This is a genomic window from Flavobacterium weaverense (assembly GCF_003688495.1).
GTDB classification, from domain to species: domain Bacteria; phylum Bacteroidota; class Bacteroidia; order Flavobacteriales; family Flavobacteriaceae; genus Flavobacterium; species Flavobacterium weaverense.
Map to the genome: position 1 here is coordinate 461,373 of NZ_REFH01000010.1, position 57,671 is coordinate 519,043.

The 57,671-nt window shown below is 32.2% G+C and carries 55 protein-coding genes and 3 tRNA genes (1 of these 58 only partly in view); 23 read left to right on the forward strand and 35 right to left on the reverse strand.

The genetic code is table 11. The features are described 5' to 3' along the window. Together BC961_RS11880 and BC961_RS11885 are read left to right on the forward strand one after the other, a co-directional pair. Positions 1–1,471 carry the 3' portion of a TonB-dependent receptor plug domain-containing protein gene (locus BC961_RS11880; RefSeq protein WP_121926063.1) on the forward strand. The gene continues 365 nt to the left of window position 1, outside the view, so only the last 1,471 of its 1,836 coding nucleotides appear in the window; the start codon falls outside the window, past its left edge; the stop codon is at positions 1,469–1,471. Between the two features lie 3 nt (positions 1,472–1,474). Next, a complete protein-coding gene (locus BC961_RS11885; protein WP_121926064.1) occupies positions 1,475–2,503 on the forward strand; it encodes a YncE family protein in 1,029 nt (342 codons plus the stop codon). Between the two features lie 170 nt (positions 2,504–2,673). On the opposite strand, the gene BC961_RS11890 is transcribed toward BC961_RS11885, so the two are convergent. Continuing rightward, complete coding sequence (locus BC961_RS11890; protein ID WP_121926139.1) at positions 2,674–4,125, reverse strand: S41 family peptidase; 1,452 nt, start codon at positions 4,123–4,125, stop codon at positions 2,674–2,676. A gap of 123 nt (positions 4,126–4,248) precedes the next feature. Between BC961_RS11890 and BC961_RS11895 the strand changes: the two genes are divergently transcribed. The 4 genes from BC961_RS11895 to BC961_RS11910 all read left to right on the forward strand — a co-directional run bounded on the left by BC961_RS11895 (position 4,249) and on the right by BC961_RS11910 (position 6,455). Continuing rightward, on the forward strand, positions 4,249–4,758 hold the full coding sequence (locus BC961_RS11895) for an RNA polymerase sigma factor (protein WP_121926065.1): 510 nt from the start codon (positions 4,249–4,251) through the stop codon (positions 4,756–4,758). Next, entirely contained in the window at positions 4,745–5,242 is a 498-nt protein-coding gene (locus tag BC961_RS11900; protein WP_121926066.1) for a hypothetical protein, read from the forward strand. Before BC961_RS11895 ends, BC961_RS11900 begins: the two co-directional genes overlap by 14 nt. A gap of 180 nt (positions 5,243–5,422) precedes the next feature. Then, positions 5,423–5,917, forward strand: a complete 495-nt coding sequence (locus BC961_RS11905) for a DUF4252 domain-containing protein (protein ID WP_245980926.1) — start codon at positions 5,423–5,425, stop codon at positions 5,915–5,917. Between the two features lie 4 nt (positions 5,918–5,921). Further along, entirely contained in the window at positions 5,922–6,455 is a 534-nt protein-coding gene (locus BC961_RS11910) for a DUF4252 domain-containing protein (RefSeq protein ID WP_121926068.1), read from the forward strand. Positions 6,456–6,588: 133 nt separating this feature from the next. Here the strand turns inward: BC961_RS11910 and BC961_RS11915 are convergent, their stop codons facing one another. The 4 genes from BC961_RS11915 to BC961_RS11930 all read right to left on the reverse strand — a co-directional run bounded on the left by BC961_RS11915 (position 6,589) and on the right by BC961_RS11930 (position 8,365). Then, positions 6,589–7,095, reverse strand: coding sequence for a tetratricopeptide repeat protein (locus BC961_RS11915; protein ID WP_121926069.1), 507 nt, complete (start codon positions 7,093–7,095; stop codon positions 6,589–6,591). A 961-nt stretch (positions 7,096–8,056) separates the two neighbouring features. Then, a tRNA-Leu gene (locus BC961_RS11920) sits at positions 8,057–8,139 on the reverse strand. 41 nt (positions 8,140–8,180) lie between these two features. Further along, positions 8,181–8,253: transfer RNA gene (locus BC961_RS11925), tRNA-Lys, on the reverse strand. A 39-nt stretch (positions 8,254–8,292) separates the two neighbouring features. After that, positions 8,293–8,365, reverse strand: a tRNA-Lys gene (locus tag BC961_RS11930). 127 nt (positions 8,366–8,492) lie between these two features. On the opposite strand from BC961_RS11930, the gene BC961_RS11935 reads away from it, so the two are divergent. After that, positions 8,493–9,011, forward strand: coding sequence for a shikimate kinase (locus BC961_RS11935; RefSeq protein WP_121926070.1), 519 nt, complete (start codon positions 8,493–8,495; stop codon positions 9,009–9,011). On the opposite strand, the gene BC961_RS11940 is transcribed toward BC961_RS11935, so the two are convergent. Both BC961_RS11940 and BC961_RS11945 read right to left on the reverse strand, forming a co-directional pair. Further along, positions 9,003–9,503, reverse strand: a complete 501-nt coding sequence (locus tag BC961_RS11940; RefSeq protein ID WP_121926071.1) for a phosphoribosyltransferase domain-containing protein — start codon at positions 9,501–9,503, stop codon at positions 9,003–9,005. The two genes, BC961_RS11935 and BC961_RS11940, sit on opposite strands and share 9 nt — an antisense overlap. Before the next feature lie 80 nt (positions 9,504–9,583). After that, positions 9,584–9,970: an RNA-binding S4 domain-containing protein gene (locus tag BC961_RS11945; protein ID WP_121926072.1), complete on the reverse strand. Its 387-nt coding sequence runs from the start codon at positions 9,968–9,970 to the stop codon at positions 9,584–9,586. An 80-nt stretch (positions 9,971–10,050) separates the two neighbouring features. Between BC961_RS11945 and BC961_RS11950 the strand changes: the two genes are divergently transcribed. After that, positions 10,051–11,031 carry an FKBP-type peptidyl-prolyl cis-trans isomerase gene (locus BC961_RS11950; RefSeq protein ID WP_121926140.1) on the forward strand — a complete coding sequence of 327 codons (981 nt, stop codon included), beginning with the start codon at positions 10,051–10,053 and terminating at the stop codon, positions 11,029–11,031. 74 nt (positions 11,032–11,105) lie between these two features. Here the strand turns inward: BC961_RS11950 and BC961_RS11955 are convergent, their stop codons facing one another. Both BC961_RS11955 and BC961_RS11960 read right to left on the reverse strand, forming a co-directional pair. Then, positions 11,106–12,059: a transketolase family protein gene (locus BC961_RS11955; protein ID WP_121926073.1), complete on the reverse strand. Its 954-nt coding sequence runs from the start codon at positions 12,057–12,059 to the stop codon at positions 11,106–11,108. Between the two features lie 63 nt (positions 12,060–12,122). Beyond that, a complete protein-coding gene (locus BC961_RS11960) occupies positions 12,123–12,977 on the reverse strand; it encodes a transketolase (protein WP_121926074.1) in 855 nt (284 codons plus the stop codon). A gap of 152 nt (positions 12,978–13,129) precedes the next feature. On the opposite strand from BC961_RS11960, the gene BC961_RS11965 reads away from it, so the two are divergent. The 3 genes from BC961_RS11965 to BC961_RS11975 all read left to right on the forward strand — a co-directional run bounded on the left by BC961_RS11965 (position 13,130) and on the right by BC961_RS11975 (position 15,430). After that, the gene (locus BC961_RS11965) at positions 13,130–13,711 is read left to right on the forward strand and encodes a Crp/Fnr family transcriptional regulator (RefSeq protein ID WP_121926075.1); all 582 of its coding nucleotides are present in this window, start codon (positions 13,130–13,132) and stop codon (positions 13,709–13,711) included. Between the two features lie 94 nt (positions 13,712–13,805). Further along, positions 13,806–14,234, forward strand: coding sequence for a hypothetical protein (locus BC961_RS11970; protein ID WP_121926076.1), 429 nt, complete (start codon positions 13,806–13,808; stop codon positions 14,232–14,234). A gap of 101 nt (positions 14,235–14,335) precedes the next feature. Then, the gene (locus BC961_RS11975; protein WP_121926077.1) at positions 14,336–15,430 is read left to right on the forward strand and encodes an alkene reductase; all 1,095 of its coding nucleotides are present in this window, start codon (positions 14,336–14,338) and stop codon (positions 15,428–15,430) included. Positions 15,431–15,545: 115 nt separating this feature from the next. Here the strand turns inward: BC961_RS11975 and BC961_RS11980 are convergent, their stop codons facing one another. Next, a complete protein-coding gene (locus tag BC961_RS11980) occupies positions 15,546–15,863 on the reverse strand; it encodes a rhodanese-like domain-containing protein (protein WP_121926078.1) in 318 nt (105 codons plus the stop codon). 5 nt (positions 15,864–15,868) lie between these two features. Continuing rightward, a complete protein-coding gene (locus BC961_RS11985; protein ID WP_121926079.1) occupies positions 15,869–16,153 on the reverse strand; it encodes a rhodanese-like domain-containing protein in 285 nt (94 codons plus the stop codon). A 442-nt stretch (positions 16,154–16,595) separates the two neighbouring features. Between BC961_RS11985 and BC961_RS11990 the strand changes: the two genes are divergently transcribed. Continuing rightward, on the forward strand, positions 16,596–17,348 hold the full coding sequence (locus BC961_RS11990; protein ID WP_317126971.1) for an alpha/beta hydrolase: 753 nt from the start codon (positions 16,596–16,598) through the stop codon (positions 17,346–17,348). Between the two features lie 68 nt (positions 17,349–17,416). Here the strand turns inward: BC961_RS11990 and BC961_RS11995 are convergent, their stop codons facing one another. Beyond that, positions 17,417–17,830: a DoxX family protein gene (locus BC961_RS11995; RefSeq protein WP_245980921.1), complete on the reverse strand. Its 414-nt coding sequence runs from the start codon at positions 17,828–17,830 to the stop codon at positions 17,417–17,419. Between the two features lie 420 nt (positions 17,831–18,250). Between BC961_RS11995 and tgt the strand changes: the two genes are divergently transcribed. The 6 genes from tgt to BC961_RS12025 all read left to right on the forward strand — a co-directional run bounded on the left by tgt (position 18,251) and on the right by BC961_RS12025 (position 25,544). Further along, a complete protein-coding gene (gene tgt, locus BC961_RS12000) occupies positions 18,251–19,381 on the forward strand; it encodes a tRNA guanosine(34) transglycosylase Tgt (protein WP_121926081.1) in 1,131 nt (376 codons plus the stop codon). 72 nt (positions 19,382–19,453) lie between these two features. Beyond that, positions 19,454–20,542, forward strand: coding sequence for an LptF/LptG family permease (locus BC961_RS12005; RefSeq protein WP_121926082.1), 1,089 nt, complete (start codon positions 19,454–19,456; stop codon positions 20,540–20,542). Continuing rightward, complete coding sequence (locus tag BC961_RS12010) at positions 20,529–21,434, forward strand: DMT family transporter (RefSeq protein WP_121926083.1); 906 nt, start codon at positions 20,529–20,531, stop codon at positions 21,432–21,434. The genes BC961_RS12005 and BC961_RS12010 overlap by 14 nt, the downstream gene beginning before the upstream one ends. Before the next feature lie 96 nt (positions 21,435–21,530). Further along, a complete protein-coding gene (locus BC961_RS12015; RefSeq protein WP_121926142.1) occupies positions 21,531–22,484 on the forward strand; it encodes an acetyl-CoA carboxylase carboxyltransferase subunit alpha in 954 nt (317 codons plus the stop codon). A gap of 144 nt (positions 22,485–22,628) precedes the next feature. Continuing rightward, a complete protein-coding gene (gene dnaB, locus BC961_RS12020) occupies positions 22,629–24,173 on the forward strand; it encodes a replicative DNA helicase (RefSeq protein WP_121926084.1) in 1,545 nt (514 codons plus the stop codon). 108 nt (positions 24,174–24,281) lie between these two features. After that, entirely contained in the window at positions 24,282–25,544 is a 1,263-nt protein-coding gene (locus BC961_RS12025) for an asparagine synthetase B (RefSeq protein ID WP_121926085.1), read from the forward strand. A gap of 67 nt (positions 25,545–25,611) precedes the next feature. On the opposite strand, the gene BC961_RS12030 is transcribed toward BC961_RS12025, so the two are convergent. The 11 genes from BC961_RS12030 to BC961_RS12080 form a co-directional block, all read right to left on the reverse strand. Then, on the reverse strand, positions 25,612–26,445 hold the full coding sequence (locus tag BC961_RS12030) for an endonuclease/exonuclease/phosphatase family protein (RefSeq protein ID WP_245980923.1): 834 nt from the start codon (positions 26,443–26,445) through the stop codon (positions 25,612–25,614). 287 nt (positions 26,446–26,732) lie between these two features. After that, positions 26,733–27,140 (reverse strand): hypothetical protein, encoded by a 408-nt coding sequence (locus tag BC961_RS12035; RefSeq protein WP_121926086.1) that lies wholly within the window; start codon positions 27,138–27,140, stop codon positions 26,733–26,735. Positions 27,141–27,703: 563 nt separating this feature from the next. After that, the gene (locus BC961_RS12040) at positions 27,704–28,024 is read right to left on the reverse strand and encodes a hypothetical protein (RefSeq protein WP_121926087.1); all 321 of its coding nucleotides are present in this window, start codon (positions 28,022–28,024) and stop codon (positions 27,704–27,706) included. 725 nt (positions 28,025–28,749) lie between these two features. Further along, positions 28,750–29,418: a DNA-binding transcriptional response regulator gene (locus BC961_RS12045; RefSeq protein ID WP_121926088.1), complete on the reverse strand. Its 669-nt coding sequence runs from the start codon at positions 29,416–29,418 to the stop codon at positions 28,750–28,752. Positions 29,419–29,429: 11 nt separating this feature from the next. After that, positions 29,430–31,160 (reverse strand): tetratricopeptide repeat-containing sensor histidine kinase, encoded by a 1,731-nt coding sequence (locus BC961_RS12050; RefSeq protein ID WP_147440542.1) that lies wholly within the window; start codon positions 31,158–31,160, stop codon positions 29,430–29,432. A 144-nt stretch (positions 31,161–31,304) separates the two neighbouring features. Then, complete coding sequence (gene rplT, locus BC961_RS12055) at positions 31,305–31,649, reverse strand: 50S ribosomal protein L20 (RefSeq protein ID WP_121926090.1); 345 nt, start codon at positions 31,647–31,649, stop codon at positions 31,305–31,307. A 174-nt stretch (positions 31,650–31,823) separates the two neighbouring features. Continuing rightward, positions 31,824–32,021, reverse strand: a complete 198-nt coding sequence (rpmI, locus tag BC961_RS12060; protein ID WP_121926091.1) for a 50S ribosomal protein L35 — start codon at positions 32,019–32,021, stop codon at positions 31,824–31,826. 115 nt (positions 32,022–32,136) lie between these two features. Beyond that, positions 32,137–32,694: a translation initiation factor IF-3 gene (infC, locus tag BC961_RS12065; RefSeq protein WP_370566874.1), complete on the reverse strand. Its 558-nt coding sequence runs from the start codon at positions 32,692–32,694 to the stop codon at positions 32,137–32,139. A 16-nt stretch (positions 32,695–32,710) separates the two neighbouring features. After that, positions 32,711–34,657: a threonine--tRNA ligase gene (gene thrS / locus BC961_RS12070; RefSeq protein WP_121926092.1), complete on the reverse strand. Its 1,947-nt coding sequence runs from the start codon at positions 34,655–34,657 to the stop codon at positions 32,711–32,713. A gap of 203 nt (positions 34,658–34,860) precedes the next feature. Further along, entirely contained in the window at positions 34,861–35,460 is a 600-nt protein-coding gene (locus tag BC961_RS12075; RefSeq protein WP_121926093.1) for a hypothetical protein, read from the reverse strand. Then, a complete protein-coding gene (locus BC961_RS12080; RefSeq protein WP_121926094.1) occupies positions 35,457–35,960 on the reverse strand; it encodes an RNA polymerase sigma factor in 504 nt (167 codons plus the stop codon). Before BC961_RS12080 ends, BC961_RS12075 begins: the two co-directional genes overlap by 4 nt. Positions 35,961–36,393: 433 nt before the next feature. Here BC961_RS12080 and BC961_RS12085 point away from each other — a divergent pair, with 433 nt between their 5' ends. After that, on the forward strand, positions 36,394–37,698 hold the full coding sequence (locus BC961_RS12085; protein ID WP_121926095.1) for an NAD(P)/FAD-dependent oxidoreductase: 1,305 nt from the start codon (positions 36,394–36,396) through the stop codon (positions 37,696–37,698). A 147-nt stretch (positions 37,699–37,845) separates the two neighbouring features. Here BC961_RS12085 and BC961_RS12090 read toward each other — a convergent pair whose 3' ends face one another. Then, positions 37,846–38,907, reverse strand: coding sequence for a DUF3810 domain-containing protein (locus tag BC961_RS12090; RefSeq protein WP_121926096.1), 1,062 nt, complete (start codon positions 38,905–38,907; stop codon positions 37,846–37,848). Positions 38,908–39,017: 110 nt separating this feature from the next. On the opposite strand from BC961_RS12090, the gene BC961_RS12095 reads away from it, so the two are divergent. Next, positions 39,018–40,481: an aminoacyl-histidine dipeptidase gene (locus tag BC961_RS12095; RefSeq protein ID WP_121926097.1), complete on the forward strand. Its 1,464-nt coding sequence runs from the start codon at positions 39,018–39,020 to the stop codon at positions 40,479–40,481. A gap of 85 nt (positions 40,482–40,566) precedes the next feature. Here BC961_RS12095 and BC961_RS12100 read toward each other — a convergent pair whose 3' ends face one another. From BC961_RS12100 to BC961_RS12120, 5 genes are all read right to left on the reverse strand, one after another. Beyond that, positions 40,567–42,456 (reverse strand): monovalent cation:proton antiporter-2 (CPA2) family protein, encoded by a 1,890-nt coding sequence (locus BC961_RS12100; protein ID WP_121926098.1) that lies wholly within the window; start codon positions 42,454–42,456, stop codon positions 40,567–40,569. 1 nt (position 42,457) lies between these two features. Then, the gene (locus BC961_RS12105; protein WP_121926099.1) at positions 42,458–43,063 is read right to left on the reverse strand and encodes an NAD(P)H-dependent oxidoreductase; all 606 of its coding nucleotides are present in this window, start codon (positions 43,061–43,063) and stop codon (positions 42,458–42,460) included. A gap of 187 nt (positions 43,064–43,250) precedes the next feature. Beyond that, the gene (locus BC961_RS12110; protein WP_121926100.1) at positions 43,251–45,488 is read right to left on the reverse strand and encodes a cation:proton antiporter domain-containing protein; all 2,238 of its coding nucleotides are present in this window, start codon (positions 45,486–45,488) and stop codon (positions 43,251–43,253) included. Positions 45,489–45,672: 184 nt separating this feature from the next. Next, positions 45,673–47,019 (reverse strand): adenylosuccinate lyase, encoded by a 1,347-nt coding sequence (gene purB, locus BC961_RS12115; protein WP_121926101.1) that lies wholly within the window; start codon positions 47,017–47,019, stop codon positions 45,673–45,675. 110 nt (positions 47,020–47,129) lie between these two features. After that, the gene (locus BC961_RS12120) at positions 47,130–47,822 is read right to left on the reverse strand and encodes an SIR2 family NAD-dependent protein deacylase (RefSeq protein ID WP_121926102.1); all 693 of its coding nucleotides are present in this window, start codon (positions 47,820–47,822) and stop codon (positions 47,130–47,132) included. A 223-nt stretch (positions 47,823–48,045) separates the two neighbouring features. On the opposite strand from BC961_RS12120, the gene BC961_RS12125 reads away from it, so the two are divergent. Further along, positions 48,046–48,717, forward strand: coding sequence for a TrmH family RNA methyltransferase (locus BC961_RS12125; protein ID WP_121926103.1), 672 nt, complete (start codon positions 48,046–48,048; stop codon positions 48,715–48,717). On the opposite strand, the gene BC961_RS12130 is transcribed toward BC961_RS12125, so the two are convergent. Then, positions 48,712–49,233 carry a MepB family protein gene (locus BC961_RS12130; protein WP_121926104.1) on the reverse strand — a complete coding sequence of 174 codons (522 nt, stop codon included), beginning with the start codon at positions 49,231–49,233 and terminating at the stop codon, positions 48,712–48,714. The two genes, BC961_RS12125 and BC961_RS12130, sit on opposite strands and share 6 nt — an antisense overlap. 167 nt (positions 49,234–49,400) lie before the next feature. Between BC961_RS12130 and BC961_RS12135 the strand changes: the two genes are divergently transcribed. Together BC961_RS12135 and BC961_RS12140 are read left to right on the forward strand one after the other, a co-directional pair. Next, positions 49,401–49,730 carry a type II toxin-antitoxin system HigB family toxin gene (locus BC961_RS12135; protein WP_121926105.1) on the forward strand — a complete coding sequence of 110 codons (330 nt, stop codon included), beginning with the start codon at positions 49,401–49,403 and terminating at the stop codon, positions 49,728–49,730. 2 nt (positions 49,731–49,732) lie between these two features. Then, entirely contained in the window at positions 49,733–50,089 is a 357-nt protein-coding gene (locus tag BC961_RS12140) for a helix-turn-helix domain-containing protein (RefSeq protein ID WP_121926106.1), read from the forward strand. 337 nt (positions 50,090–50,426) lie between these two features. Here BC961_RS12140 and BC961_RS12145 read toward each other — a convergent pair whose 3' ends face one another. From BC961_RS12145 to BC961_RS12165, 5 genes are all read right to left on the reverse strand, one after another. Then, a complete protein-coding gene (locus BC961_RS12145; protein ID WP_121926107.1) occupies positions 50,427–50,720 on the reverse strand; it encodes a type II toxin-antitoxin system RelE/ParE family toxin in 294 nt (97 codons plus the stop codon). Continuing rightward, the gene (locus BC961_RS12150) at positions 50,713–50,964 is read right to left on the reverse strand and encodes a type II toxin-antitoxin system ParD family antitoxin (protein WP_121926108.1); all 252 of its coding nucleotides are present in this window, start codon (positions 50,962–50,964) and stop codon (positions 50,713–50,715) included. Before BC961_RS12150 ends, BC961_RS12145 begins: the two co-directional genes overlap by 8 nt. Before the next feature lie 252 nt (positions 50,965–51,216). After that, complete coding sequence (locus BC961_RS12155) at positions 51,217–53,322, reverse strand: hypothetical protein (protein WP_121926109.1); 2,106 nt, start codon at positions 53,320–53,322, stop codon at positions 51,217–51,219. Between the two features lie 567 nt (positions 53,323–53,889). Beyond that, the gene (gene secA, locus BC961_RS12160) at positions 53,890–57,231 is read right to left on the reverse strand and encodes a preprotein translocase subunit SecA (protein ID WP_121926110.1); all 3,342 of its coding nucleotides are present in this window, start codon (positions 57,229–57,231) and stop codon (positions 53,890–53,892) included. 84 nt (positions 57,232–57,315) lie between these two features. Next, on the reverse strand, positions 57,316–57,537 hold the full coding sequence (locus BC961_RS12165) for a DUF2795 domain-containing protein (RefSeq protein ID WP_007138072.1): 222 nt from the start codon (positions 57,535–57,537) through the stop codon (positions 57,316–57,318). Positions 57,538–57,671: the final 134 nt, after the last annotated feature.

The window sequence follows — 57,671 nt, forward strand, 5'->3', positions numbered from 1 at the left end:
CAATTCAATAGATATTAAAGCGGGTGGAGGAAGTGTAATTTACGGAAGTGGCGCAATAGGAGGGACGATCCATTTGAATAATGACTTGAAATTTAAAAACACTTTCAAAAATAATCTAGAAGTATACTACGGCGACTTTAATACGCTGAGCGCAGTTTACGGAATTACAGCTGCAACAAACAAATGGAGCGTAAATGCAAGTTTAACTAGAAACAGTTCCGATAATGATTTTAAATTTGTTGGTCAAGAGGATAGAAATGTCAATGGACAGTATTACAATAATAATTTAAGTACAGCAATAGGGTACAAGATTAACGCTAAAAATAGTATTAAGTTTTACAGTGAACTTTATGATGGCGAACGACATTTTTCATTAACGTCACCATACGCAGTCAAAACAAAGTATCAGGACTTCAATACCAGAAATTTAGTGACATGGACGAGCATTGTAGGGAATTCTACTTCCAATTTGAAAGTAGCTTATATCACTGAACATTACAACTACTTTGAGGATATCGATACTAAAGAATATGAGTCGGGTGGAGTAAATAGTTTTATTGCAAAATATGACTTTCTCTATGCTTTTACTCCAAAAATGATTCTCAACACAATTGTAGATTACAATAAAAGTAAAGGTATTGGATCTGGCATCGGGACGGAAAGCAGAGAAATAGGAGGCGTAAGTGTTTTATTAAAACATAGCCTTACCGAAAGATGGAATTACGAACTCAGTTTTCGAAAAGAAATCTCCGACGTTTATAAGAGTCCAATTCTTTTTTCAGCGGGATCAAAGTTTGATTTTTCGAAATTATATCAGTTGAAACTTAACGTATCACGCAATTACAGAACGCCCACATTTAACGATTTATATTGGTTAGGAAGCGGTAACCTTGATTTGAAACCAGAAAACTCGTATCAGGTAGAAGTGAGTAATGATTTCCAATACAAAGATTTTACTTTATCCGCTAATGCTTACTCTTCTAAAATCGATAATATGATTCGCTGGTTACCTAATAACAGTGGTAATTGGTCTCCTGTAAATACAGATAAGGTCTCTATTTATGGTGCAGAAGCGTTGTTAGGTTGGCAAAAACATTTTAATAAACATTCTGTAGGTTTTAATGGAACGTATTCATACACCGTTTCTACCGATGACAAAAATGATAAACAATTATTTTATGTTCCTTATCATAAAATGACAGCATCCTCCTCTTACGCATATAAAAACTTTGCGCTGTACTATCAATTTATGTTTATTGGCGAAGTTTTCACAACATCTGATAATGATCCTAATACTATTTTAACTGATTATAATGTTTCAAATATAGGAATGGATTATAATTTCAGTAAAAAAGATATATTTAAAATTGGCTTTAAAATAGCCAATGTCTGGAACGAAAAATATGAAAGCCTTCCTAGTCGTATGATGCCCGGAAGGAATTTAACTCTTTATTTAACCCTTAATTATTAAACAATGAAATTTAAAAATGTTTTTTTAGGAATTTTCGCAAGTGCTTTATTACTTGCTTCTTGTAGTAATGATGATGCCACTGATAATAATGTTCCTTTAGGAGCATATGATAATGGAGTTCTTGTTTTGAATGAAGGTAACTTTGGTACACCAAATGCTTCTGTTTCATATATTTCTAATGATTTTACAGTAGTAAATAATATTTTTGGCATAGAAAACAGCGATAAAAAATTAGGGGATGTAGCGCAATCACTAAGTTTTTCAGACGATAAAGCATTTATTGTACTAAACAATTCAAATGTGGTTGAAGTAGTAAATAGATATACTTTTAAAAGTATAGCAACTATTACAGATCAACTTAAAAACCCTCGTTACAGTGTTGTTTTAAACAATAAATTGTATGTGACCAATTCGAAAACTAAAGCAGTAACGGTTTATGATGCAAAAACGTACAGTTATTTAGAAACTATTGTGATTAATAAAACATCAGAGAAAATAATTACTGCTAATGGTAAATTATATGTTACTAATGGTGCTTTTGGAAGTGGAAGTAATGTCACGGTAATCAATCCATCAAGTAACAATGCTATGAGTACGATCATAGTTGAGAATGGAGTTAATTCAATTGAAGAGAAAAATGGATTTGTTTATGTTTTGTGTGGTAACAGCACGAAAAGTAAATTATTTAAAATTAATACAACCAATGACACTGCAACTTCTATAGAATCAACTACGTTTACGAAAGCGTTGAATATGGATATCGAAGGTGATAAAATATATTATACTAAAGGAACAGGAATTTATGCTATGTCATTAAATGCTACTACTTTCAATGAAACACCATTGTTTTCAGTTGTTGATAATAATTTTTCTACTTTGTATGGTTTTAGTGTAATAGGAAATAAAATTTATACAGCTGATGCTAATGGATTTACAGCTGCAGGTACTGCAAAAGTATTCTCTAATACTGGTACTGAGCTAAAATCGGTTACTGTAGGTTTAGGACCAAATAGTTTCTACGCTAATAATTAAAAAAAAATGATAAGGAGTCATTAATTCTTCAACCTTATTATTAATATTAAAAAAGCACCATTTTTCATTACGAAAAATGGTGCTTTTTTGGTTTTAATAGCATTTGTATTAAAGTAAAACGTAATACTAAATTAAAAATAGTAATACGATAACTATATAGGAGAGTTTATTTATTCTAAAGCTTTTAAAAGTCCTTCGGGAGCTTTATCAATATACATTTCGTTTTGGAATCGTGTCATCGATTTAGAGTCTTTAAAAAACTTAAAAGTTTCTGTCGAATTTTGTTTTAACATTCTTCCTGTTCCTGTAATTTTTCCAATTGCAACATTTAATAGAGGTTCTGAGCTTTCGCCAAGAGTTCCAAATGTGCTCAAAGTTTCTTTTATTGCAAAATCAGGTTTTAGACCTGTGAAATAATCACCAAAACCAACAGAGTTTACAATTTTTAAAACAATTGGTTGCATTGCGTATTTGTGTTTCGGATTTCTATTTTTATCAGTGAAATCAGGAGAGTCGTATAAGGTTACAGAACCTACGTTTTTACCAACGGTTAAATCACCAATTTGGATCACATTAATATGAGGCTCTAATCCGTTAATTACTAATTCACTTGCTGATGCAGTTCCGCTAGCAGTCAATATGTAAACTCTAGTTAAGTTTAAACTGTTAAGTGGTGTAGCTTCAATTGTATCAGTGAAATAATTAAATAATTGAGAAGGATCTTCTCTTTCAAAATAGGCGTTAATTTTTGAGTTCCATTGTTGCTTAGCAAAAACTTTACCTTTAAATTGACCTGTAATCATACTAGCTAATCGTGTAGCAGTTAAGACAGATCCTCCACCATTGTATCTTAAATCTAAAACTAAATCTGTTACTCCCTGCGATTTTAAACTTCCAAAAGCATCATTTAACTTGCTGTCAAAATCACCATAGAAACCATTGTACATCAAATAACCAATCTTATTTGCTCCAGATGTAATGACTTTATTAATTAAAATTGGATTTTCTGTTAATACTGTTTTTGTCAATGAAACTGATTTTCCATTGCTTACTACAGTCGTACCATTCAAATCTGCCATATTTAATGTGTAATTCTCATTAGGGCCAAAAAGTAAGGCTGAGTAGTTACTGGCTGTTAATTGCGTTCCATTGACTGCAGTAAAAATATCACCACGTTTTATATTCTTAGTTGACGCATCAGAATTTGCAATAATGTAACGAACGTAACCAAATATTTCAGTTTGACTTCCGTTTTTATAACTCAATCCAAATTCAACACCATTATTTTTAGTTGTACCTTGAAGTTGTCCTTCTAACTCTAAGTAATCATCTACAATCCAGCTAAATCTATCAATAGACTCATCTACTCTTAAAGCATCAAATAGTTCTTCGGGAACTGGATATTTATTTAAAAAAACGTTTAAAGCTTTTTGATTGGCAAAGCGATCATCACTTAAATTTGGCACATCTGCTTGCCATAAATAATATTGGTTTAAACCTTTCCAAATAAAATCTTGAACCTCTAAAGTTGCAGGAGGAGCAACATCATCATTATCTTGACAACTTTGAAAAGTAAAAAGAACTGAAAATAATAAAAACGAAAATAGGAGTGTTTTTTTCATGTTTGGGATATCGATATCAATTATAAACGTAAAAATACTAACTTTAGTTTTATTTCCTCTTCTTTGTAACAAAAAGAAATCTGAATCGTCTTAAAATTAGAATCACTTTAATAACTACTCTTTATGAACCAAAATGAGTTTATAAGTCTCGTATCGCCATTTAAAGAAAAAGTGTTTAGACTCGCTAAACGTCTATTGATAAGTAGAGAGGAAGCGGAGGATGCAACTCAGGAGATTTTGGTAAAATTATGGAATAAGAATAGTGACTTATCAACTTTTAAAAGTCTGGAAGCATTTGCTATGACAATTACAAAGAATTATTGTCTAGATCAGCTGAAGTCAAAAAGAGCAGGAAATATTACTTTAAATGATACTGATTTTAAAAATAATGATTCGGGATTGGAGAAAAAAGTAGAGGATTATGATAGTTTGTATTGGGTTGAGAGATGTATTAATAAATTACCAGTGCAACAGCGAATCATTATTCAGCTTCGGGATATAGAACAATATGAGTTTGAAGAAATGGCAAAAATATTAGACTTGAGTGAAAGTACAATTAGAGTTTCGCTTTCAAGAGCTAGAAAAGAAGTTAGAGGATTTATGATAAAAGCACACAATTATGGAATCAAATAGAGTCGAAGCGCTGCTGCAGAAATATTTTGATGGAGAAACCTCGATTGATGAAGAAATAGAGTTAAAGGAATATTTTTCTTCTAATCAAGTGGCCTCTCATCTAACGGAACATAAACCTTTATTTCAGCATTTAGCGAATGCAAAAAACCAACAGTCTACAAATACAGAATATGAATTTAAAATGAACAAAGATCAAAAGATTATTAAAAAGAGAAATTTTTATTGGCTTTCAATTGCCGCTTCTATGCTTATTTTGTTAGGAGTGGGATCCTACTTATTTTACGCATCGGATAACAGAATTGACAATGACGAACTAGGAACTTACGATGATCCTAAAGTTGCTTTTGAAGAAACACAGAAAGCGTTGTCGTTGCTATCTCTCAAAGTAAATGTTGGCATAGAAAGTGTACAGTATATCGAAGAATATCAAAACACAAAAAACAGGATATTTAGAAGTTCTAAAAATAATTCTCAAGGGCTGTAAAGCTTCTTGATAATCAAGGGCAATATTAATAGTTGCAGTAATTACTTTAAATAATACTAATAAATTTATAAAATGAAATCAATCAATCAAAATGCGAGCTTTTCTGGGAAAGCACAACAAAAAACACTAAACAGTAAATTCAGTTTTGGAAAGGCTTTTTTTCTAACACTATTATTTGCTATGGCTTCGACTGTAACTTTTGCGCAATCAGCTTTCGATAAATTCGACGGTCAAGATGATGTCACTTCAATTATTGTCAATAAAAAAATGTTTGATTTAATGAGTAAGGTTAAAGTAGATGCTTCTGATAAAGAGACACAACAATATCTTAGTCTGATTAAAAAATTAGATAATTTAAAAGTGTTTACCACAAAGAACGCAAAAGTTGAAGGTGAAATGCGACTAGTTGCTGATAAGTATATTAAAACAGCTGGTTTAGAAGAGTTGATGCGTGTAAATGAAAATGGAAGAAATGTCAAAATTTTAGTGAAGTCTGGAACAACTGATTCTCAAATCAGGGAATTATTAATGTTCATCGAAGGAGCTAAAAATACAGATAGCGTATTAATGTCATTAACTGGTAATTTTGACCTGAACGAAATTTCTATTCTTACGGATAAAATGAGAATTCCAGGCGGTGAAGACTTGAAGAAAGCGACAAAAGGTAAAAAATAATACTATGAAAGCACTAAACATAATCGTACTGTTTTTTAGTTTATTTTTAATTAGTTGTAATTCAGAGCCAAGTTTGCAAAAGTATTTTGTGGAAAATACTGAAAATAAAAACTTTATAGCGTTAGATGTATCTCCGGAGATATTAAACGTCGACAAGAATAAGTTATCAGTTGCTCAAACCGCTGCTTTGAAATCATTTGAGAAAATGAATGTTTTAGCTTTTAAACTTACGGACACAAATAAAGCAGAGTTTGAAGTAGAGCGTGCAAAGGTTGATTTAATTTTAAAAGATAAAAAATACCAGCAATTGATGAAATTTGGCTCTGGTAAAGAAGGTGGTTCTGTTAGTTTTGTTGGAACTGATGACCATATAAAAGAGTTTGTTTTCTATGCTAATAAAAAAGAAAATGGTTTTGCCGTAGTTCGAATTTTAGGAAAAGATATGAATCCAACAGACGTTATGACGATGTTAAGCGTTTTGCAACATTCAAATATTGATCTAGAGCAATTGAAACCATTGCAGCAGTTAATGAAATAATTTTATTAATAAGTATTTATCGATTAAAAATATATTATGACAAAAGCGTCTTGAAATTTACTCAAGACGCTTTTGTTTTTAATAGATTGCCGCAATTATTTTTAGATGATTGAACTTTAGAAGTTTTACAATATTATTTACAAAACATGTTTTTGTTTTTTATGGCACTCTGACTACCATATTGAATTGCTTTAGCAAAGTCAGCACACGCATTTTTCTTATTTTTGAGATGAAAATTAGAAAGACCTCTTAGATTATAAGCAATATAATCTTTGGCATTTAATTCTATCGATACTGTGCAGTCAGTAATAGTACTAGCATAATCTTTAGCCTTATAATTTAAATCAGCTCTTGTTGTGTAAGCATCTCCTTTAGATGGTTCTATTTTTATTGTTGTATTAACATCAGCTAAAGCGCCTTTGACATCTCCCAGCTTTTGTTTCAGAAGTGCTCTATTTAAATACGCTTCAGCAAACAAAGGATCGATGCGAATAGCTTTTGTGTAATCATCAATCGCTCCTTTAGTATTTCCAGTTTCTGATTTTTTTAAAGCTTTATCGAAAAGATCGTAGGCAGCTGGACTTTGGCTCCACGAAACGACGGAGCACAATAATAATGCGAGAACAAATTGTTTCTTCATAAAGGCAAAGTTTAAGTTGGCTTGTTTTTTATAAACAGTATTTCATTAATCAAATAAAGATTCATTTTTTGCTTTATAATTTAGTAAACGATTTAAAATCGAATTTATTTGATTGGGTTGTTAAGAATGCTTAAAATATTGATTGGTATTGTTTTAAGTATTTTAAATTATAAATTCAAATGCCGTAAATAAAATTATCGATCTGAAATTTTTTTAAATATCACTAATTCTGGGTATTGTGGAAGTACTTCTATAGCTCTATTTTTGTAGTAGAATACATAATTTGTATAAAATACTAATCTGCAGTTCTAAAATGATGAATCAATTACAGTATAAACAAAATAATAGATCGAACAGTTCAAAAACTACTTCAGTCTTTTTATATCTTGGTACTTTCTTCGTTGCCACTTTAACTATTTCTATTGCTGTATTAATAGTATTGATCGTTGCAAACCCTACTTATTTCTTTTAAAAAATTCTGCTTTCGTAAATTTATTGAAATTTTTTGCACTCAAATACGTTGAGCTGAAAATTTAAGATCGATAGATGATTTAAATTTTTCATGCAGTCAAATGACATTGCACATTTTTCATCAAGTTTTGAGCGAACTTTTACACCTTTTATATATTTTCTTAAATAAGTGTTTGAAGGACTTTGCTAGCGGTTAGATCGCACGTTTTGAGTTTCCACAACTTCCTTACGTCATTTCGATGAAAACGCTTTAAAGCGACTTTATTTTAAGTCGAGGTCGATAAAACTTTTAATAATCAAGCTTTGATTAAAGTATAGACTATTTATTTTTTGGTTAGAAAATAATTTACAAACTAAATTTTCATTTCTAATTTGGTAAAGACGCCATTAACTTCCACTTTACCAACAAAATTAAGCTTTAAAAATAAAATCCCGAAATTAAAAAGTCAAAGCAAGCTCTGTTTTTTAATTTCGGGATTTTGTTAATTCGTGACCACGGTGGGATTTGAACCCACACGCCCTTGCGAGCACCAGCCCCTCAAGCTGGCAAGTCTACCGTTTCTCCACGTGGCCTAAAAGTAAAAAAGGTCATTCGCATAGCGAACGACCTTTTGTGACCCGACTGGGGCTCGAACCCAGGACCCCATCATTAAAAGTGATGTGCTCTACCAACTGAGCTATCGAGTCAATGCTTTCAAGAAAATTATGTGTTGATCACTAAAATTGTGACCCGACTGGGGCTCGAACCCAGGACCCCATCATTAAAAGTGATGTGCTCTACCAACTGAGCTATCGAGTCATATTCTTTCCTTGAATGCGGGTGCAAATATAAGGACTTTATTTGGAGTTTTCCAAGCATTTTTATTATAAATTTGTCTTTTTTAAACAAAAATTCTCAACACCTTAATTTGTAAGGTTTTATTAAGATGAAAAAAATTATATTATTGGGTTATATGGGTTGTGGTAAGTCCACAATTGCAAATAAATTATCGCAAAGTCTAAAAATTCCGTTCGTAGATTTGGATGAAAAAATTGAAGAAAAAGCAAATTTGTCTATAAATGAGATTTTTGATACTCGCGGCGAAATATACTTTAGAAAGTTAGAACATCAAGTTTTTGTCGAATTGTTGAACTCACCCGATAAACAAATAATTGGTTTAGGAGGAGGAACTCCATGTTATGCCAATAATCATGAATTATTAAACGGAGAAAATGTTGCTTCTATTTATTTGAAAGCTTCAATTGATACATTATTTAGAAGACTTTCTACCAATAAAAGCAAAAGACCCCTTATTTCACAAAAAAATGATGTGGAAATGAAGGAGTTTATTGCGACGCACCTTTTCGAAAGAAGTTATTATTACAATCAAGCACAATTTAAAGTGACTGTTGATGAAAAAACAATTGATCAGGTAGTTCTTGATATTGAATGCATCTTAGCTTAAATAAGCGTAGCTGCTGCCGTCTTCATCAAATACAACTTGGACATGCTCAAATAACGACGTTGATAGAGAGATTCCTTTAAAATCAGCTTTTACAGGATACTTTTTATGATTTCTATCTACTAGCACTGCAGTTTTGAATTTCTTTAATGGAACATCAATAAAATGACGTACAGCATATATTAATGTAGTTCCTGAATTAAGAACGTCATCAACTAAAATTAAACCTTTGTTTGCATAATCTTCTTTTGCTAACGAAGTTTGGATTGGTAACTGTGGATTCTGTTTATTGATTTGCACTTTGCAAATTGAAACTTTTATTGGAGAAATAGTTTCTAACATAGAAGCTATTTTTTCTGCGAAAATAAAGCCGTTATTAGCAATTCCTGCAATTACAATTTCTTCTTCATCAACAAACGTTTCATAAATTTGATACGCAATTCTTCTAATTTTATGTTCAATTTCCTGATTGGTTAGGATTATATCTTTGTTCATTATATATATTGTAAGTTGTTATTAACAGATTGGTAGATTTAAATATTATTTCGGCTAATGGATTAGCTAGCGATGCTAAATCAATCTTCTTCTTCTGTTTTTATTTCGTTACCAAATTCATCGATATCTCTTCTATCTTTTTTTGTTGGTCTTCCTGTGCCATTTTTTCGATAATGTTCCTTCGATAATTTTAAGAGTTCTAAATGTTGATAGACTTCAGCTGGAGTGTCATTCCTTCTATAAATGTCAACAAGTTTTGCGCCCACACGGTTCTCAGGAATGTCTAAAACCGTTATAATCTGGGTGATTTGATCTTTTCTAAATGTGATTTTATCAGTAGGAAATACCTCCTTAGAAGGTTTGGCAACTAGACCATTCACAGTCACGTGGTTCTTTTTACAGGCTTCGGTAACCATGTTTCGGGTTTTGTAATACCTCACACACCATAAATATTTATCTATTCTCATAAATTTTCTAAAATCGGAGTTAAATTGTTTACAAAAATCAATCAATATTGTATCTTGCGCACTTAAAAAAATTAGCTATAATGAACAAATTTAAGTATTATTTTATTCTATTAATTACAACCCTGTCTTTATTTTCATGTTCAAAGGATAATGACACAGCAGATATTACTCCACCAAGAGATTACGCAGAGCAATATGCAACTGATTTGAAAGATATTGAGGAATATTTGAATAATTATTATATCGAAGATGTTTCTGCAGACGCTGATACTAAAATAACAAAAATACCGACTGGAGGAACTCAACCTTCACTAATGTCATACTTAAATAAAACTACGTTCCCGAAGCTTTTATATCGTGAGTTAAATTTTCATAATATTACCTATAAATTATATTATTTAGTGCTAAGAGAAGGAGTAGGGTTGTCACCAACTAATACTGACGGTGTTCTTACAGCTTATAAAGGCGAATATTTATCGCGAACTAAAGTAGCTGAAGTTCAGAATTTAGGTGCAACTTTCTTTGAAGAATCAAAAACTCCACAGCAGTTCTTTTACTTGTATAATCCAAATGCTCCGCTTATTAAAGGTTGGGAAGAGCTTTTTCCACAATTTAAAACTGGAACATACCTATCAAATGCTGACGGTACGGTTACTTATAGTAATTTTGGAGCTGGAGTATTATTTATTCCTTCAGGTCTTGCTTACTATAACGCAGGAAGTGCTACTATTCCAGCATATGCGCCTTTAGTTTTTAGTGTGAAATTATATGAAATTAACAGAGTAGATTCAGATGGAGATGGAATAATGGATTTCCAAGAAGATTTAAATGGTGATGGTTACATGCGTTTATTACCAGCAGGAGTTACAAATCCTGATGATACTGACGGAGATGGAATACCTAACTTTCTAGATGCAGATGATGATGGTGATGGAGTAAGTACTAGAAAAGAAATAACAGATGCAAATGGTAAAGTAATACCGTTTGACTTAATTCCAGCATGTGATGGAAACACAACAGATCCTGCTAGGAAAAAAAGACACTTAGTTAAATGTAATTAAGGTTATAAAAAGCAAAAAAAAAATCCAGTTGGTCAATGCCAACTGGATTTTTTTTTTGCTCTAAATGAAAAGTATTATTTTCTTTTCATCACTCTTTCTACAGCTTCAACAATAGCTTGATTGTTTAGTTTGTATTTATCCATTAACTGTTCTGGTGTTCCAGACTCTCCAAAACTATCATTAACAGCAACAAACTCTTGAGGAGCTGGATCGTTTAAAGCAAGAACTCTAGAAATGCTTTCGCCAAGTCCTCCTAATATATTATGCTCTTCAGCAGTAACGATACATTTTGTTTTTGCCAAAGATTTTAAAATAGCTTCTTCGTCTAATGGTTTAATAGTATGAATGTTAATTACTTCAGCAGAAATACCTTGCGCCTCTAAAGCTTCAGCTGCAATTAAAGCTTCCCACACTAAATGTCCTGTTGCTACAATAGTTACATCAGTTCCTTCAGTTAAAACAATTGCTTTACCAATTTCGAATGGTTCATCAGCTGGCATGAAATTAGGAACTACTGGACGACCAAAACGCAAATAAACTGGACCTTGATGATCTGCAATTGCTAAAGTCGCTGCTTTAGTTTGATTGTAATCACAGGTATTGATTACAGTCATTCCTGGTAACATTTTCATTAAACCAATATCTTCAAGGATTTGGTGAGTTGCACCATCTTCTCCTAAAGTTAATCCGGCGTGCGATGCACAAATTTTCACATTTTTTTCAGAATAAGCAACTGACTGACGGATTTGATCATAAACTCTTCCAGTAGAAAAGTTTGCGAAAGTTCCCGTAAAAGGAATTTTACCACCAATAGTTAATCCTGCTGCGATTCCAATCATATTTGCTTCAGCAATTCCGATTTGGAAAAAACGCTCTGGATGATTTTTTTTGAAATCATCAAACTTTAATGATCCAATTAAATCAGCACAAAGTGCAACAACGTTTTCGTTTTTTTGACCTAATTCTGTCATTCCCGCTCCAAAACCTGAACGAGTATCTTTACTTCCTGTATTTGTATATTTTTTCATTTTCTAATTTAGATTTTTTGCAGCATTCAAATGAACACTAATTACTTAGTGGAAGCGTACTTCCTAGTAGTCTGAATTGCCTCCAACATTATAGTTTTGAGCTAATGCAATTTCTAACTGTGTATCATTTGGTGCCTTACCATGCCAAGCATGAGTATTCATCATGAAATCTACTCCATTACCCATTTCAGTATGCAACAATACACAAACTGGTTTTCCTTTTCCTGTTCTTGACTTTGCATCATTCATCCCAGCAATGATAGCTTCGATATCATTCCCTTTTTCAATTTCTAAAACATCCCAATCAAAAGCTTCAAATTTTGCTCTTATGCTTCCCATTGCTAGAACTTCGTCAGTAGGACCATCAATTTGTTTTCCGTTTAAATCGATTGTAGCAATTAGATTATCTACATTCTTAGCAGATGCGTACATGATTGCTTCCCAGTTTTGACCTTCTTGCAATTCACCGTCACCATGTAAAGTGTAGATAATGTGTTTATCACCGTTTAGTTTTTTAGCTTGAGCAGCTCCAATACCAACAGATAAACCTTGACCAAGAGAGCCTGAAGCCATTCTTATTCCTGGTAAACCATCGTGAGTAGTAGGATGTCCTTGCAATCTTGAATTAATCAAACGGAAAGTCGATAATTCAGAAACTGGAAAATATCCTGTTCTCGCTAATACGCTGTAAAACACAGGAGAAATGTGACCATTAGAAAGGAAGAAAATATCTTCTCCTATTCCGTCCATCTCAAAACCTTCTTTACGTTCCATTATATTTTGGTATAAGGCTACAAGAAATTCAGTACAACCTAGAGAACCACCTGGATGACCTGAGTTTACTGCGTGTACCATTCGAAGAATATCTCTTCGCACTTGGATAGTTAAATCGTTTAATTGTTGTGTGTTTGGTTTCATTTGTGTGTTAAAAATTAGACTTGGCAAAGATAAACAGATATTTTGATTTATGGATATTTCCATTTTTTGATTTATCAATAGTTATCAAGGATTTCCAACTTTTTCAACAATATTATTTTCTGCAACAACCGAGTATTTAGTACCTTGCCAAAATGTTCCAACAATTATTCGATAGCATTCAAGAAAAAGTAACAGTTACTCCAGCAGAAATGGACATTTGCAAAACTTTTTTCATACCTAAAAAGTTGCGTAAAAAGCAGACTTTATTGCAAGAAGGTGACATTTGCATTCATAATGCATTTGTGGAGAAAGGTATTATGCGTTCTTTTTTTACTGACGAAAAAGGAAATGAACATATCGTTCAATTTGCAATCGAAGGTTGGTGGATTACTGATTTGTCTAGTTTTTTGACTAAAAGTAATTCGATTTATACTATTGAAGCGCTTGAGGATTGTGAACTACTATTATTAACCATGGAAGCGAGAGAAACTCTGATCGATAAAATCCCAATGTTTGAACGATACCAGCGACTACTATTACAAAACGCTTACATTGCTAATCAAGCTAGGATTAATTCAGCGCTTACTGAAACTGCCGAAGAAAAATACGTTAAAGTTGGTTTAGCCTATCCTGGAATAATCAAACGTGTTCCTCAACACATGATTGCTTCGTACTTGGGTTTGAAACCAGAAACCCTGAGTAGAGTTAGAAAACAGATTAGCACTCGCATTTAATTTCTCTGTTGACCTAAATCAACAGAATTTCTTGTTTTACATCAACAACAATTGCACTGCTGCAGCCTTAAATTTGTCTTGTAAATAAAAGTCAATGTCAATTAGGAAAACATTTGCAGTAATTGGTCTTTCAAAATTTGGAATCATTTCTGTATTGTCTAAAATTGGACAAAATAACAACGCGCTGATATTTGATGGTGCTTCATCTTTTACTGATGAGGTTTTTTCGAAAAGTAGAACTGTAGTTCCAAATTTAGAAGTTGAAATAGCCACTTGTCCAATTGATGCGAGTTGGGAAGCTGATGTTATTGTAATTTCAGATTCTTTTGTTCGAAAAGCAGAATCCATAAAGAAAATCACAAAAGTTTCTACTGGTAAAACTGTTATTATCGTAAATGATAATGAGAAAAAAGAAGATGACTTCCAAAATTCTGAATCGCTGCTATCTCTTTTTCCTTATTCGAATGTGAGAAGCATTACTGAAGCAGAAATTGAGAGTTTTGACTTTATGTTACCATTGTAATATACGTCTTGATGAAGTGAGAACAAACTTTTATACACAAACAGGTTAAATTTTTATCAATATAGTTTCTAAAATCAATACTTTTTAATTAAAAAAAAAACATGAGCAAATCACTTTTATTCCAGCCCTACACTCTAGGAGATATAATTTTAAATAATAGAGTAGTAATGGCACCAATGACCAGAAGCCGTTCTAATAACGAAGGAAATGTTGCGACGGACTTAACTGCTAGATACTATGAGCAAAGAGCTACCGCAGGTTTAATTATTACAGAAGGAACTTTTGTGAGCACTAAAGCAGTTGGTTTTATAAATGTCCCAGGAATTTACAGCGAAGCACAAATAGAAGGTTGGAAATTAGTTACAAAAGCGGTGCATGATAAAGGAGGAAAAATATTTGCTCAACTTTGGCACACAGGAAGATTATCGCATCCTGATTTACATGCGGGTGAATTACCTCATGCTCCTTCAGCTTTAAATCCTTTTGCAAAAGCATTTACCAACGATGGTTTTGTGGATACTGTAGTTCCAAAAGAAATGACGATTGAGGATATTAATCAAACTGTTTTAGATTTTACAAATGGAGCTAAAAACGCATTAGCTGCAGGTTTTGATGGTGTGGAGTTGCATGCTGCAAACGGTTATTTATTACAGCAATTTTTTAATAGATACTCGAACCATCGCACAGACGATTATGGTGGTTCAATGGAAAATAAATCCCGTATCTTATTTGATATTTTAAATGCATTTAAAGGAGTAATTGACTATTCTAAAGTTGGAGTTCGTTTAAATCCAAGTTTGAATAATGCTCAAGGAATGATGCTTGATAAAGATACTATCCCGACGCACGAATATATTGTAAAACGCTTGAATGATTACGGATTAGCTTATATTCATTTAACAGAGCCTTTTACGCCAGTAGATGATATTCCTTTTGCGGTAACAGAAGTTGCAAAACATTTTAGACCTTTATATAATGGTACATTAATCATTAATAAAAGTTTCACAAAGGAGACCGGAATTAAAGTTATTGAAGATGGCTATGCTGATTTAGTGGCTTACGGAGTGCCATTTATTGCTAATCCAGATTTAGTGGCGCGTTTTGAAGCAGATGCTCCTTTGAATGCTCCTGATCAAGCAACTTTTTATACGCCTACTGAGAAAGGTTATACTGATTATCCATCAATGACAAAATAAACATTATTTTAAGAATTACATTTTATAAATAAGCCCGCGTGAAGCGGGCTTATTACTTTTTAAGAAAAAACAGATCGAGAAGAAGTTCACATTAAATAGTGCTCAAATTCTATTTTTATCGAAGTTTGTTATTAAGGCTGCTCCATCCGCCACCATTGTAAACTGATGTGTACCCTTTAGATTTTAAAATTCCCTTTGCTGATGCACTTCTCATTCCTGAGGCGCAACACGTAATAATTACTTTATTTTTATCTTTTAGTTTACCCAAATTACTGCTTAAAGTATCAAGAGGTATATTTATTGAGCCGTTAACATGTCCGCCTGAATATTCTCCTTTACTACGAACGTCAACTATGATCGCTCCTTGCTTCACTAATTCAGCATAATTAGTACTTGGTCCAAAACCAAATAATTTTTTAATTGCGTCTATCATTTTTTTTAGTTTGTTCGTGATTGATAATAATTTACATCTAACCAAGAACCACCATTGTAACAGTCGATTCCTTTTTGAGAAAGATAGTGCTGCGCTTGTCCGCTTCTATTTCCTGATGCGCAACATAGAATTAAAGGTGATTTTAGATTCTCTATTTCTTCCATTCTCTCTTGTAATTCCGCTAGTGGAATATTAATGGAGTCTGCAACGTGACCGCCCATAAACTCTTCATGTGTGCGAACGTCGACGATCGTGCAGTTTTTTTCTTTTATCAAATTTTCAATTTTCATATTTTTTTAAATTACCGTATTTATGATTATGACTGATTGTTTCAAATTCACAATGTCAATTTATATATTACAAAAGTAATGCAACAAAGAGTATTCGAAGGTAACTTTTGTTACACAAGAGAATTTTATTTAAATTTTTAATTGAAAAAAAATATGGTGACTTGAAGGTACAGTTTTCTTTTCGAAAGGTTGAGAAGAATCTTTTAGTAATAAAGAAAATATAATTTTTATACTCCACGATCGCTTTAGATTAACAAATCATAAATCGCAGTTAAATTCCATTTTAGACGGCTCTTCTGGTATGCGTAGATGTAATAATATAAATTTTTTAATAGTATATTCGTAAAAAAAAAATATGCGTTTTACATTTTATATCTTCATTTTAGCGATGCCTTTTCTGTTTTTAAATTGTAGTTCAAAAAAAAATTCAAATGTTTCCTACTTGGAAAATAGTGCAAAAGATAGTCCAAATGCGCCTAAAATGAATGTTTTTACAGCTCGTAAGTCCACTACTAAACAAGCTCCCGTTCTAATTTTTATTCATGGAGGAAATTGGAATAGTGGAAGGAAAGGAACTTATGATTTGTTAGGTAGAAATTTTGCTAGTGAAGGAATAGTAACTGTGATTCCCGATTATACTTTAAGTCCAGATGCAAGCTATGATGTGATGACTAAGCAAATAGCTGCTGTTATTAAATGGGTTCAGAAAAATATTAGTGAATATAATGGTGATCCAAATCAAATTTTTATAACTGGTCACTCTGCGGGAGGGCATCTGGGAGCGCTCGCTGTGATGAATACAAAATATGGAATTGATCCTAAAACTATTTCTGGGATTATTTTAAATGATGCTGCTGGATTAGATATGAAAAACTATTTAGAGGGAAATCCGCCTACTGTTAAAGATGATTATTTGGCAACATGGACTTCTGATCCAGTAAAATGGAAAGACGCTTCTCCAATTTATTTTTTAAATAAGAACACACCGCCTTTCCTAATCTATGTTGGTGATAAAACCTATAATTCGATAAAAGTTGCAAATAGCCGTTTTTTAAATGCGTTGAAACCATTTCAGCCTGAGGTTCAAACAATTCGTTTAAATAAAAGACATGTGCCAATGGTGCTACAATACTTCAATCCTTGGAGTGATCGATTTGATGAAACTATTTCATTCATAAATGCTCAAAAAAAATAAACACTAATTTTTGTTATTGGCAGCTGTTCCATGATTTTGGATTAAACTTTTACGAAATTGATGATAGATTATTTATTTAATGTAGCGTCTACACTATATTTTCCACTTCCGAGTAAAAACAGGGCAAAGTAGCCGAATAAGTAAATCAAAGCTAATTCTTTAGTTCCCAAGGGATCATTTATGTGAACAATAAATGCAGCAACTACCATGGTTGTAATTAGAGGAATTAATGCTAGTCTTGTCGAAAATCCGATGATTGTCAATATCGAGCAGATAACTTCTGCGAAGACAGCTAAAAATAATGATGCAGGGCTCCCAATACCAAGCGGGTCGCCAAATTCCATATTTCCATTTATCAATTTCATCATTTTTGGAATACCATGACTTAACATTAACAGACCTAAAGAGAGTCTTAATAAAAGTGAAGCAATATCATTGGCGTTGGTAGACCAAGAAGTAGGAGAAAACATTTTATTGCGCATGATATGGATTTTATATTTTTTTCGAAACAAACATAAGAATAATTTTGATTCAGGTGCTTGAAGATAATATTGTTTTTATTTCATCGCTGGAACTTACAATTGTTATTTTGTCACAAGATCACATCAATTAAATAATTTGAATTCTACTTATAGATGAGATAAGGCGACAAGGTATTTGTTTAAAATTAAATGAAATTAATTCGATTATTAATTTTCGAAATAGAGCGATTATAACTAAATCCCAAATCTTAATTAAATTTTCTGTTATGTAATTTTCAAATTGTTGAATTAACCTATCTTTGCGCTCCCGAATGGTCGGGAAAAAAGAGAATTTATTACAAAATTTGTTAGTAGTCCTTATTTAAAAAGGGAACTGCTCGCTGATTAATTCTTTTTATAATGAAACAATTTGAGAGATAGATGAAATTTGATTTATTGAAAACAGACCCGTTATCAAAAGCTAGAGCGGGAACTATTACTACTGATCATGGTGTTATTGAAACGCCTATTTTTATGCCTGTAGGAACTGTTGCTTCTGTAAAAGGAGTGCACCAAAGGGAATTAAAAGAAGATATAAATCCAGATATTATATTAGGAAATACGTACCATTTATATTTGCGTCCGCAAACTGAAATTCTTGAAAAAGCAGGCGGATTGCATAAATTTATGAATTGGGATCGTAATATTTTGACTGATTCTGGTGGATACCAAGTGTATTCGCTTTCAGCAAATAGAAAAATCAAGGAAGAAGGAGTAAAGTTTAAGTCACATATTGACGGATCTTATCACTTTTTTACGCCTGAAAATGTAATGGAAATTCAGCGTACAATTGGTGCTGATATTATCATGGCTTTTGATGAATGTACACCTTATCCTTGCGATTATCGTTATGCGCAACGCTCTATGCACATGACGCACCGTTGGTTAGATCGTTGCATTAATCATTTGGATAAAGTTCCTGTAAAATATGGTTATGATCAAGCATTTTTCCCTATAATTCAAGGAAGTACTTATAAAGATTTACGCCGTCAATCAGCAGAATATATTGCAAATTCAAATCAAGTTGGTAATGCAATTGGTGGATTGTCTGTTGGAGAACCTGCAGAGGAAATGTACGCCATGACTGAAGTGGTTTGCGAAATTCTACCAGAAGACAAACCGCGTTATCTGATGGGAGTGGGAACTCCAATCAATATTCTTGAAAATATCGCTTTAGGAATTGATATGTTTGATTGTGTTATGCCAACGCGTAATGCTAGAAATGGAATGCTTTTTACAGCTAACGGAACCATAAATATCAAAAATAAAAAATGGGAAGCCGATTTCTCTCCAATTGACGAAATGGGAATGACATTCGTTGATACGGAATATACAAAAGCATATTTAAGACACTTGTTTGCTGCTAATGAATACTTGGGTAAGCAAATTGCGACTATTCATAATCTTGGTTTTTATATGTGGTTGGTTCGTGAAGCTAGAAAACATATATTAGCGGGTGATTTCAAGCCTTGGAAAGAAATGATGGTTAAAAATATGAATCAGCGATTATAATATATTTGAGTCAGGTTTTAGATTTCTACTTAACGAAATATAAAACCTGAAACTTTAAACTTGGTGCAAAATATGCTTACAATAATTGATAAATACATCCTAAAGAGATATTTAGCCACATTTTTGGTGATGTTATTGTTGTTTATTCCCATTGGAATTGTCGTTGATGTTGCTGAAAAGATCAATAAAATTCTTGAGAATAAAGTGCCAATCATGGAGGTTGCATTTTATTATTACAACTTCACCGTTTATTTTGCAAGTTCACTTTTTCCTATATTTCTATTTTTATCGGTGATTTGGTTTACTTCAAAACTGGCAAATGATACTGAGATAATTGCTATTTTAAGTTCAGGAATTTCGTTTACTCGCTTTTTAAGGCCTTATATTATAGGTGCTTCAATTGTTTCTATTTTTGTTTTACTTATGGGATTCTTTGTAGTTCCAGCGGCTAGTGAGGGATTTAACAATTTTAGATATACATATTTAAAAGGAGGAGGCAAGGAAGCCATGCGAGGGAATAGCACTGATGTGTATCGCCAAATAAGTGATGATGAATTTATCTACGTTAATAGTTTTAATACAGAATCTAAAACTGCTTTTAATTTTTCATTAGAGAAATTCAAAAAACAAAAATTAGTTCATAAAATTACTGCAAGTAGAATAAAGTGGAATCCGAAAGAGAAGAATTATACGATGTATGATTATTCAAAAAGAACGGTTGGTGAGTTTGACGATAAAATCGAAAAGGCAGCTGAGAAAAAAGCAGTCTTTAATTTTGATTTGGAAGATTTAACTCCTGTAGTCTACATAGCTGAAACCTTAAGTTTAGGAAAACTAAACGCCTTTATAAAAAAGGAAAGAGAACGCGGCTCGTCAAACATCAATGTTTACCTAGTTGTTTTATATAAAAAATATAGTGTACCTATTTCTGCGTTTATACTAACAATTATCGCGGTGGCGGTTTCTTCGATGAAAAGAAGAGGAGGAATGGGAACAAATCTTGCTATTGGAATTGCACTGGCCTTTGCCTTTGTATTCTTTGATAAAATATTTGGTGTACTTGCTGAAAAATCAAGTATACCACCTATGTTAGCCGTGTGGTTACCAAATATTGCCTTTGGAATTTTAGCTATTTATTTATTACGAAATGCAAAGCGATAACTTTAAAAGTTACATAAACCTCCATCTAATTGTTTTTATTTGGGGTTTCACTGCCATTTTAGGCGCTTTAATTACAATTAATGCAGATGCTTTGGTCTGGTATCGAATGATTTTTGCAGCTGTTTTTCTAGGTGCATTTTTGGTTTACAAAAAGAAACCTTTTAGAATTCCATTAAAATCATTTCTTAAATTGATTTTTGTCGGACTTTTAATCGCGCTGCACTGGATCTTTTTTTTCAAAGCAATTCATGTCTCAAATGTCTCCATTACATTATCGGTCTTTTCATTAGGTGCTTTTTTCGCTTCCATTTTAGAGCCACTTTTTTATGGTCGAAAGGTTTTATGGTATGAAGTATTCTTCGGATTGATTATTATTGCTGGATTAGCACTGATCATGAAAGTCGAAATAAATTATCTTGATGGAATGTTATATGCTCTAGCAGCAATTATACTCGGAGTTTTGTTTACGCTAATGAATGGAAAATTGATAGCAGATCACGATCCATCAGTGATTTCATTCTACGAATTTTTATCAGGTGCTTTTTTTATATCAGTTTACTTCCTGTTTCAGCAAAAAATCACTGTTGATTTCTTTGTGTTAACGACTAATAACTGGATATTAATATTGGTTTTAGCATCTGTTTGTACCGCTTATGCCTTTACAGCATCGGTAAAAGTAATGCAGAAATTGACGCCTTACACGGTAATGTTAACTACAAACCTAGAACCAGTGTACGGCATTATATTGGCTTATTTTATTCTTGGAGGAAAAGAAAAAATGAGTTTTGAGTTTTATATTGGTGCCATAATTATAGTTCTGACTGTTATACTAAATGGTGTTATTAAACAATATCAAAAGGTAAAATTAAAGAAAGATATGAGCACTTTGTAGAATTCATTTTTTACATTTTAATAAACAAATAGCCATTTTGAACGATTAAAAATTTTATATTTGCCAATCGAAATAAAACAAAAACGCAAAAATCCTATGGAATATTTAGATTTTGAGCTTCCAATAAAAGAACTAGAAGAGCAGTTAGATAAATGTCTTATAATCGGACAGGAATCAGATGTTGATGTAACGAATACTTGCAAGCAAATCAACAAAAAACTAGAAGAAACCAAAAGAAGTATATATAAAAACTTGACTGCTTGGCAGCGAGTTCAATTATCAAGACATCCTAGTCGTCCATACACAATGGATCACGTACGTGCTTTGTGTGGTGATACATTCTTAGAGCTTTTTGGAGACAGAGGTTTTAAAGATGATAAAGCCATGATAGGTGGTTTAGGAAAAATTGATGGACAGTCGTTTATGATTGTTGGTCAACAAAAAGGTTTTAATACTAAAACGCGACAGTTCCGTAATTTTGGTATGGCAAATCCAGAAGGCTATAGAAAAGCCTTAAGATTAATGAAGATGGCAGAGAAATTTGGTATTCCTGTATTAACATTAATTGATACTCCAGGAGCTTATCCAGGATTAGAAGCTGAAGAGCGTGGTCAAGGAGAAGCAATTGCTAGAAATATATTTGAAATGGTTCGTTTAAAAGTACCGATCATTACTGTCATTGTAGGTGAAGGTGCTTCTGGTGGAGCATTAGGAATAGGTGTTGGTGATAAGGTTTATATGATGGAAAATACTTGGTATTCTGTTATATCTCCAGAATCTTGCTCTTCAATTTTATGGAAAAGCTGGGAATATAAGGAGCAAGCTGCTGAAGCTTTGAAACTGACTTCTGCAGATATGAAAAAACAAAAATTAGTTGATGATATCATTCCAGAACCTTTAGGTGGAGCTCACTATGATAGAGAAACTGCTTTTAAGACGGTTGAGCAGTATATAATGAAAGGGTATAATGAGTTGAAAGACTTATCAACAGAGAAATTAATCGCTAAGCGAATGGAGAAATACTGTGATATGGGTGTTTACAGAGAGTAAATAACTTGAATCAAATATATAATCCGTCTCGTTTACAAATGAGACGGATTTTTTTTGGGTTATGAACAAAAAATAGTTGGTTATCAACAATTAAAAGTAATAACTCAACGGCTATCTTTTTTTAATTTTAGTTACTTTCGCTCTATGGAAAACTTTAGAAATATCAGTCCAGTTAAGGTTGATAAAACTACTATAATAAGCCTTGAAAAAGGAAAATTGCAACCGCAAGTTCTTGATTTAGAAGAAGCTGTGTTGGGTGCAATGATGATTGACAAAAAAGGAGTTGATGATGTAATTGACATCTTACAGCCCGACGCTTTCTATAAAGAAGCACACAAATATATCTTTGAAGCTATCGTTCAGTTGTTTACGGAGACGCAACCAATTGACTTGTTAACCGTTTCGGCACAACTAAAGAAAAATGCCAAATTAGAACTTGCAGGTGGTGATTTTTATCTAATTCAGCTTACGCAAAAGATATCTTCTTCAGCACATATTGAATTTCATTCTAGAATTATTCTTCAAAAATTTATACAACGTAGTTTGATTCGAATTTCAACAGAAATTATCGAAGATTCCTACGATGAAACAACAGATGTTTTTGATTTACTAGATCGTGCAGAAACAAAACTATACGAAGTAACGCAAGGAAATATAAAACGTAGTTCTGAAACAGCTCAAAGTTTAGTTTTGCAGGCTAAAAAACGTATTGAGGAAATTGCAGGACAAGAAGGATTGAGTGGTGTAGCTACTGGATTTGATAAATTAGACAAGATAACTTCGGGTTGGCAACCAAGCGATTTAATTATTATTGCTGCGAGACCAGCAATGGGGAAAACAGCTTTTGTCTTATCGATGGCAAGAAATATGGCAATCGATTATGGTATGCCTGTCGCATTATTTTCGCTTGAGATGGCATCTGTCCAATTAATTACTCGTTTGATTTCATCAGAAACAGGTTTGTCATCAGAGAAACTGCGTACTGGTAAATTAGAAAAGCACGAATGGGAACAATTAAGTACCAAAGTTAAAAATTTAGAAAAAGCACCTCTTTACATTGATGATACTCCATCTTTATCAATTTTTGATTTACGTGCCAAAGCGCGACGATTAGTTTCACAGCATGGAATTAGGATCATTATTGTCGATTATTTGCAATTGATGACCGCTGGAGGAAATGGAAAAGGTGGTGGAAATAGGGAGCAAGAGATATCAACAATTTCTAGAAACTTAAAAGCTTTAGCAAAAGAACTGAATGTGCCAGTAATTGCGCTGTCTCAGCTGTCGCGTGCGGTTGAAACTCGTGGATCTAGTAAAAGACCCTTATTATCAGATTTACGTGAATCTGGAGCGATTGAGCAGGATGCAGATATCGTTTCTTTTTTATATCGTCCTGAGTATTACAAAATTGATGAGTGGGATGATGACGAAGCTTCTCCTACTGCAGGTCAAGCCGAAATTATGATTGCAAAACACCGTAACGGTAGTATTGAAAATGTAAGATTGAAATTTATTGGACATTTAGGAAAGTTTGATAATCTCGAAGATCATAGCGGTAATTATGATGATTTACCTTCAAGTATGAATCAGGATGACAATCCTTTTACAACTAAAAACTTACCATCGCCAAATGAAGCCTTTGGAAGTAATTTTAATGATCCAGAAGATGATAGTGATGTTCCTTTTTAAGGAATACCAAAGATATTTTAAAATCCGTTTTCTTAACAAAGAAGACGGATTTTTTTTATCTTTTAAGTTCTGTAAATTCGTTTATCTTTGAAATAAAAACAAACTGCCATGCTTTTATCACGGTTACTCTGGATCTTAATTTTGCTTGCTTCCTTTTCAGTTAGAGGTTCTTTTATTTTGATTCCAATGGATGAAACCACGCAACAAAATCATTTGAAGGCGTACGGAATAACTTTTTGGTGCTTGGATAAAAATTATAAAGCGAGCTGGTTACTCAATTATCGTGGTGGCTCTTTCTTACTTCCAGATGCAGTTGAAATTAGAAAGGAATGTCAAATACGAGGCGTTAATTTCGAAGTTATTTCTGATGCTGAACAAATTTCTATTTTGAATGAAATTGCAAGTCCTTCTCAAAATATGGAATCAGTGGTATTAGAGAAAGCACCAAAAATTGCTGTTTACACTCCAAAAGGAAAGCAACCGTGGGATGATGCCGTTACATTAGTACTTACCTACGCTGAAATTCCTTTTACAGCTGTTTATGATGAAGAAGTTTTAGGTGATCAGTTAGTGCTTTACGATTGGTTGCACTTACATCATGAAGATTTTACCGGACAATATGGCAAATTTTACGGTTCCTACAAAAATGTTCCGTGGTACATTGACCAAAAGAAGGAAGCCGAAAATTTAGCTGCAAAATTAGGATATTCGAAAGTATCTGAAGAAAAGGGAGCTGTAGCCAAAAAAATTAGAGATTTCGTTGTTGGTGGTGGATTTATGTTTGCTATGTGCTCTGCAACTGACAGTTTTGATATTGCATTAGCAGCTGATGGATTGGATATTTGTGAGGCAATGTTTGATGGGGATGCAAGCGAAGGAAATTATCAATTGAAAATTAATTTTAGTAATTCTTTTGCGTTTAAAGATTTTACTTTGGAAAGAAGACCAGAAGTTTATGAGTTCTCAGATATTGATATGACATCAAAACGAAAGCTTCCCGCTGCCAAAGATTATTTTACGTTAATGGAGTTTTCTGCAAAATGGGATCCAATTCCGAGCATGCTTTGTCAAAACCATACACAATTAGTAAAAGGGTTTATGGGACAAACTACCGCATTTGATGCTGCACTTATCAAGTCGAATGTGTTAACTATGGGAACTTGTGAGATAAACGGTGAAGCGCGCTACATTCATGGACAAAAAGGAAAAGGAATGTTTACTTTCTACGGCGGTCACGATCCAGAAGATTACGAACACCAAGTAGGTGATGCTCCTACAGTATTAGATTTACATCCAAATTCACCAGGATATCGATTGATTTTAAATAATGTTTTATTTCCAGCAGCAAGAAAGAAGAAAATGAAAACGTAATTTTTGGGTTGAGGTATAAATTATTTTGGTTGTCTTTTATCTTTTAGATATTTTCAAATGATCATTTTTAATTTACGGAGAATTCAAACCAAATTGGAATGTGATCTGAAATTTTTCTAGCCTCTTTTAGTTTAGTGAAACTTTTATAGAAGGGAATGACACCTGAGTTAATGTACCTAACTTTAGCAATATTGAAATACATGTTGTCAAACTCTGATGCTAAACATAGATCCTCACGACATTCTTTTTTGAGTGATGTTTTTTGTCCTATTAAAATAGATTGATAGCCCATTTTCTTCAAAGGATTAAAAACGGTATGCGATTGCGGACAATTGAAATCTCCAGCAAAAATTAAATTTAGATCAGGATATTCCGCTGGTAAAAACTTAAAATATTTAATTTCAGTTTCCGGCTGTCTATTTTTAGTGATCGCATGAAAATTAACTACCGTAAATTCTTTGCCCTGATATTGAAAAGTACAGAAGTAAGGCTCCCTATCAATCTCTAAATGGTATTTTTGTTCCAGCCAAGCTTTTCCTATTTGCTTTACTTTGCTTGTTCTCCAAATAAACGCGTAGCGTTCCGTTTTATAAGCGCTACTGCTTGTTGGGTCGCTAATCGTATAATCCCATTCAGCTCCTTTAAGATTCAGTTCATCTGCTAATCTCGCTACTGCTTGTGCGCCACCATAACCTGCAACCACTTCTTGTATGGTGATAATGTCATAGTTTTTAATTGTGTCAGCGATGTAAACGATTGTAGAATCTGATTTTGATTTGCCTAAGTTTTCGATGTTCCAAGAGAGGAGTTTGACTTGTGCTGATAATGTAGTAGAAAAGCAAAGTAATAATAATATTATAGTAAATGCTTTGGTATAATTGATTTTTAAACTGTATATCATTCCTGCTCTAGTAATTTAAAGTTACTGTCTAAAACACTTATACTTTTTTTAAGTTACTACAATAGTACTAAATAAATAATTGTCTCTTGTTATAATAATGCACTAGTGCTTATATTTTAAAACGAAACTTTTACTATTTCAGATTATCATGAATCAAGTAGAAATTAGTAATTAGATATTTATATTTTTTTATTACTTGGATAGTTTGAATGATTATTGTTAAAATGTAGCTAATTAATTTCAAGCTCAAGTGACAATAAATTAATTTATATTAACATCTAAGGCTATTAATTTGCAATTCTATAATCATAAACGCGCTTTCGTATAAGATTTACGATGTTTATGTTTTCATTTTTAAGTTCGACAGGAAACTTCATTTTAAAAATAGTACCGTTTTTCAAACGTATTTTTAAATCGTAACCTTTGTAGTAATTCATCTTGATTATCGTAAGAATGATTAATCCAGGTGGGATAAGAAGTGCAATATCATGTGATATGAAGAACAAGAAAACACTAAGAAGAAGTACCGATAAAAGTAAAAAAACAGCATTATTAAAATTTGATGATTTCCGAACAGTAATGTAGATTGCATCAAGATCAGAAAACATTATTTCTTTTTTTACTGTTTTCTTAGAAATAGCAATTAATCTGTTTTTCTCGATATTCAGAATTTCGAAAGTGTGTGTTAGGTTCATTTTATAATTATGAATAAAGATTAAATAGTGGTTTTGTTTGCTTTTTATTTTAAAGTGCAAAAATTTTATTTATAATCAAATGGTTGAATGGTAATTAGGAAATGGTCTATTCACAATACTACTCATAGTTTTTTAGACGCTATTTTGTTTTCTAGAGAAAGTGTAAATTAACATCAATTTTTGCGAGTCGGCAATACCCACTTTTAGTGATATTCTTACAAATTTTTATAAATTTTATGAGTGATTCAATCATTGTTTTGTAGCATTATAAATTTAATTTTTGAGTGCAATTTTAATGACGGTGTCTCAAACTATTATTTGTAATTATAAAGCATTAAGCTTTAATTTCTTACTTGGATTTTTTAAAATTTAAATTATTATGGTTTATCTATTTTTCCAAATGCTATGAACTAAACAAAATATGAATACTGCACCTAATATGATGATGAAAATTTGAGCCGAAAATAGTAGATCGAAAGTGAATAATGACATTTGGTTTGCTTTAGAGATTTACTTTCGTTGGTAATGAATTCCTATTTAAATTTTTGGTCTTTAGAAAACCATTATTCTGCTTTAACATTTTTTCTATAAAAAATTTTTCCCTTTTTATGTCTGCTAAATGAATGTGATTCAGTAAAATTTTTATTTTCTAGTATATAATCGATGTTAATTTTCTTTTTGTGTTTTTCAAAATAGTTAATCTTTTCACCTTCATTATTTAGTTTTTCTGTCTTTACACCTTTGCTAACTTTTGAGGATGATTCTACTGTTTCGTAGGTCGTTTGCAAAAGGTCTTGTTTTATAGATTTAGAATTGTAAATTACTTTAATGCTGTAGCACAATATGAAAGCGAAGATTAGTCCAACTACAATATATTTTTTCACTTTATTTATGGTTTATCTTTTGAAATATGGATTATTTCTATTGTAACTCTCTCAATTTTAATTTGTTATTATCTTTTCTAACGGAATATTCTGATGTTAAATGTTAAAAACTATCTGTCCAGAAATTATAATTGATTGTATGAAATGATAGTTTAGAACTTAAATTGATTTTGGTATTAGAACTCATCAAAACTACTGATATGGAAAGATTTAAGTTTACGGGAAACCGTAAAGCGAGAAAAAAATTAATTTTATAACTAAATTAATGTAATTAGCGTCATAACATTAACGACATAAATTAGATTTGAATTATCCGAAATGCTTTTTATTTAGTCTATTGATGAAGGGAACAACCTTTTTTTTTAAGAAGTAGAAATAATAATAAAAAGCACTTTTTAAAATTATTTTAGAGATTGAAGTGTAGTAGTATTTTAAAGAATGTGGAGAAGCGATCTAATGTGTTGTAAGTTAATTAGTTAATCAGGTTTTCTAAGTTGAAAATTTATAGAAAATTCGATAAACATTAAATATTTTTAATTGCAGTTTTATTTAATGTACTACTAAGTCCAAAGATTCGAACCCATTGTAAAAAAAATGTCATTTATATAGTTAGACGCAGTAATGCTATAATTGTTTTACTATTTGAAGAGAGCAAATGAACTTGCGGCTTTGAATAGTTTAGAATGAATGTTAGGCTAAAGTTCTCACAATTAAATGTAAATTATTTATACTAAACCAAGATCTTTAGTAATAGCAATCAGATGCACATTATTAGTAGCTTTGAAATATATTTTAAGTTTATTAACGCGCTTTTCTAGACTGCTGTTCCCATTAGGTTTTATTTCAGAATTTTTGAATTCTGCTGAAATATCTTCAATTGTTAATCCTTTCGCTAGTGACTTTAAAAGTAAAATATCGTACCGCTCAATCTCAAGTAGAGTGTTAGTTCTTAAGTTTCTTTCTATTTCGTTTGAAACTATTATTTCTTCATTATTACACAAACGATTTATTGTAGATTCAAGTTCTTGAATGCTATCTCGTCCTTTGCATACGTAAGCATTTATTCCTAAATTAGTGTACAATGATTTAATTCGGAAAGATTTGTCTTCAATTGAAAAGACGATTGTCTTTATAGTTGGTTGCACCTTTTTTATCGCCTCGATAAGTTCTTCTCCTGATGTAAGTTTGTCGTCTCTATGATCTCTTTTGAATGATAAATCGCTAATGATTAAATCATAAGGCAAACCGTCATGCAGTGCTTTTTTAATTTTTAAAAACGCGTCATCACAATATTTACTATGGTTGATTTCATTAATACCTAACTTTTGTAATAATTGAATTATGGCAAAACTAATAGTATCTAAATCTTCAGCAATTAAAACTTTGGTAAACATAACTTTTTCAATTAGATGGGAAGAACAATTTTCGTTTTGAATCCTTTATTGGATTTACTGTCAAAAGTAATTGTTCCGTCCATAGCTTGAATACGGTTTTCCACATTTTGAAGACCATTTTTCAAAATTATTTTATCAAGTTCTAATCCAACGCCATTATCACTGTAGTCCAACTGTAATTTATCGTCTATTTTTTTGAAAGTTAAAACAACTAATGAGCTTTTACTATGCTTTTTCATGTTCACTAATAGTTCTTGGATTACGCGATAAATAGTAATCTTTTTAGTTTCGTCAATATTTAACCAGTTAACTTCTTCCAATCCATTAATTATAATATTTAAGGAAGTCGTATTAAATCCAGACATCATTTCCTTGAGATTTGGCACGAATGAAACTCCAGTTTCAATGCTGCTATTTTCTCTTGAAATGTTTCGTGTTCTCGAATAAATGGTATCTAGATTGGTAAGTAAAGTTTCTTTATTTTCAATGGTAGATAAATCTTGTGTTTCAGTAAAAGCCATCGCTTGATATACATCGTTTGCTAACTCATCATGTAATTTTTTGGCAATTCTGATTTCGGTTTTGTAAGATATTCTTATTTTTTCTTTCTTGCTTTTTTGAAATAAAAAATAGTAAATAAAACTACCGATAACGGTAATAAGTCCAACAACCAAATAAAGTAATAAATTCTTATTTTTTTGTTTTTCTAATTGAAGTGCAGACTCTATTTTTTGCGTTCTAAGATTAATATTTTCTTCTTTTTCTTTTTTAGAATCATATTTTATTTTGGCAAATTGTTTTTTAGAATTTTGTCTGACTTTTTGAATACTATCGTTCAGATGCAAGTAAGCTAAAGCAAATGATTTTAAATCATCTCCTGTATTTTGCTCTATTAAGCTTTTTAAAAATTTGAGACGTATTTCAATGACATTTAGTATTGTAGCTTTTTCTAAACCAAGAAGTAAGTAAGTATTAGATAAGTTTGGATTTTTCTTTTTGTAATATTCTGATAAATTATAATAGCTCGATAATAATCCCCAGTTATCTTTAATTTCCTTTCTGAGTTCTAAACCTTTGTTTAAAAGTGGAAGTGCTTTTGCATTATCTAGTTTAAAGTAATTGTTACCTAGATTATCGACAACATAAGCATAATGTTCTGGATTATTTATAAGCTCTTTTTTTTGAATTAATGGTAAGAGAATTTCAACTGCTTTTTGATAATTGCCTTCTTCCGTGTAAGCTAAACTTATATTATTAATAATATGACATCTTATTAGCTCGTCTGTTTTTGAATTTATAGCTTTTTTTAAATAAAATATAGCATTTTTGTTATCAAAGGTCAATAAGTAATTATTTCCTAAGCCTATATATAAGTTAGTTTCTCCATAAGGATATTTGTTGTTATTTTCAAGGAAAGGTAATGCCTCTACGCTAGTATCTTCGCTTCCGGAATAATCTCCCTGTTTGCGCTGCATTTCAGCCATCCATGATAATGAGTGAATGATTATCGAAGTGTCTTTTTGTATTTCTGCAGTATATCTTGCTTTATTAAAATAGTAATAAGAACTATCAAAATTACTGTTATCATTACTCTTATAACCAAGTTCAAGATACTTATTTATAGTGGTCCTGTCTCTTTTTTTAGGTAATTCAGGTATTTCTTTAGCACATGAATTCAACAGTAGAGTAAGAATTATTACTACGTTAATACAAATGAGAGGATATTTGTTATTTGAATTCATTGCACGAAATTACTGAAATTAATATTTAAAAGAACACCTATTAATTATTTTAGTTTTATATTTCGTTATAAATTAAAAAACCCCATCTCGCATTGCGGATGGGGTTTGTATAAGTAAGTAATCTAAATTATGTTGATAAAACGTTTATTTTACTTTATTAAGTATTGCTTTGAAAGCTTCTGGGTGATTCATAGCTAAATCTGCAAGAACTTTACGGTTCAATTCGATATTATTCTTTTTCACCTGACCCATGAATTGAGAATAAGACATTCCTTCTAATCTAGCTCCAGCGTTAATACGCTGAATCCATAATGAACGGAAATTTCTTTTATTCACTTTTCTATCACGGTAAGCGTAGCACATTGCTTTCTCTACCGCGTTCTTAGCAACTGTCCAAACGTTTTTACGTCTACCAAAGAAACCTTTGGCTTGCTTCATTATTTTTTTTCTTCTTGCTCTTTTTGCAACTGAATTTACCGATCTTGGCATAATTTTATTGTTTTTTTGTAGCAGGCGGCTTGAATTTAATCAAAAGCACTTAATGGCCATACTCCAAGGTTATTTTAAATTGTTTTAACCTAAAGAAATCTTTAGTCAAATGTCAAAAGTCGGATGTCGAAAGTAATTAACTTTAGACTTTAAGACTTTCTAACTTTAGACTTATTAGATAATTCTTAATTGTTGTTTAATACTTTTCATATCTGTTTTGTGAACTAGCGCAGTATGTGTCAATGCTAATTTACGTTTTTTAGATTTTTTAGTCAAGATGTGACTTTTAAAAGCATGCTTTCTTTTAATCTTTCCAGAACCAGTAACTTTAAAACGTTTCTTGGCGCTAGATTTGGTTTTCATTTTAGGCATTTTTTCCTAGTGTTTTAATTTATTCTTACTTACTTATCTTCTAGTCTTAAAGTAGAAAGTTTTAAAGTCATAAAGTGAAAACTTTAGACATTACAACTTGCGACTTTGGACTTATTTATTTCTTCTTCTTAGGAGCAATGAACATAATCATTCTCTTTCCTTCTAGAACCGGCATAGCTTCTACTTTACCAAATTCTTCTAGATCTGTTGCTAATCTTAATAATAAGATTTGACCTTGATCTTTATAGATAATAGAACGTCCTTTAAAGAAAACGAATGCTTTTAACTTAGCACCTTCTTTTAAGAATTTCTCTGCGTTCTTTCTCTTAAATTCATAATCATGCTCATCTGTTTGTGGTCCAAAACGGATTTCTTTAACAGTAACTTGAGTAGATTTTGCTTTTAGGACTTTATCACGTTTCTTTTGTTCATAAACAAATTTCTTGTAGTCCATTATTTTACAAACTGGCGGCTCAGCATTAGGTGAGATTTCAACTAAATCCAATTCGAATTGATCTGCCAATCTTAGCGCTTCTGTAAGTTTAAAAACTCCAGGCTCTATATTTTCACCTACAAGTCGTACTTCTTGTATACCACGAATAAGGCCGTTTATTCTATGGGCATCTTTTTTTTCTACGCGAGGTTGGTAACCTCTGTTGCTTCTTATTGCTATGACTTTATAATTTAAGTTAAACTGTAAATACTTTTAATGTTTTGCTGATTTCATCATTTACAATTGCAGCAAATTCATCGATTGTAATTGTAATATTTCCTTTCCCTTCTTGACCGTGACGACGGATAGAAATTGTTCCATTTTTCTCTTCTTCTTCACCTACGATTAACATGAATGGGATTTTTTGCATCTCTGCATCCCTAATTTTCTTGCCTATAGTCTCGTTTCTGTTATCAATGAGGGCGCGAATTTCGTGATTTTCTAGCAAATCTAAAACTTTTTTCGCATATATTTCATATTTCTCGCTCAAAGACAATATTATAGCCTGTTCTGGTATTAACCAAAGTGGGAAATTCCCTGCTGTATGTTCTAATAATATTGCTATAAAACGTTCCATTGAACCAAATGGAGCTCTGTGAATCATCACAGGTCTATGTAATTCATTGTCAGAACCTTTGTATGTCAAATCAAAACGTTCTGGTAAGTTATAATCTACCTGAATTGTACCTAACTGCCATTGTCTTCCTAAAGCATCTTTTACCATGAAATCCAGTTTTGGACCGTAGAAAGCAGCTTCACCATATTCAATAACAGTATTTAATCCTTTATCGGCTGCAGCGCTTATGATCGCATTCTCTGCTTTTTCCCAATTCTCATCAGTACCAATATATTTTTCTCTATTTTCTTTGTCTCTCAATGATATCTGAGCTGTGAAATTTTCGAAACCTAAAGAACCAAATACATAAAGTACCAAGTCAATTACTTTTTTAAATTCCTCGTCTAATTGATCAGGCGTACAAAAAATATGTGCATCGTCTTGAGTAAAACCACGTACACGGGTTAAACCATGTAATTCACCACTTTGTTCGTACCTGTAAACAGTACCAAACTCAGCATAACGCTTTGGTAAATCTTTATATGACCACGGACGTACATTATAAATTTCGCAGTGATGCGGACAGTTCATCGGTTTTAATAAAAACTCTTCACCTTCATGCGGAGTTGTTATTGGTTGAAAACTATCAGCTCCGTATTTTGCATAGTGACCGGAAGTTACATATAATTCTTTCTGACCAATATGTGGAGTAACCACTTGCTCGTAACCTGCTTTTTTCTGTGCTTTTTTCAAGAATTGCTCTAAACGCTCTCTTAAAGCAGCTCCTTTTGGTAACCATAAAGGTAAACCTTGACCAACTTTTGCTGAAAAAGCAAATAATTCAAGTTCTTTACCTAATTTTCTATGATCTCGACGTTTTGCTTCTTCAAGTAACGCTAAGTATTCTGTCAGATCTTTTTGTTTAGGGAATGATGTTCCATAAACACGAGTCAATTGCTTATTTTTCTCATCACCACGCCAGTAAGCGCCAGCAACACTCATGATTTTCATCGCTTTGATAATCCCAGTGTTTGGAATATGCCCACCACGACATAAATCAGTAAAAGTATCATGATCGCAGAATGTAATTGTTCCGTCCTCAAGATTTGTGATTAATTCTGTTTTATAAACGTTGTCTTTGTATAATTCTAAAGCTTCTGCTTTAGTTACAGGGCGTAATTTAAACTCATGTTTTCCTCTTGAAATTTCAAGAACGCGGTCTTCAATTTTTTTGAAATCAGCATCTGTAATTTTATGATCTTCAAAATCAACATCATAGTAAAATCCATTAGAGATTGCTGGCCCAAGAGTTAATTTAATTCCTGGATACATTTCTTCTAAAACTTGCGCCATAACGTGCGAAGTAGAATGCCAAAAAGCTTTCTTACCATTCTCGTCGTTCCAAGTAAATAATGTAAGATTTCCGTCCGTTGTCAATGGAGTAGAGGTTTCAATAGTTGTACCATTAAAAGAAGCTGAAATTACATTTCTAGCAAATCCTTCACTAATGCTTTTTGCAACATCCATAGGAGTTACATCAGAAGCATACTCTCTAATTGACCCATCGGGTAAAGTAATCTTAATCATTTTTTAAAATTTTATGAATGCAAAGATAGATTATTAGGAAAAGACAAGCAATAAATAGGTGATGTTTGTTAGTCTAAACTTTACAAAATAACGAAGTATTTTAAAAATGATCTGTTAATAAGGTAGTAGTTCACTCTTTTAACGATATTAACTGATAAAAAATTTAAAAATAGTATTTTTTGACAACTGCAAAACTATCAATTTTACAAGTCAATTTTTCTTAATTCGATGTAGTTTCTATTTAGTTTTTTTAGAAGAATTCCATAAATTAATTGATAAAAAAGCCATACAGCGCCAATTAAAAATGCAATGAAAAACAACATTAGAACACAGATTAAAACCATTTTTCCACCCGGACTATTTGCAGCTTCATTTTGGAATTCATTAAAGAATACTATTACTGAAACAACAAAAACTAGCATTAGATTGAAAATAATGTAATAGCGCACAGTTTTCCTAGTATTTAATATGCATTCCATCAACTTTTTTGTATTCGAAGTAACAGTAATAGAACGGTAATTTCTATAAAATAAATACATAAAAAATAATGCCACTCCATAGCTTAAATAATCTAAAAAGCTAATTAGTATCTCAACTATTGGTGATTCACTCGTTTTTTCAGTTGGCATTAAATAACTTAATGAATTCAATACTATAAATTCTAATATACTAATTATAAAAATCCACTTCACAATGGAAGATGATCTTTTATGAATCATTTTATAAATGTCATTTTCCGATACTTGCGCAAAAGAATTATCGATCTTTTGCCAATCCTTTTTTAATAAATCCAGCTCTTTCATATTCCTAATGGATTTAATATTTTTTTTAATTTCCCTTTTATCCTATTCATTTTTACACGAGCATTAACTTCGCTAATCCCTAGTGTTTCTGATATTTCATGATAATCCTTATCTTCAAGATACATAAATATCAACGCTTTCTCAATGTCATTTAGTTGGTAAACCGCCTTATACATCAATTTCATTTGTTCTTCTTCTTCATAATCATACTCTACATCATTCAGGAAATGCTGCCTTCCTTCAAATTCTACTGTATTTATGGAGCGCTTTGTTTTTCTGTACAGCGTAATTGCGGTATTCAGTGCTACTCGATAAGCCCAAGTGGAGAATTTACTATCACCTCTAAACTTCGGGAATGCTTTCCACAACTGAATCGTGATTTCTTGGAACAAATCCTTGTGGGCATCATCGTCATTAGTATATAACCTACAAATCTTGTGGATTATATTCTGATTTTCACGCAGCTGCTTGACAAAAGAATGTTCTAAATTTTCACTCATATATAGGTTAGTAATCCATTGATGGATTTTGTTACAAAGTAGCGGCTTTTTTTTAGGAGCACATACATATTAATTCAAAAAGTTATTTTGTCCTGCTTTGCGCTGTATCCTTGTTAATTGTGTCGCTACGCACACAATCAGCAAGGGATGTCACTACAATCAGGGCTAAATGACCACGTTTTATTTTCAATACACTCTTGTGACAAAGTCAATTTAGTTAAAAAGTCATTAAAGTTTAACACTTGGTTTTCAATCTACAATCAATCCCGAAAGTTCGGGACACTATTCATCAATCACAAATCAAAAATGTTTTCAATTTAAATATTCGTCAATTGTTTTCAAGACTCGGCTCCCATCTCCTTCGGAGAGGGGTTGGGGGAGAGGATATTACTTCGTATATTAGCAAATCTTAATTTCAGCATCAAGAATCTATATGAATATCCCACATTCAACATTACCTAGAGTAGTTATTATTGGCGGCGGCTTCGCAGGAATTGCATTAGCTAAAAAATTAAAAAATAAAAAAGTACAAGTCGTTCTTTTAGACAAGCACAATTATCATAATTTCCAACCTTTAATGTACCAAGTTGCGACGGGAGGACTCGAAGCAGGCTCGATTGCTTATCCAATTCGGAAAGTGATTCAAGAATATGATGATTTTTATTTCAGACTAACGAATGTTGAAGAAATCGATACGGTCAATAAAAAAGTAATTGCCGAAATAGGAGAGTTGAGTTATGATTATTTGGTAATAGCGACGGGTTCGAAGACTAATTATTTTGGTAACAAAGAAATAGAGCGAAACAGTATGGCTATGAAAACCATACCGCAATCACTAAACATTCGAAGTCTGATATTAGAGAATTTCGAACAAGCAGTTTTAACTAAAGATGTAGCGGAGCAAAATAGTTTAATCAATTTTGTACTCGTTGGCGGTGGACCAACAGGAGTAGAGCTATCAGGCGCTTTGGCAGAAATGAAAAAAGCGATTCTTCAAAAAGATTATCCAGATCTTGATATTGCAAAAATGCAAATCAACCTAATTCAAAGTGGGGATAGAATACTAAACACGATGAGTGAGAAATCCTCTGCAGCAGCCGAGAAGTTTTTAGAAAACTTAGGAGTGAAAATTTGGAAAAATGTTCGTGTCACTAATTACGACGGTCGTACCATAACGACAAATTCCGATTTAACTTTTGAAACTGCAACCGTAATTTGGACTGCGGGAGTACAAGGTGCAATTGTTGCTGGATTAGATAGTAAATCATTAGTTGAAAAAGTAGAAAGAATTAGGGTTAACGAGTTCAATCAAGTGGTAGGTTATAGCGATATTTTTGCTTTAGGCGACATTGCTTCAATGGAGTCAGAATTGTATCCACAAGGACATCCTATGATGGCGCAACCCGCTTTACAACAAGGGAAATTGCTAGGAGAAAACTTAGTGCGATTACTTCAAAATAAACCTATGAAAGCTTTCGAATATAAAGATAAAGGTTCAATGGCAACAATTGGTAGAAATAAAGCAGTGGTTGATTTACCTAACTACAATTTTAGCGGTGTGTTTGCTTGGTTTGTCTGGATGTTTGTTCACTTATTTTCACTAATTGGATTCAAAAATAAAGCAGTAGTTTTCCTGAACTGGGTTTACAATTACATTCGCTTCGACCGTGAAGGTCGATTGATCATTAGACCATATAAAAAGAAAAGTTTCACCACTTTTATAAGCGATGAGATATAAAAAGTATTATTTTTTGAGGTAGTGAGTTAATAGTAATTAGTAACTAGTAATAAGTCTTTGAATGGAATTTAAATAAAGTTTACCTTGTTATTAATTGCTCCAAAATCAAAAGTCAAAAATCGTTAATCTACAATCAAAAATCAAAAATCAAAACTCTCTTTCCTTATAGTAATTCACTAGCAAATTGACATATTTACTATAACTCTCCAAACCGTCTTGCTGCTGATTTACCTTTAAGAATTGGTCATAAAAAGCATGAAAACCTTTGTCAATAATAGTGTCATACTGTTTCCAGAAAAGTTCACTTTCTCGATAGTTTTTTAAAATTCCTGGATGTACAGTTTTTAATAATTCGTCATACACTCTTTCATCTCTTGCATACCAGTTTCCTAAACAATAGCGCAAAGCCATGCTGTAACCAGAATATTGAATGTAATGATTGTCATTTTTTACAGCTGCTAGAAATCCTATAAAATTACATTCACTTTCGCTGGCAAACCCTATTTGGTGTGCCATTTCGTGAGTGGTCGTCATTGGAAAACTATACATCGGACCTAAGTAATTTACTTGGGCCTCATTAGTAAAAGGATTCAAGTATCCACCAAAACCCATATAGGTTAGCGGTAAACTGAATAATGACTTCTTGATACTAGGGCTTTCATAATCGAAGAAAGAATATTGATTAGATAAAGTTTTATATCCATTCAAACTCATCTTAAAAACTTGTTCTTGCGAATAAGGAACTACTACTTTCAAACTATCATTTTTTGTTATCTGAATGTGGACAGCATTTGTTTTAGCGATTATTTTTCTGGTGAAAGCCAAAAGATCGGCATCTGAATAATCACGCTCAATTGACATTTTCTCAAAAAGTGGTTGGCGGTAATAATTAAAACCCCAAAGCAGATGAAAGCAAAAATAAAAAACGGACAGGAAACTCAAAACTCCGATAAGATTGTCTTTCCATTCTTTTTTCCAAGTTCTGCGCTTTTGAATAACCCATTTGATTCCTAATACAATCAAAATAAAATACAGTATGTCGCCAACAGAAAATGGAGTACTCCCTAAAATAATTCGCTCAATTTTAGAAACTATTGGATAGAGGCCATTACTGTAATATTGTTCCACAACTTCGGGAAAGTAAGGAACAATTTTCAGGAATATTATTTGAAAGAATAAAAAGAAGGGGAGAATGTATTTGCTTTTCACGATATGTTTTTTCGAAATGTAAATATAATTACAATATCAATTAGTACCGAAAAAGAATTTAAACTTTGTAACTTTGGATTCTTAAAATGTTAAACCTGAAACAAAAATAAATGAGTATAGAAATAAGAAATCTAGAGCCAAAAGCACTTTGGAATAAGTTTGCTGATTTAAATGCTGTTCCTCGTCCTTCTAAAAAAGAAGATCGCGTAATTGAGTTTATGAAAAATTTTGGCGAAAGCCTTGGATTAGAAACTTTTGAAGATGAAATCCGTAATGTAATTATTCGTAAACCAGCAACGGCAGGAATGGAAAACCGCAAAGCAATTGTGCTTCAAGGACATTTAGACATGGTACATCAAAAAAACTCGGATACCGTTTTTGATTTTGATACCCAAGGAATTGATATGTATGTTGATGGGGATTGGGTTCGCGCAAGAGGAACTACGCTAGGTGCTGATAACGGTCTTGGAGTTGCTGCGATAATGGCAATTTTAGAAAGTACTGATATTCCGCATCCTGCAATAGAGGCTTTGTTTACTATTGACGAGGAAACTGGAATGACTGGAGCGTTGAATCTTAAAGGTGGTGTCCTTCAAGGAGAAATTCTTTTGAATATGGATACTGAAGAAGATGATGAAATCGACATAGGTTGTGCTGGTGGAATTGATGTAACAGCAACTGCAGAATATGATGAAGATGAAACTCCTGAAGGTTCTGTAGGATATACAATTACTGTAAAAGGTTTAAATGGTGGACATTCGGGAATGGATATTCACAAAGGTCTAGGTAACGCTAACAAAATTATGAACCGTTTATTATTTGATGGTTTTGATAATTTTGGACTGCAAATTTCAGAGATTGTTGGTGGAAGTTTACGTAATGCTATTCCGAGAGAAAGTACGGCTAAAGTTATTATTGCTGGTGTTTATGATGAAGCTTTCGTTTTTGATATGCAACAGATCGTAAATGAAATCAAAACTGAATTCAGTACTACAGAGCCGAATTTAGAAGTAGTTTTTGAAAAAATGGATGTAGCTCCCGCTAAAGTGATGCCATCTATTGCGCAATTTTACTTTGTACGAGCTATGTATACGGCTCCTAATGGGGTCTATAGAATGAGCGCTGATTTTGATAATCTAGTAGAAACCTCTAATAATATTGCAAAAGTAATTTTAGGTAATGGACAGCTTACGGTTCAATGCTTAACTCGTTCTTCTGTTGAAACTTCTAAATTTGATTTGTCTAACGCTTTACGTTCTGCATTTGAATTGATGGGCTGTGAAGTAGAGTTTTCAGGATCGTATCCAGGATGGACTCCAAATTCAGAATCAGAAATTCTAGATTTATTGGTACCGATTTACGAAAAACAAAATGGTGAGAAACCAAAAGTGGTGGCGTGTCACGCGGGATTAGAATGTGGAATTCTAGGAACTAATTATCCTGATATGGATATGATTTCTTTTGGACCAACTATTCACGGTGCGCATTCACCAGATGAAAGAGCTAGTATTTCTTCTTCTCAGAAATTCTGGAAATTCGTTCTGGAAATTTTAGCTAATATTCCAGTAAAATAGTTTCTTTTAATAATTTAAAAAAAGCATAATTAATTTCCATTTAGGATTTTAATTATGCTTTTTTATTTTTTAAATACGGTAATCCTTACTCATTATTATCTGCTAAATTATTCTTTAAATGCTCACTGTCCCAACTATGATTAGTTGCAGCAATTTGCGAATAGATATCAGTTTTTAATAATTCTTCTTGCAATTCAACCTCTTCTTTTATAGTGATCATATAAGCCATTTTATCATGACGCTTTTCAGCCAACTTCCGAGTTGTAATTTCGTCATATTTTATAAATTGCTGACCTTGTCTCGTTGCTGAATATTTACGATGACCCAAAGCTACCAAAGCATCAACACCCATATTTACGGCACTAAATAAAGTTTCTCTGTAGATATGTTTGACTTTGTGATCAATTAGTTCATACGCATCATTTCGATTACGCGCCCGAGTTAAAATTTTCAAATGAGGAAAGTGTTTTTTTAATGTTTCGATCACTTGTAAATTCACTGATGGATTGTCAATTGCAGCAATAAAAAGTTTTGCATTTTCGCAACCCGCAGCTTTAAGTAATTCTAGTCTAGTTGCATCGCCGTAATATACTTTGAATCCCATTTTTCGAAGTAAATCAATCCGTTCAGAGTCATAATCTAAAATGGTTAACTTTACTTTATTGGCTTTTAGTAAACGTCCCACGGTGCTACCAAAGTGACCAAAACCTGCAATAATAACAGGAGTAGGCTCGTCGATAAAATCATTTTCTTTTTTGGGTTCGTTGACTTTTTCTTTCGCTCTAGTAAATGGATAAATTAATCTTTCATTAATCAATAGCAAAAATGGAGTAGCAACCATACTCATCGCAATTACAGCCATAACTTGGTTTGCCAAAACATTCGGAATTATGTTGAGTTGCATACAGAAACTCATGATTACAAATCCAAATTCTCCAGCCTGACTTAAACCAAAAGCGAATAGAAAATTCTGGTCTACTCTTTTTTTATTGAATCTGCTAATGAAAAATAATACTAAGAATTTAACTAAAGTTAAGATCGCTCCAAAAACAAATATGAATAACGGGTTTTCGATTATTAATTTAAAGTTTATTGATGCACCAACACCAAGAAAAAAGAGTCCTAAAAGCAACCCCTTAAATGGAGCAATATCTCCTTCTAGCTCATGACGGAATTCCGAGTTTGCTAAAACGACTCCAGCCATAAAAGCACCAAGAGCGGGACTTAAACCTACTAATTGCATAGAATAAGAAACACCCACGACTAACAATAAAGCAGAGGCAGTAAATAATTCCTGCAATCTCGTTTTTGCGATAATATGTAATAAAGGAACGAATACGTAGCGACCAGCAAAGTATATAGTTGAGATAATTCCGAGTACGATTAAGGTTTGTAACCAACTAGGGAATCCAGCAATTAAAGATTGCGGGCCATCACTTACGGCATCGATATTTACCGTAGATAAAAGAGGTAAAAAAGCTAAAATGGGAATGACAGCTATATCTTGGAAAAGTAAAACAGCAAAAGAGGAGCGCCCGAGAGAAGTGTTTAATAATCCTTTTTCTTTAAGAGTTTGCAGAACGATTGCAGTGGATGATAAAGCTAAAGCCAATGAGATTGCTAATCCTGTTTTCCAACTCCAATCCATAAATAAAAGAAAGCCTAAAAAAAGAATGACGGTAGTTCCTATCAATTGAGCAGAACCCATACCGACAATGAATTTTCGCATTTTCCAAAACTTCCTCGGTTCTAGTTCTAAACCAATAAGGAAAAGCATCATTACAACGCCAAATTCAGCAAAGTGCATTATATCTTGACCTTCTTGACCAATAAATCCAAGGACGTAAGGACCGATAACAATTCCAGCAATAAGATAACCCAAAATAGAACTCAAGCCCAACTTCTTTGCAATAGGAACGCAAATTACAGCTGCTGCTAAATAAATAATTGCTTGTAATAAAAAATCAGTTTCCATATTAAACTTGTATTGTGGCAAACCATTCGTTCAAATAGTTATGTTGCAAGATTTCATTTGTATCCAAATTGGTGTTTTGTAGATAGTCTAAAAAGTAGCCATAAACTAGACCATTTTTCGCATAATCTTCCCCTGTCATATTGTGCGTTCCATGCACTACAAAAGGGGGCAAATAAATCATATTACATACTTTTGCAGTTTGATTAAAGGGTTCTAATAATTCGAGAATGCTGTAGCGATCACTTCCTGTTTCGCAATAATTTTCTTTGTCACCGCCGGTGGTTAAAACTTGGAATATAATTTTGTCAAGTAATGCTTTTCCCTTTTTTCCGTACGCCCAATTGTGTTCTAAAACCATATCAATCCATTGTTTCATAAGTGGCGGACAGCTGTACCAATACATTGGATGGTGCCAAATAATAATATCGTGCTGACTTAACAATAATTGCTCTCTTTTAACATCAATATCAAAATCAGGATATTCTTCATATAAATCATGAAAGGTGATGTGGTCAGATTGCGGAATATTATCCACTAGAGCTTTATTCGCATGTGATTTTTCGAATAGAGGATGAGAAAACAAGATCAAGATTTTATTCTTTGACATTAAATTTATTTTTAAAAAAAATATTTTAAATCCATTATTTTGTATAATTATTTGAAATACAATGTTTTTGAGAACATTTCATTTGCTGAAAGATATAAAATATTGATTAATTCTTATACTTAAAATTATAAAATCCTGCTTAATCAAAAAATAATTCAGCAGGATTGAACATTGATTTGTAATGGGATTAATTCTTGAAAAAAGTCCTAATTAATTTTTTACTTCCAACAACCCAAAGAATATCATTTTTCATTAATATCATTGAGGATTCTGGATTTAGAATTCGTTTGCCACTTCTCTCTATTCCTACAATCAGCGCATTTGTTTTTTCGCGTAGTTGTGATTCTCTAATTGTGGAACCAATGAATTCTTCGTCTTGTATTTCTAGTTGTTTTAAGACAATATCTGTTTCAATAATTTCTGGAAGTTCTATTTCGTTAAAATGTAAATAAGCTTTAAATTCATTCACTTGCTCATCTGTACCAATGATACAGATCTCGTCTTTAGGAAATAATCGCTCATTTTTATTAGGAATATTTATAGTGAATTCACCGCGTTTTATAAAAGCGATGTTTATACCTAATTGCTCTCTAATACGCAGTTCTTCAAGTGTTTTACCAACGACATTTGATGTAGCTGCAATTTCAAATGTAGACATGTGTCCGTCCCAAGGAGTTAATTCGCTTCTACTTCTTATTGCTTTTTTAATTTCTCTAGCATTCAAATTTTTCAGGAAGTGATCTTCGATTTTGTGGTAGTGTGCATTTAATTTTTTAGGGAAAATAAAGTATCCAAGAACGACCAATATTAATGCTACGAATGCAATAACTGGAGAGAAAAATACATTTAGTAACAATCCAATATAAAATAATGCTAAAACCATTCGCAATAAAACCATCATTAAAATAGGTCCACGATACCTGCGCTCTTCCCTAAGAATAGCAACTTCTTTTACTGCAACACGTCGTAATGACAGTGCCCATAGAAATGGAGAAATTATAACTAAAGTGATAAGCACACCAAATACGTTTGCAAACTTAGAATCTTCCACAAGCGGTAGAATATACTTTGAAGAAAGCAATATCATCGCTACAATAATAACTGAATGTATGATAACCTGTGTTAAGAAAGCACGAACCACAATTTGCCAATTCGTTACTAACTTTATTGATTGCGCATTGGCACTGTAACGTTCAATTCTTTTAATCCATCTTCTGGGTAATTTTCTTTCGATAAATTCAGAAAACGGAGTTGATAATTTAATCATAAATGGAGTGGTGAAAGTTGTCACTGCTGATACCGCCACTACAATAGGATATAAAAAATCACTAGTGACATTCAATGACATTCCAAGCGTAGCTATTATGAATGAGAATTCCCCTATTTGCGATAAACTCATTCCTGTTTGCACGGATTGCTTGAGTGGTAGTCCAGAAAGCAAAGCACCAATCGTCGAACTTATAGATTGTCCTATAATTACAACAAATGTTAATATAGCAACTGGGAAAGCGTATTCATACAGAGTATCTGGATTGATTAACATTCCAACGGAAACGAAAAATACAGCTCCAAAAAGATCTTTAACAGGCTTTACTAAATGTTCAATATGTTCCGCTTGTGTTGTCTCTGCGATAATAGATCCCATAATAAATGCTCCTAAAGCAGGAGAAAAACCAACATTGGCGGCGAAAATAACCATCATTAGACATAGAGCTAGTGAAACTATCAATAGCATTTCATCTGTTAATATGTTCTTTGCTTTTTTCAATAATGTGGGAATGAAGAAAATTCCTCCGACAAACCAAATTGTTAAGAAGAAAATTAATTTCAAAACAGACATAAATAATTCAGCGCCTGAAAACTGCTGACTCACTGCAATAGTGGAAAGTAAAACCATCATTAAAATGGCCACGATATCTTGCACTATTAATGAACCAATTACGATTCCAGCAAATTTTTGTGTTTTTACACCAAGTTCTTCAAAGGTTTTGAGGATAATTGTCGTGGATGAAACCGAAAGAATAACTCCTAGAAATACACTGTCCATGGGTTTCCAGCCTATCCATTGGCCTACCATATAACCTATTGCGATCATTGCAATTATCTGCGTGACTGCGGTAATTGATGCAGATCCGCCGACCTTCATTAATTTCTTAAAGCTAAATTCGAGTCCTAAACTAAACAGTAAAAATATCACTCCTATTTCAGCCCAAACTTCTACACTTTTTAAATCTTTTATAGAAGGAAAAAAATCGAAGTGATTTCCTGCTAAAAAACCAGCTATCAAATAACCTAAGACAAGTGGCTGTTTTATCTTTTTAAATAATAAAACTGCAACTGCAGCTGTCATTAGTATTAATCCTAAATCACTTATTAAAGGTTCTAAGTGTAGCGATACATTTGCTACTGTTTCTGCGGTATTCATTGGCGTTTAGTCGTTTTTTAAAGGTTTTCTGTATTTTGGTAAGATATATAAAATATTTTTTTATAAACAGTAATTTTTGTTAAAACGAGTACTTTTCGAATGAAAAAAATGAAAAATTCCCATTAAAAGGAAGTGTTTCGTTCTTTTTAATGGGAATTGATTATTTAAAGATAAAATGTAGTATTTATATTCCCAAGAAATTGCTAGGAGTAATTTGCATTAGTTCGGCTTTTATTTCATCTGAAACATCAAGTGTTGCAATAAAACCATGAATTGCTTTTTTGTCAATCGCCTCATTTGTTCGAGTCAGACCTTTCAGAGCTTCATAAGGATTTGGATACGCCTCTCTACGCAATATTGTTTGAATAGCTTCTGCGACAACAGCCCAGTTTTTCTCTAAATCTTCGTGAAATTTAGGCTCGTTTAAAAGTAATTTGTTCAATCCTTTCAAAGTTGCTTCAAATGCAATTAAAGTATGTCCTATTGGAACTCCAATATTTCTTAAAACCGTACTATCGGTTAAATCGCGTTGCAATCTTGACACAGGTAATTTAGCAGATAGATGTTCGAAAATTGCATTTGCAATTCCTAAATTTCCTTCTGAATTTTCAAAATCAATAGGGTTAACTTTATGTGGCATTGCCGAAGATCCTATTTCTCCTGCTTTAATTTTTTGTTTGAAATATTCCATCGAAACATACGTCCAAATATCTCTGTCTAAATCAATAATAATAGTATTGATTCTTTTTAAAGCATCAAAAAATGCTGCAAAGTGATCATAATGCTCAATTTGTGTAGTCGGGAAGGAGTGGTGTAAACCAAGGTTTTCTTCAACAAATTTACCACCAAATTTTCTCCAGTCAATTTGCGGATACGCTACATGATGTGCATTGTAATTTCCAGTTGCTCCACCAAATTTAGCTGCAAAAGGAATATTAAACAACAAACGCATTTGCTCTTCTAAACGCTCTACAAAAACGCCAATTTCTTTACCCAAACGAGTAGGGGAAGCTGGCTGACCGTGAGTACGAGCAAGCATTGGAATGTCCTTCCATTCGATACTTAAATCCTTTAATTTTGAAGTCAAAGTAATTAAAGAAGGCATATACACTTTTTCGAAAGCATCTTTCGTTGAAAGTGGAATTGCTGTATTATTGATGTCTTGAGAAGTCAAACCAAAATGGATGAACTCTTTAAATTCTGATAAACCTAATTTTTCAAAAGCGTCTTTTATGAAATATTCAACTGCTTTGACGTCATGATTTGTCACTTTTTCAGTTTCTTTAATCCAAAGTGCGTCTTCCGTAGAAAAGTTTTTATAAATATTACGTAAACTACCGAATAAACCTGGATTTACATTTGCTAGTTGAGGTAAAGGAGTTTCGCACAAAGCGATAAAATATTCAATTTCTACCAGTACACGGTATTTAATTAAAGCTTCTTCAGAGAAAAATGGAGAAAGTGAAATAGTCCTATTTCTATACCTGCCATCAATTGGCGATATAGCGTTTAATTCGTTTAAAGTAGTCATCGTTTAGTTGTTTGTTCGAAAGCCGCAAATATAAGCAGATATTAGAAATTATACCTACGATTTCTGACATTTGAACCGTTTAACACCACGCTTTTGTCCATTTTGTTTTTTTAAAGAAAAGAAAGCAACTTATTTCTCATGATTTCTACTCCTTTAGAGGCCACTTCTGGTATTACCTCTATAGGATTTTTGAGATTTGGAATCTTTATTGGCTTCGGATCAATATAAAATAGTTGAGTTTTACGAGGTGCATAATCGATTATTCCCGCGGCAGGATATACTTGCAACGAAGTCCCGATTACAGCTAAGAAATCAGCGGTTTCTGTAATAGTAATTGCTTCCTCTAATGCTGGCACTTCTTCTCCAAACCAAACAATATGCGGTCGTAACTGATTTTTGTCTTCATCGAAATCGCCAAAATTCAAATCCTCTTTCCAGTCTATTATGTAATTTGGATTTGCAATACTTCGCACTTTGAGTAGTTCCCCATGTAGGTGTAAAACATTCGTGCTTCCAGCGCGTTCATGTAAATCGTCAACATTTTGAGTGATTATATAAACGTCAAAATCTTTTTCTAATTCAGCTAAAATCAAGTGTCCTAAGTTTGGCTCTACTTCTTTTAGCTGTTTTCTTCTTTGGTTGTAAAAGTCAAGTACTAAAGCTGGATTTCTATTCCAACCTTCAGGAGTTGCTACATCCATAACATTATGCCCTTCCCAGAGTCCGCCGCTATCACGAAATGTTTTCACGCCACTTTCAGCACTAATTCCAGCTCCAGTAAGGACAACTAATTTCTTTTTCATATTATTTTATTTTGGGCGTGTTCGCAAAAGCGACCGGGCTTTCGGCTTTATCTTTTCTGTCCTAAAAAGTCCAGAAAAGGATGCCGCCTCTATCCCTCACGCATATTCGGTAAAAATTCACAAATCTTTTTCAAATCAAAAATAAGATTTTAATAGTAGTAGAAACTAATTTCAAAGTGATAAAGCTACTCTTTTTTACTATTTTTGCAAAAAATTAATCCTTATGATTGACATCGATTACTTGAATTTTCTTGAAAACATTCTGACTGATAACCGTAAAGAAAAATTTCTAAAAGTACTGGAAACTAGAACGAAGCATTTCACAATTGCAGTAGAAGATATTTTCCAAATGCACAACACTAGTGCGGTTATGCGCAGTTGTGAGATTTTTGGAATACAAGAATTAAATGTAATCGAACAACGTTACGGAAAAAGTATCGATAAGGAAATTGCAATGGGTGCTCAAAAGTGGGTGGATATAAATACATTCGATAGTATTACGAATTGCGTAGATACTTTAAAAAACAAAGGTTACCAAATCATTGCCACAACTCCTCACGAAGGAGATTGCTTGATGGATGATTTTGATATATCAAAACCGAGTGCTTTATTTTTTGGAACGGAAAGAGACGGTTTATCACAAGAAATTTTGGAACGTGCTGACGGTTTTCTTAAAATCCCGATGGTAGGTTTTACAGAGAGCTTGAATATTTCAGTTTCTGCTGCAATAATAATTCAAAACTTAACGAGTCGATTACGCAAGACTGATATCAACTGGCATTTATCCGAACAAGAAATTTTAGAAAAACGTTTGGCTTGGGCTAAAAACTCTATAAAAGATATTAAAAGAATAGAAGAGCGTTATTTTATTGATAATCCAAAATCAGTTCTATAAACCGTAAAGCCTCTTCACAACTTCAATGTTAACTGTTTCATCACTTGGAATTTCTAAAAAATAATTCAGTTGCCATTGTTGCGTTTTTTGAGCTTGTTTATTTATAGCTTCATCCCAAGGCGGATAAACACGGATTGCTCTTTTACCTTCTTTAGTAGTTGTAGAAATAATTCCTTTTTCACAAAGCACAGATTTAGGGAATACAAATTGTCCAACACGATTTTCTTTCCGAACGCTAATCACAATAAAATCAATTGTATCTGTGAAATCAAGTGGTTGAATTGGTCCATTGCCATTTCTCTTCCATAAAGTTACAAATTGTCCAATTTTTGTTGGAGTAATTTTAGCAACACGAAATACAATTGATTTATTATTTAATTGAAATGAGTATGCTCCATAGTCTGCGATTTCTTTTTCCTTTTCAGGAAGTGAACATTCAAAATCACAACTGTCATAAAGTAGTTCTTTGGCAAGAAGTAAATCAGCGTGAATTCTTATATCCTTTTTCCAAGACATTTTTTTTGTTTGTAAGAGGGTTTTAATTTTATTACGATGAAAAATATTAATTAAAAATATTTTTATCCATTCATTAAAAGTATTTTTTACTAATTACTGTTGCTTATCATAATTTAACTAAAAAATAAAAAGTTTGCAATTTGAAAACTTTAAGGTATATTTGTCAAATGAAAATTCTTGTAAAGAAAACAATTTTATTTTATATCGAAAAATATCCAATTGCAAAAACGCAATTGTTAATATGGTATAACGAATTTACAAAACTAAATTTTAAAAATTTCAATGAACTTAAGAGTGTTTATAGAAATGCTAGTATTGTAAATAATGATAGAGTTGTTTTCAATATTAAAGGAAATGATTTTAGATTAGTTTTTTCAATAAATTTTGTGCAAACAGCTTGTTATGTAATCTGGTTCGGAACTCATAAAGAGTATGATAAAATTAATGTTGAAACCGTTTTTTTTGATACAACGATTTTAAACTATAAAAAACAATAACTATGAACTGGAAAGTATTAAAAACAGAAGAAGATTATAATAAAGCTTCAATCAGATTAATGGAGCTATTTCACGCAAAACCCAACACCTTAGAAGGAGATGAACTAGAATTGCTTTTAGTTCTAGTGAATGATTATGATGATAAGCATTATCATTTACCAGAACTTGATGCCTTAGAAGTTATAAAATACAAAATGGAAGAAATGGGTTTAAAAGCAAAAGACCTTGAATCAATTATAGGAAGTAAAGGACATGTTTCTGCAATACTTTCTGGAAAGCGTGAAATCACATTAAAAATGGCTCAAAAATTAAAAAATTATTTCAGTATTCCAGCTGAAGTTTTTCTTCATAGTGTTTAAATCGATAAGGATGGAATTTTAATTCTCTCAATTTTTTCTACACTGCTACTGAAGTCAAACCTTTTAAAAACCTCTATAGTTTTAAAAACGAAATAATTAACTATTAATAATAATTGATTTTGCAGTGAATAAAAAGTTTGGGATGACACGAGAAAAATCAATCTCCTTTTGCTACAAAAAAATAGATTCGTTTTAGCCGCTTGAAATTATTGAAAGTACTATATGATAATTCTATAGTTGTAATGCATTTAATCTGTTCTAATCTGACTCGATCTTGTTACAGTTTCAAAGTGAAGTTCAAGGTATTTTTTACGAACTAAGTACTATGTGAGGTGTCTTATAGTTTGCTTTTTAAATCCATTATTCCATGTAGAATCCTTGCGACTTCAATTTCATTTTTTGATAGAACTGAATAGAAAATAATATGCTCGCCTGATTTAAAACCCAATATTCCTTTAGTCACGATATCATAGTTTCTTCCAAGTTCTGGATTATTAGCTAAATCATCACAGGATGCTAAAAGTAAATTATAATATTTTTCAGCTTGCCTTGTGGACCAAGTTTCGATAGTATGATCCCAAATTTCAGATAAGTCATCAACAGCTTGGTTTGTTAAATAATATTTAGCCATTTGATTTTTTTCTTGCTTTTAAAATTTCAAGATGACTTTTAGGATCAAAATTAATTGCACGCCCACTCTCAATTCCGTCATTGATTGCTTTTCTTAAAGCAATTATCTTATTTTCCTCCTCCTCTAAAAGACGAAGACCTGCTCTTACAACTTCACTTGCGTTATTAAATCGTCCATCACTAACACTGTTTTCAATAAAACTTTCGAAATGAGTACCAAGCGAGATAGAAGTATTTCGTCCCATAATTTATTTTTAACGAAGTTACCAAAATTTGGTAACTTTTCAAATTGTTCTACTTTATTTGTAATCTGACATGAAGTAAGTTGTGAAATAACTTTCACTTAGTTCTTTCAAAAATATTTAAAGAGTTTTATAAAACTTCTCAGAATAATTTAAGGTAACAATTAGGCATAGAATAATTAATGAAAAGCTTTTTGGAATGGTTAAGGATTGCAAATCCGCGTTATCGAGATTGTAAATCCGCTTAACGGGGTTTTATTTTAACTCATCAGGAATTTCAATTAATTCTTTGAATGCCTTTATGTTTGAATGATTATAATATTTATCTCTTATGTTTCTCAATACAAAAAAGTTCAACACAAAGCCAAATAATGCAATTAAACTGGTAATTACGATATTGCTTTTATAATTATTCAATGTTTTTTCGAAGTTATCAATTTTCCAATCAGAAAGATAAAAAAGATATATGAAACCACATATAATTAATATAGTGCAGAAAATAAGTTGATTCCAAGATTTCCTTCTCCAATTTTTTATCTCTTGAGCTATAAAATTATCTCGATTTTTTGCACTTAATTTATTGAGAATATCGTTTTTTTCTTTTTTCTCTATTTCCAATTCTTTTGATAATGAAGCAATTTTATCTTTATTCAGATCGCTATCGATAGCGAGTTGTTTTTTCTCATTCTCTATTTGTATTTCCTTCTCATTTAAATTAAATTGTTTAGCTTTTATATTAGATTTTGCTTTATCTAAATTATTCACTTCTTTTTCAAATCGCTCGTATAATTTATCAAACTTTTCGATTCTTTCCTTTTCTTCCTTTTCTTGAATTAAAGATTCTTCTTTTAATTTTTTTTGAAACTCATCAGAGTTGGTATTCGCTAATTTATTAAATTCATTAATGTTTTTAATTTGACGATTAGAAATTCTTGAAGATATATTTAAAATATCTTTATCTGTAATTACATCAGCTCTATATTTTTGTATGTTTTCATCTAGTTCTCTGATTATGCTTGCTTTTGGCAGAGAATCATTCAGAGTATGAGCAACAATTGATGACAAGCCAATATCTATTAAATCTTCGTTTTCAAGGTTTGTGTTTAATCGCGGATTGCTTAACCATAAAATGTTTAACAGTTCATCAACTCTTATTGTTTCTTTTTGATATTCATAATTGTTCTTTTCGAAATTTTTAAAATCTTCTGAATCGTGAGAACTTGAATTATTAACAAACCAACAATTTACCTTTTCAAACTCTCTAATTTTTTTTGTACGTTTTTCTTTTACGTATAAAAGTGCAATTGTATCGTGAATTGCAGAAAAATGATTACCTCTAATTTGTTTAAATTTTTCGTATTCTAAAGAATCTTTTGCTGATTTCTTTAATCTTTCTGTAAAACTATAGATTGATATATCGAATGATTTAACTATATCATCTAAATTATCTATAATTCGTTCTAAATCGCTTGAACTTAAATTTCTTCTTTCGCAAGCATTGTAGAGATCTTCAGGATTTATTTTTCTTGTTAAAAAAGTATTCGTAAAGTTTTCCGCTTTTTTCTTGATTAATGATTTTGTTTCTTCAATTGTATCAGCTAAAATTGTTAATTTAAAACCTAAATTTTTTCCAACTTCAATTAATTTTTTACAAGTATGAGTTGATTCAGGTGTATTTAAATCTATCAAACTAATTATAAAGTTTGTATCAAAAAGTAATTCTACATCTTGTTTAAAATCTTCAGTTTTATATTCTAAAAAACTTGAAATAATTGAACCTAAATATATTCTTCTAACTGCATCAAATACTTTAGGTACTTTTTTGAAAAATTCAACAAATTGTGCTTCAATTGTATAATCTAAACCATTGGAGACTTGATGGTTTGAAAGATATTTAGATATAGAAATTTTATTTTTATCTATAAAATCAAATATTGAAGTTTTGTTAGAGACTTCAATATTTTTTAATTTACAGAAATCAATAAAAATTTTCTCTAAATTTTCTGCATCTCTTTTACTTTCCTGTATTTTATCCTCAAAATCCTCAAAATAAAAAGCCTTTAGAATAAAGGAATTGTCTTTATTTATTGTAAAATTTAGTTCGCCTTCAATATTTACTTCATTCGCAATTTGGTTCAAAATAATTTTTAATACTGGAATTGGAAAATCAATTGAATACATTTGATTAGCTTCATTTTGTATTTCTAAAATTGATTCACCTTTTAAAATTCCTTTATTATTAATTTGATTTAAAGTTCTTTTAATTAATGGTACAAATACATCAACTGGACCTTTCATCAAGGTTCCATTATTTCTTATATGAGCCAATAAACTATAAGTTATTGCTTTATTTTCGTTCATTTATCTAGATGATTAATTTAAAAATTCCAATTTTGATATGTAGTCTAAAACTGTAAATTTAGAAGCTTTTAATAAATAAATGATTTTAACTTATTAACAATATTCTCGTTTTTTGCACATTTAGCATAGTCTTGCCTAAAACTTTTATATATGCGCTACAGAGTAGCGCCAATACACCCATTTCTGAAAGTATAGGCCTAATTTAATAGTATTTTTTACTCTCTCTTAAAATATATAATTTTATTCCGAAATTGCTGATATAAAATGATTCTTCAAAAGTAATTCTTTTCAACAGAATAGCTTTGTTCAAGACCGTAAAAGCTCTCAAATTGTCGAGATCGCCTAGCCCTGACTGCAGCGAAAAACGCATGCCGGTAGCCAGCCGCTTTTTTCTGGTGGTTGCAGAGCGACTGCAAGAAGCTCCTGCAAGCGCCTAGAAAAATCGTTGGCTACTAAATGCTTTGTAGCGTAGGGCAGGAGTAGCTCCTAAAAAAACTAAAAAAAAGAGCATAAAAAAACTCCACTACTTGCGCAGTGGAGTTCGTAATTGTTTTGTAATATAATGGCTTAGTTAACTAATACCCATTGTCCTGAAGCGATTAAGCTTTCGGCTTTTTTGTATTTCATTTCTTGTATTTGTCCGTTAGCCACGTTTTGAACAGTTACGTTATCGTTACGATTAATTTTTGGCATATCTCTGGTGATAGTTTCAGTTATTTGACGTGCTTGCGTTTGACCCGCTTCACGATTTGCAGCTTCACTATTTGGAATTTCGTCCTTACTCAATTCGTAATCTTCTTGTGGAGCAACTTCTACTGCTTCTTGAATCGTTTGATTCTCTTGAGCTGGTAAATCACCTTTAAATAAGAATGAGATAACTTCCTTATTTACATTTTCGATCATTGCTCTAAATAAATTAAAAGCTTCTAATTTATAAATAAGTAATGGATCTTTTTGTTCGTGAACGGCTAATTGAACTGATTGTTTCAATTCGTCCATTTTACGTAAGTGTTTTTTCCAAGCTTCATCAACGATTGCTAATGTGATATTTTTCTCGAAATCAGCAACTAGTTGTGCCCCTTCAGAATCGTAAGCCATTTTCAAGTCGGTTACAACATTCAAAGATTTTATTCCATCTGTGAAAGGAACTACTATTCGCTCAAATTGGTTGTTTTTATCTTCGTAAACATTTTTAATAATTGGGAAAGCTTCTCTTGCGCTTCTTGCTGTTTTCTCAGTATAATATTCTAAAGTAGCTTTATACACTTTTCCTGTTAATTCCATTTCGCTCAATTTATTGAACTCACTTTCAGTAACTGGAGATGTGATTGAGAAATAACGAATCAATTCAAATTCGAAGTTTTTGAAATTATTAGTACCTTTATTTTGATCTACAATTAGCTCGCAGGTATCATAAAGCATATTAGCAATATCTAATTTCAAACGCTCTCCAAATAAGGCATGACGACGACGTTTGTAAACTACTTCACGTTGTGCATTCATAACATCATCATACTCTAATAAACGTTTACGAACACCAAAGTTGTTTTCTTCTACTTTTTTCTGTGCACGTTCAATAGATTTAGTCATCATCGAATGCTGAATAACTTCACCTTCTTGCAGTCCCATTCTATCCATTACTTTAGCTACTCTCTCAGAACCAAACAAACGCATTAGGTTATCTTCAAGTGAAACATAAAATTGTGAACTTCCAGGATCTCCTTGACGACCTGCACGACCACGTAACTGACGGTCAACACGACGAGAGTCATGGCGCTCTGTACCTACAATTGCCAATCCACCTGCTGCTTTTACTTCGGCAGATAATTTAATATCGGTACCACGACCAGCCATGTTTGTTGCAATTGTAACTACTCCTGGTTTACCAGCTTCTTCAACAATTTGAGCTTCTTGCTTGTGCATTTTTGCATTCAATACATTATGCATAACACCTCTCATTTTTAGCATTCGACTCAATAACTCTGAAATCTCAACTGAAGTTGTACCAATAAGTACTGGTCTTCCTGCTTTTGACAATTCTGTTACATCTTCGATTACTGCATTGAATTTTTCACGAGTAGTTTTGTAAATAAAATCCTCTTTGTCAAAACGTGCCATTGGTCTATTAGTAGGAATTTCTACTACGTCCAATTTATATATTTGCCATAACTCACCTGCTTCGGTTACAGCAGTTCCAGTCATACCACCTAGTTTGTTGTACATTCTAAAGTAGTTCTGTAAAGTAACTGTTGCAAAAGTTTGTGTTGCAGCTTCAATTTTCACATTTTCTTTAGCTTCGATCGCTTGGTGAAGACCGTCAGAGTAACGACGACCATCCATAATACGACCTGTTTGCTCATCTACAATCATGATTTTATTATCCATGATTACATATTCAACATCTTTTTCGAATAAAGCGTATGCTTTTAAAAGTTGTGTTAACGTATGGATGCGCTCACTTTTAACACCAAAATCTTGGAATAATTTTTCTTTTTCTTCCGCTTCAGTATCTTTGTCTAATTTTTTCTTTTCAATGGCAGCGATTTCTGTTCCAATGTCTGGAAGTACAAAGAAATCAGCGTCAGTATCTCCTGAAAGATATTTAATTCCGTTATCAGATAATTCAACTTGATTATTTTTCTCTTCGATAACAAAATACAATGCCTCATCAATCTTGTGCATTTCTCTTTTGTTATCCTGCATGTATTGGTTTTCTGTTTTCTGAAGTAATTGCTTAATTCCTTCTTCACTTAAAAACTTAATTAGTGCTTTATTTTTAGGTAATGCTCTGTAGGCCCTTAATAATTGAAATCCACCTTCTTTAGTATTTCCTTCTTTTATTAATTTTTTAGATTCTGAAAGAAAACCATTAGCTAATTGACGTTGTAATGCCACTAAGTTTTCAATTTTCGGCTTCATTTCCATGAATTCGTGACGATCTCCTTGAGGAACTGGACCAGAGATAATCAAAGGTGTTCTAGCATCATCAATTAAAACCGAGTCAACTTCATCGACAATCGCATAGTTGTGTTTTCTTTGAACTAGATCATTTGGCGAATGTGCCATATTATCTCTTAAGTAGTCAAAACCAAATTCGTTATTCGTTCCGTAAGTAATGTCAGCATCATATGCTTTTCTTCTTTCGTCAGAATTGGGTTGGTAATTATCAATACATTCTACGGTCATACCGTGAAATTCAAATATTGGTGCTTTCCAAGTACTATCCCTTTTTGCTAAATAGTCATTCACAGTAACTAAATGCACACCGTTTCCAGTCAAAGCATTTAAATACAATGGTAAAGTAGCCACTAATGTTTTTCCTTCACCTGTTTGCATTTCCGCAACTTTTCCTTCGTGTAGCACCATTCCACCTATTAACTGGACGTCATAGTGAATCATGTCCCAAGTAATTTCTTTTCCTGCTGCACTCCAAGTATTATTCCATATCGAGTTATCTCCCTCTAATGTAATATAACTCTTTGAAGCTGAAAGTTCGCGGTCTTTTGGGGTTGCCGTAACAACTATTTGTGAATTATCTTTAAAACGTCTCGCTGTTTCTTTAACAACAGCAAATGCTTCAGGAAGAATATCCATCAACGTTTTTTCTGAAATTTCATAAGCTTCTTTTTCCAGAGCATCAATAGCGATGTAAATATCTTCTCTTTTATCAATATCAAGAATACTTTCTACTTCCTTTTTCAAGGCAGCAATTTTCGCATCTTTTTCAGAACGATCTTGCTTTATTTTTTCTTTAAAAAATGCTGTGCGTCCTCTAAGTTCATCATTGGTTAATGACATTAAAGGATTTTCAAAAGTTTTGATTTTGGTAAGATAAGGTTGTAACGCTTTTACATCTTTTTGTGACTTATCGCCAACAAAGACTTTAATAATGCTATTTAGGAAACTCATGATTTGATTTTATTACTAATTGTATAATTTATTGACTTTAAACCAAAAAAAAGCCTCTTTAGAGACTTTTAATTGGTTTACCTTTTAATATTCATCCTCATTCCAAAGATAATCTTCGTCAGTAGGATAATCTGGCCATATTTCTTCCATTGATTCATATATTTCGCCTTCATCCTCGATAGATTGAAGGTTTTCTACTACTTCTAATGGAGCTCCTGCTCTAATAGCGTAGTCAATAAGTTCGTCTTTGTTAGCAGGCCACGGTGCATCACTTAAATAGGATGCTAATTCTAATGTCCAATACATTTTTTGTCGATTTAGTTTTGTGCAAAAATAAAATTTTTACTCACAAATACAAGTAAAAAATGACTTATTTTTATTTAAAGTTAAGAACGTTTTGCTTTTAGTGTTCAGTGGTCAGATTTTAGTTTTCAGTTAAT

Bases quoted from the DNA above. Each gene is read 5' to 3' on its own strand.
- BC961_RS11885 (WP_121926064.1), top strand. From the start codon at position 1,475: ATGAAATTTAAAAATGTTTTTTTAGGAATTTTCGCAAGTGCTTTATTA.
- BC961_RS11890 (WP_121926139.1), bottom strand. From the start codon at position 4,125: ATGAAAAAAACACTCCTATTTTCGTTTTTATTATTTTCAGTTCTTTTT.
- BC961_RS11895 (WP_121926065.1), top strand. From the start codon at position 4,249: ATGAACCAAAATGAGTTTATAAGTCTCGTATCGCCATTTAAAGAAAAA.
- BC961_RS11900 (WP_121926066.1), top strand. From the start codon at position 4,745: ATGGAATCAAATAGAGTCGAAGCGCTGCTGCAGAAATATTTTGATGGA.
- BC961_RS11905 (WP_245980926.1), top strand. From the start codon at position 5,423: ATGGCTTCGACTGTAACTTTTGCGCAATCAGCTTTCGATAAATTCGAC.
- BC961_RS11910 (WP_121926068.1), top strand. From the start codon at position 5,922: ATGAAAGCACTAAACATAATCGTACTGTTTTTTAGTTTATTTTTAATT.
- BC961_RS11915 (WP_121926069.1), bottom strand. From the start codon at position 7,095: ATGAAGAAACAATTTGTTCTCGCATTATTATTGTGCTCCGTCGTTTCG.
- BC961_RS11935 (WP_121926070.1), top strand. From the start codon at position 8,493: ATGAAAAAAATTATATTATTGGGTTATATGGGTTGTGGTAAGTCCACA.
- BC961_RS11940 (WP_121926071.1), bottom strand. From the start codon at position 9,503: ATGAACAAAGATATAATCCTAACCAATCAGGAAATTGAACATAAAATT.
- BC961_RS11945 (WP_121926072.1), bottom strand. From the start codon at position 9,970: ATGAGAATAGATAAATATTTATGGTGTGTGAGGTATTACAAAACCCGA.
- BC961_RS11950 (WP_121926140.1), top strand. From the start codon at position 10,051: ATGAACAAATTTAAGTATTATTTTATTCTATTAATTACAACCCTGTCT.
- BC961_RS11955 (WP_121926073.1), bottom strand. From the start codon at position 12,059: ATGAAAAAATATACAAATACAGGAAGTAAAGATACTCGTTCAGGTTTT.
- BC961_RS11960 (WP_121926074.1), bottom strand. From the start codon at position 12,977: ATGAAACCAAACACACAACAATTAAACGATTTAACTATCCAAGTGCGA.
- BC961_RS11965 (WP_121926075.1), top strand. From the start codon at position 13,130: ATGTTCCAACAATTATTCGATAGCATTCAAGAAAAAGTAACAGTTACT.
- BC961_RS11970 (WP_121926076.1), top strand. From the start codon at position 13,806: ATGTCAATTAGGAAAACATTTGCAGTAATTGGTCTTTCAAAATTTGGA.
- BC961_RS11975 (WP_121926077.1), top strand. From the start codon at position 14,336: ATGAGCAAATCACTTTTATTCCAGCCCTACACTCTAGGAGATATAATT.
- BC961_RS11980 (WP_121926078.1), bottom strand. From the start codon at position 15,863: ATGATAGACGCAATTAAAAAATTATTTGGTTTTGGACCAAGTACTAAT.
- BC961_RS11985 (WP_121926079.1), bottom strand. From the start codon at position 16,153: ATGAAAATTGAAAATTTGATAAAAGAAAAAAACTGCACGATCGTCGAC.
- BC961_RS11995 (WP_245980921.1), bottom strand. From the start codon at position 17,830: ATGCGCAATAAAATGTTTTCTCCTACTTCTTGGTCTACCAACGCCAAT.
- tgt (WP_121926081.1), top strand. From the start codon at position 18,251: ATGAAATTTGATTTATTGAAAACAGACCCGTTATCAAAAGCTAGAGCG.
- BC961_RS12005 (WP_121926082.1), top strand. From the start codon at position 19,454: ATGCTTACAATAATTGATAAATACATCCTAAAGAGATATTTAGCCACA.
- BC961_RS12010 (WP_121926083.1), top strand. From the start codon at position 20,529: ATGCAAAGCGATAACTTTAAAAGTTACATAAACCTCCATCTAATTGTT.
- BC961_RS12015 (WP_121926142.1), top strand. From the start codon at position 21,531: ATGGAATATTTAGATTTTGAGCTTCCAATAAAAGAACTAGAAGAGCAG.
- dnaB (WP_121926084.1), top strand. From the start codon at position 22,629: ATGGAAAACTTTAGAAATATCAGTCCAGTTAAGGTTGATAAAACTACT.
- BC961_RS12025 (WP_121926085.1), top strand. From the start codon at position 24,282: ATGCTTTTATCACGGTTACTCTGGATCTTAATTTTGCTTGCTTCCTTT.
- BC961_RS12030 (WP_245980923.1), bottom strand. From the start codon at position 26,445: ATGATATACAGTTTAAAAATCAATTATACCAAAGCATTTACTATAATA.
- BC961_RS12035 (WP_121926086.1), bottom strand. From the start codon at position 27,140: ATGAACCTAACACACACTTTCGAAATTCTGAATATCGAGAAAAACAGA.
- BC961_RS12045 (WP_121926088.1), bottom strand. From the start codon at position 29,418: ATGTTTACCAAAGTTTTAATTGCTGAAGATTTAGATACTATTAGTTTT.
- BC961_RS12050 (WP_147440542.1), bottom strand. From the start codon at position 31,160: ATGAATTCAAATAACAAATATCCTCTCATTTGTATTAACGTAGTAATA.
- rplT (WP_121926090.1), bottom strand. From the start codon at position 31,649: ATGCCAAGATCGGTAAATTCAGTTGCAAAAAGAGCAAGAAGAAAAAAA.
- rpmI (WP_121926091.1), bottom strand. From the start codon at position 32,021: ATGCCTAAAATGAAAACCAAATCTAGCGCCAAGAAACGTTTTAAAGTT.
- thrS (WP_121926092.1), bottom strand. From the start codon at position 34,657: ATGATTAAGATTACTTTACCCGATGGGTCAATTAGAGAGTATGCTTCT.
- BC961_RS12075 (WP_121926093.1), bottom strand. From the start codon at position 35,460: ATGAAAGAGCTGGATTTATTAAAAAAGGATTGGCAAAAGATCGATAAT.
- BC961_RS12080 (WP_121926094.1), bottom strand. From the start codon at position 35,960: ATGAGTGAAAATTTAGAACATTCTTTTGTCAAGCAGCTGCGTGAAAAT.
- BC961_RS12085 (WP_121926095.1), top strand. From the start codon at position 36,394: ATGAATATCCCACATTCAACATTACCTAGAGTAGTTATTATTGGCGGC.
- BC961_RS12095 (WP_121926097.1), top strand. From the start codon at position 39,018: ATGAGTATAGAAATAAGAAATCTAGAGCCAAAAGCACTTTGGAATAAG.
- BC961_RS12100 (WP_121926098.1), bottom strand. From the start codon at position 42,456: ATGGAAACTGATTTTTTATTACAAGCAATTATTTATTTAGCAGCAGCT.
- BC961_RS12105 (WP_121926099.1), bottom strand. From the start codon at position 43,063: ATGTCAAAGAATAAAATCTTGATCTTGTTTTCTCATCCTCTATTCGAA.
- BC961_RS12110 (WP_121926100.1), bottom strand. From the start codon at position 45,488: ATGAATACCGCAGAAACAGTAGCAAATGTATCGCTACACTTAGAACCT.
- purB (WP_121926101.1), bottom strand. From the start codon at position 47,019: ATGACTACTTTAAACGAATTAAACGCTATATCGCCAATTGATGGCAGG.
- BC961_RS12120 (WP_121926102.1), bottom strand. From the start codon at position 47,822: ATGAAAAAGAAATTAGTTGTCCTTACTGGAGCTGGAATTAGTGCTGAA.
- BC961_RS12125 (WP_121926103.1), top strand. From the start codon at position 48,046: ATGATTGACATCGATTACTTGAATTTTCTTGAAAACATTCTGACTGAT.
- BC961_RS12130 (WP_121926104.1), bottom strand. From the start codon at position 49,233: ATGTCTTGGAAAAAGGATATAAGAATTCACGCTGATTTACTTCTTGCC.
- BC961_RS12135 (WP_121926105.1), top strand. From the start codon at position 49,401: ATGAAAATTCTTGTAAAGAAAACAATTTTATTTTATATCGAAAAATAT.
- BC961_RS12140 (WP_121926106.1), top strand. From the start codon at position 49,733: ATGAACTGGAAAGTATTAAAAACAGAAGAAGATTATAATAAAGCTTCA.
- BC961_RS12145 (WP_121926107.1), bottom strand. From the start codon at position 50,720: ATGGCTAAATATTATTTAACAAACCAAGCTGTTGATGACTTATCTGAA.
- BC961_RS12150 (WP_121926108.1), bottom strand. From the start codon at position 50,964: ATGGGACGAAATACTTCTATCTCGCTTGGTACTCATTTCGAAAGTTTT.
- BC961_RS12155 (WP_121926109.1), bottom strand. From the start codon at position 53,322: ATGAACGAAAATAAAGCAATAACTTATAGTTTATTGGCTCATATAAGA.
- secA (WP_121926110.1), bottom strand. From the start codon at position 57,231: ATGAGTTTCCTAAATAGCATTATTAAAGTCTTTGTTGGCGATAAGTCA.
- BC961_RS12165 (WP_007138072.1), bottom strand. From the start codon at position 57,537: ATGTATTGGACATTAGAATTAGCATCCTATTTAAGTGATGCACCGTGG.